Origin of the sequence: Virgisporangium aurantiacum, assembly GCF_016863635.1 — a bacterium.
In the GTDB taxonomy this organism is placed as follows: domain Bacteria; phylum Actinomycetota; class Actinomycetes; order Mycobacteriales; family Micromonosporaceae; genus Virgisporangium; species Virgisporangium aurantiacum.
The window spans coordinates 1-57,267 of the sequence record NZ_BOPG01000023.1 but is presented as its reverse complement, the minus strand read 5'-3'; the positions used below and the strand labels follow the sequence as shown (position 1 = coordinate 57,267).

Sequence of the window (57,267 nt, the reverse complement as noted above, 5' to 3'; positions counted from 1 at the left end):
CCTGCCCGGACGAGCCGGCCCAGTCGCCGAGCTGGGTCTGCGCGTCGTCGGCGTTCGGCCCGATCACGGCGATCGTCTTTTCGCCGGTGGCCGCGAGCGGCAGCGTGCCGTCGTTCGTCAACAGCACCAACGACTTCCGCGCGACCTCCAGCGCGAGGTCCAGGTGCGCCGCGGACCCGATGACCGCGGTGTCACGGGGCGCGCGCGGGTCCTCGAACAGGCCCAGCTCGAACTTCAGCGTGAGGATCCGGGCCACCGCCGCGTCGACGTCGGCCTCGTCGAGGAGACCCTTGGCGACGGCGTCCTGCGCGCCGGCGAAGAACTGCGGCGTCGTCATCACCATGTCGTTGCCGGCCTTCACCGCCGCGGCGGCCGCCTCGGTGTGGTCGGCGTAGACCCGTTGCTGCCACACCATCCGGCCGACGTTGTCCCAGTCGGTTACCAGCGTGCCGGTGTAGCCCCACTCGCCGCGGAGCACCTCGTCGAGGAGCCACGAGTTCACCGTGATCGGCACGCCGTCCATCGACTGGTAGCCGAGCATGAACGTGCGACAGCCCTCGCGCGTCACCCGCTCGAACGGCGGCAGGAACCACGACCGCAGCTTGCGGCGGGAGATGTCGGCCTCGCTGGCGTCGCGCCCGCCCTGTGTCTCGGAGTAGCCGGCGAAGTGCTTGGCACAGGCCAGGATCGCGGTCGGGTCCGACAACCCGTCACCCTGGTAGCCGCGCACCATCGCCGCCGCGAACTCGCCGATGAGGAACGGGTCCTCGCCGAACGTCTCGCTCACCCGTCCCCACCGGAGGTCGCGGGCGATGCACAGCACGGGCGAGAACGTCCAGTGGATGCCGGTGGCGGACGCCTCGACGGCTGTCACCCGGGCGACGCGTTCAGCGAGACCGGGGTCCCACGTGGCCGCCATGCCCAGCTGCGTCGGGAAAATCGTCGCCCCGCGCCAGAACGAGTGCCCGTGGATGCAGTCCTCGGCCACCAGCAACGGAATCCGCAGCCGCGTTTGCGCGGCCAGCGCCGCCGCTTCGGCCAGCGCGGCCGGCGGCGTGTGCAGGATCGAACCGACGTGCATCTCCTCGACCAGTTCCCGCAGGCCCTGATGCGCGGGCAGTTGCAGCATCTGCCCGACCTTCTCGGGCAGCGTCATGCGGGAAAGCAGATCGGCCACCCGGTCGGCCACAGCCGCGTCGGGGTCGAGGTAGAGCGGATCGGTCACGGCGCGACTCCTTCAGGTTTGACGGACGCGGGACGCAGCGTACGCGCGCCGATCCCCATCAGGATCGTGAGGACGACGACGAACACGAACGACACGGTCAGCGACGACAGGTGCGCGATCCCGCCGATGATGCCCGGCGCGACCAGGCCGCTGCCGTAGGCGATCCCGGCGACGGCGGCGAGACTGCGGCCGGGGTTGTCGCCGACCCGGCCGGCGGCGGCGAACGCCAACGGCACCACCACCGCGATGCCGATGCCGACGAGCGCGAACCCGCCGACCACCACCGCGATGTGTTTCGAGAGCACGACGGCGAGTGCTCCGATCGTCGCCAACAATGCCGCGATGCGGACGGCCGTGACCGGCCCGAGGCGCCGGACCACCGCATCGCCCGCGAATCTGGCGGCGGCCATGCTCACCGAGAACACCGCGACCGTCGCGGCCGCGGTGCTGGCCGGGTGGTCGAGCACGTCGCGCACGAACACCGCCGACCACTCCAGGCCGGCGCCCTCGGCGAACACCGCGCACAGCCCGACCAGACCGATCGGCAGCAGCGCCTTCGTCGGCAGCGCGAAGGCGGGCGGGGCGTCGGTGGTCTCCTCCTGCCGGTGCGGGAAGAGCCAATTGGACGCGAGCAGCGCGATCACGATCAGCGTCAGCGACACGGTCGTGAAGTGGATGCGGGCGTCCACGTCGGCCCGCGCCACGAGGGCGGCGATGCCGGAACCGACCAGCCCGCCGACGCTCCACCAGCCGTGGAACCCCGACATCACCGACCGCCCGTACCCGTCCTCGACGACCACCGCGTGGGCGTTCATCGCCACGTCGGCGAGCCCCGCGCAGGCACCGTAGACCAGCAGCGTCGCGCACAGCAGCGGCAGGGTGGTCGGCCATCCGGGCATCAGCAGGGCCGCGGACCACAGCACGATCAGCACGCGGGTGAGCGAGCGCAGGTCGTAGCGGTGGGTCAGCCGGGCCGACAGCGGCATCGCCAGCATCGCGCCGAACCCGGGCATCAGCAGGGCGACGCCCAGCCCACCGGCGCCCACGCCGACGTGGTCGGCCACCCACGGCAGGCGGGCCGCGAACGAGCCCATGACCACGCCGTGCACCGCGAACAACGTCGAGGTCGCGATGCGGGCCCGGCGCAGGGTGAAGGGGGCTCGCGTATCCAGCACCCGGACACCGTACCCTCAATACCGACCGCCTGGTAAGTATTGGCTGGCAGCAGCTGACCTGTCGCCGAGAGAGGCGACCGGGAAGGTGAGTGATGGACGTCAAGAGCCCACGGGGCGCCTACGCCAAAGGCCGCGCGAAGCGGCGCGAGATCCTCGACCACGCCATCGCCCTGTTCGGCGACGTCGGCTACCGGGCCGCGTCGCTGCGCGAGATCGCGACCCGCAGCGGCATCTCCCACCCCGGGCTGCTGCACCACTTCCCGACCAAGGAGGCCCTCCTCCTGGCGGTCCTCGCCCACCGCGACGAGGTCGACGGCGAACTCTTCACCGGCTCCACCGGCACCGACGCCCTGCGCCGCCTGGTAGACCTGGTCAGGCTGAACGCCGGCCGCCGGGCCATCGTCGAGCTGTTCACGGTCCTGTCGGCGGAGGCCACCGCGCCCGACCACCCGGCCCACCGGTTCTTCGTCGACCGCTACCGCCGCACGGTGGCCGGCGTCGAACGCGCCTACGCCCTGGCCGGGGAGGCCGGCGCCCTACGCCCCGAGGTGGACCCGCCGGCCGCCGCCCGCCACCTGGTGGCCCTGATGGACGGCCTCCAGATCCAGTGGCTCCTGGAAAACTGCCGCACCGACATGGTCCCCGTCGTACGCGCCCACATCAAGGCCCAACTGAAAGCCCCCCTGTAACGTCGGCGGCTATCCGGGCTCGGTTCCCTGGGTGAGGCGCTTGGCCTGCCACGTGTGCACGTCGCCGACCCATTCCCAGCCGGGTTTGGCCGACGGGCCGATCCGCGGGTCGTCGGGTTCCGTGCCGGCGCGCAGGGCGAGCACGTAGGCCCGGTCCCGCTCGATCCGTTCGCGCACCTGATCGGCGTCGCCGACCGACCCGTGGCCGGGGACGACGACATCGACGTCGCCCGCCACGTCCGCCAGCAGCCGCAGCGCTTCCAGGTAGTCCTCGACCGGGTCGGCGGCGCCGTCGAGGGTGAGCATCGGAACCAGGACGTCGGAGAGCATGTCGCCGGCCACGAGGACCCCGTGTTCCTCGATGACCAGCGCCGCGTGGCCCGGGGCATGCGCCTGATGCTCGATGATCCGGACCCGGGGGCCGTCCCAGGGAACCCGCGCCGAGCCGGCCGGCAGGGCGGTGACGAGGCCGTACAGGTCCAGCGGAACCTGGCCGGCGATCTCGGTCTCGGCCAGGTGCTCGGTGATGTTCGCCTTCGCGTCCGGGTCGGCCAGCTCGTCCCGGACCGCGGCCGCGCAGGCAGCCGTGCAGTAGCGAGGGGGTGCGCCGAGGTCGGCGTGCCAGAGCACGTGATCCCAGTGCGGATGCGTCGAGAAGCCGGCCACCACGGTCTGTGGCAGATCCTTCGCGAGGCAGGCCAGTTCGGCGCCGGTGACCCCGGGGTCGATGAGCAGCACGCCGGCGGGGCCGGGCACGACAACGGCGTTGCTCAGAAGGAACTCGCTCTGGTGGATCAGCACACCCTCGGCGACCTGCGTCAGCACGGTGGCCCCTTCCGCTTGTGGTTCGCAACCGCTCGTCGGGACGGTAGTACCTACCGGTGGCAGATTGCAAGCACTTTGGGGGACGTGGATGCGGCAGGATGGGTGAGTGGCGTCCTTCGATCTGTTGCTGGTCACCTGCGTCTACGAGAAGGCCGACGGTCCGCGTGTCGCCCGTGATTTCTACGTCTCGCCGTACTTCCGGCAGCTGCGGGAGTACGCCGAGCAGAGCGGCAAGCCGTGGTTCATCGTGTCGGCCGAGCACGGGCTGGTGCAGCCGGACGAGTGGCACCTCCCGGACACCCCGGGCTGGTACCAGCGGGCCTGGGGTGCCTGGGTGGTGGCGCGGCTGCGGATGCTCGCCGGCGAGCTCGACGGCCGGACGATCGAGATCCACGCGGCCCAGGACTACGTCGTCCGCATCCACCCCCACCTGCACGCCGCCGGCGCCACGATCACGCTCGGCCCTCCGGCGCCGGAGTAGAGCCGGCGCAGGGATGAGCCGGCGCCGGAACAGAACCGGCGCCGGCCGCAGTCCGATCAGACCGCGTAGACCTCCAACTCGTTGACCCGGACGTAGTTCAGCTGGTGGTTCGGGCCGCTACGGCCCAGGATCCGCACCAGTCTCGACGTGCGCGCGGGGAACGTGACCGGCACCGAGAGCTGCGTGTTGCCGGTGACCGACGCGACCGTCACGAACGTGACGCCGTTCCACACCTGCACGTCGAAGTCCCGGATCGGGTAGCCCTGGCTGGTGTACACGACCACCCGGCGGAACGTCTTGTCGACGCCCATGTCGGCCTGCACCCACTGCGGGTTGTTCGGCGGGTAGGTGTTGGCGCTGTTGGCCCAGCTGTACGGGCCGCCGAGGGCGGTGCTGTTGTTGCAGTCGGTGGTGCGGGCGGCCGAGTACCCGGAGAACGTGCTCGACGCCGACGCGACCGCGCCGCAGGCGAGGTTGTCGGTGCCGGTCCCGCCGTCGCCGCCGGTGCTGCACATGTTGAACCGGACCCGACCGGTGTCGTACTCCAGGTACGTCGACTCGGAGAACAGCACCGCGTGGCTGCCGCCGTCGTCGTCGCGTTCCTGGGTCTGCACCGAGGTGCTGATCGACCCGCCGCCCTGCACGGGCACGGTGACCGTCGACGTGACGGTCTTGCCGCCGTCGAGTTCGTACCACTGGTAACCCATGTACTCGCCCCACACGGCGCGGTCCCAGGTGGTGATGTACAGGTCGGAGTTCTGCCAGTTGTCGATGTGCTTGCGCTTGACCTTGCCGAAGAAGTACGTCTTGACGACGGCGCCGTTGCCCGCGATCGCGACGAGCTTCATCTCGCGCTTGCCCTCGAACAGGCCGCCGAAGTCGCTCTTGTTCGGCACCCGCCAGCGTTGCAGGTACTCCTGGCCCCGGTTGTTGCGCAGCCCGGTCGGGTTGCACGCGGCGAGCGTCCCGGCCTTCGTCGACTCCGGACCGAACACGCGCGGCGCCGGCACGGCGACGACCTCACCGGTGAGCACCGGCGGGCCGCCGGTGGTGATCCGCTCGTTGACCGACAGCACCCACACCTCGTGCGTCTCGACGTAGGTCTCGTCGACCAGGTGCCCGGACGGTACGGCGTTGCCGTTGCCGTCGAGCACGTAGCTCTCCGCCGAGGCGGCCGACTCGTCCAGCGGCGACACCACGATCTCGACGGTGGCGGCGGGGACGATGCCCTCGTCGAGGTTGGGGATGTAGACCTGCGGGTCGAACGAGTACCCGTTGATGTTGCCGAACTGGGCGATCGAGTTCTTCAGGGCGACCCAGTCTGGGGCGTTCGGGTCGACCACGTGGCTCTCCTCGGCCTCCTGCACCACGGTCGACAGCAGCGCGTTGGTGTCGCCGTCGAACTGGCGGGCGGCGACGGTGCGGGTCAGCGTCCGGACCTGGGTGTCGCCGGCCACCGACCGCAACGCGGGGGTGAGAAGTTGCGACAGCCGGGAGTAGATCTGCGTTTCGGTGGTCGGTGGCGGGATGATCGCCGCCTGGCCGGCCGGTTCGGCGGCGGCGGATGTCGCCGGTGACACGGCCGCGAGGACGCCGGCCAGAAGGGCCGCGCAGCGGCGGCGGATGGAGAGGTTCACAACGGGTCTCCCCTCATCGGTGCGGATGAGCCGGATGATTGCCCGGCCGGGTCCGGGCCGCCGGGAATCCTGAACACCGCTGAACACCGTTGAGCGCCGACCGGCCGGATCGGTGGAACAGACGCGCCGGTCCGGGCGGGTCACCTCATCCATACGGCCATTTACATGTGTCGAATCGTTGTGATGGAGTTCTCGGCATGGTGAATGGCTCGTCACCGGTCGTGAGCCTGGACCACATCGGTGCCGTGTCGAGCACCACGGATCTCGCCCACCTACTGCGTCAGTTGCGCCGCCGGCAGGCCCGCCAACAGGGTGGGCCGGAGGTCACCTACCGCGCGCTCGCGGCGCGCACCGGCTGGTCAATCGGGATCCTCGCCGGCTACTTCGGCGGGCAGGTGCTGCCACCGACCGACCGGTTCGACGTCCTCGTTGCCCTTCTCGACGCGACCCCGACCGAGCGCGGCGCGCTCGCGACCGCTCGCGACCGCGCCCAGGAGGGCCGCCGGGCGGTCGACAAAGATCAGGAAAAAACAGGCAAGCGGACGCCGCGGCAGCTGCCGACCGCCGCGTGCACGTTCGCGGGACGCGCGCGGCAGCTCGCCGATCTCGACGGCTCCCGCCGGAACTGGACCGTCGCCGTCGTCTCCGGCACCGCCGGCGTCGGAAAGACCGCGCTCGCCGTGCACTGGGCGCACCGCGTCGCCGATCAGTTTCCCGACGGGCAGGTGTTCGTCAACCTCCGCGGCTTCGACCCGGACCGCCCGCCGGCCGACCCGGCCGAGGTGGTGCGCGACGTCCTCGACGCGTTCGGGGTGCCCGTGCACGCCGTGCCGGCGAGCGTCGCGGCGCGCATCGGCCTCTACCGGAGCATCCTCGCCGGCCGCCGTGTGCTGCTGGTACTCGACAACGCGCGCGACGCCGCCCAGGTGCGTCCCCTGTTACCCGGAACCCCCGACTGCCGCACGGTGGTGACCAGCCGCAACCAGATGACCAGCCTGGCCGCCACGGAGAGCGCGTACCAGCTCGGCCTGGACCTGCTGCCGGTCGACGAGGCCCGGGACCTGCTCGCCCGCCGGCTCGGCGACCGGGTGGCCGCCGAGCCCGACGCCGTCGACGAGCTGATCGGGTTGTGCGCCCGGCTGCCGCTGGCGCTGGCCGTGGTCGCGGCCCGGGCGAGCGCCCGACCGGCGTTCCCGCTCGCGGTGATCACCGACGAGCTGCGCCGCGCCCGCGGCAGCCTCGACCCGTTCGACGCCGGTGAGGCGGCCGTCGACGTCCGCGTCGTCCTGTCCTGCTCGTACGAGTGCCTGCGGCCGGCGGCCAAGACGCTGCTGCGCCGGCTCGGCGGGCACCCCGGCCCGGACGTGTCGGCACCCGCCGCCGCGAGCCTGGCCGGGACGGCACCCGACGAGATCCGGCCGGTGCTCGCCGAGCTGACCGACGCGCACCTGCTCACCGAGCACGCCCCCGGCCGGTACTCGCTGCACGACCTGCTCCGCGCGTTCGCCGCCGAGCGGGCCTGCCGCACCGACCCGGTCGCCGACCGCCGCGCCGCCGCCCGCCGCTGCCTCGACCACTACCTGCACACCGCCCACCGGGCCGCCGTGCTGCTGCACCCGGACCGCGATGCCATCGTCCTCGATCCGCCCGCCGCCGGGGTGACGCCCGAGCCGCTGCCCGGCCGCGACGCCGCCCGGGCCTGGTTCGAGCGGGAGCATCCCGTGCTCGTCGGGCTGGTGGCGCAGGCCGCCGCCGACGGGTTCGCCACCCACGCGTGGCGGCTGGCGTGGGCGGTGGCCGACTTCCTCGACTGGCGCGGCCATTGGCGCGACTTCGCGGGCGTCCAGCAGCGTGCCCTCGCCGCCGCGGCATCGGCCGGCGACCGCACCGGGCAGATCCACGCCCGCCGGATGATGGCCCGCGCCTGCAACCGGTTGGGCCGCCACGACGAGGCCCGCACGCACCTGGACCGCGCGATCGCGCTGTGCCGGGAGACCGGCGACGCCGGCACCGAGGCGTACTGTCACCTCAACCTGGCGCTGGCCCTGGAGTGCGGCGGCGCGTTCCGGCGGGCGTTGGCCCACGCCCGCACCGCGCTGGACCTGTTCGAGGGCGCCGGCCAGCCGACCGGGTACGCCGCGTCGCTCGGGGTGGTCGGCTGGTACCACGCGCTGGTGGGGGAGTACCCGCAGGCGCTGGAGAACTGCCGCACCGCGGTGGCGCTGCAGGAGGACGGCGGGCAGGTCGCACCGTCCACATTGGACAGCCTGGGGTACGCGTACCACCACCTCGGGCGGCACCGCGAGGCCGCCGCGGCCTACCGGCGGGCGATCGACCTGTACCGCGACGCCGGCGACCGGTTCCACGAGGCCGACACGCTCGTGCACCTCGGCGACTCGTTGCGGGCGGCGGGCGCCGCGGCACAGGCGACGCTGTCGCTGCGGCAGGCGCTGACCATCCTGGAGGATCTGGAGCATCCGGCGGCGGCGGACCTCCGGGCCCGGCTACCCGCCTGACGCGAGGCGGTGGTAGACCGCGGCGAGAACATCGGTGACCTCGAACCGGCCGGCGCTCAACCCCAGTGGTTCCAACTGTTCCAGCACCGCGTCGGGGCGGCGGACGCTGCCGGCCACCTGATCCAGGGGCGGTTCCAGGCGCGGCCCGGCGGTCCAGAAACCGGCGGTGGGCGGCAGCAGCAGCGGCTGCGGCTTTGTGGCGATCGCCGGTAGCGGTGCGACCCGTAGCTCCCGGAGATTGTCGAGGAGTTCGGTGCGGCCGCGGCCGCGCCAGGCGAGGATGCCGAACGGGTCGGCGTCGAACTGCTCGGCGAGCGCGTAGCAGGTGGCGGCGAGGTGCCCGCACGGCCGCTTCCAGTCCGGGCAGGAGCATTCCAGCGCGATCTCGGTGAGGTCGGTCGGCAGCAGCGACAGGCCGTACCCGGCGAGCAGCCGGTCGAGGTCCTCGGGCAGGTCGCCGGCCAGGAGCCGGGCCAGGTACAGCGCCTCACCGGCCAGCGCGCGCTCGATGCGCCGCCAGTCGGCCGCCGAGTACGCCCGCACGCCGACCCGCGCCCGGTGCGTGTCGCCGTCGTCGTCGACGATCAGCCCGGTCACCACGCTGGTGGAGATCGTCAGCGACCGCACCTGCCCGGCCCGGACGTACCGGCGCCCCTGCTGGAACACCGCCGCCATCCGCAGCGACTCGAGCATCCCGACGAACTGTTCCGACCACCTACTCACCGAGCGCCTCCGGTGTCAGCGCCACCAGGCCGGCGATGTCCTCTGTGGACAGTCCGGCCAGCCAGCCGTGTTCACTGCCGACGGCCAGCCCGGCCATCGCCCGCTTCTGCGACATCACCGTGTCGATGCGCTCCTCCACCGTCCCCACGCACACGAACGTGTGCACCTGCACGTCGCGGTCCTGCCCGATCCGGTACGCCCGGTCGGTGGCCTGCGACTCGACGGCCGGGTTCCACCACCGGTCCAGATGCACCACGTGGTTGGCGGCGGTGAGGTTGAGCCCGGTGCCGCCGGCCTTCACCGACAACAGCATCACGCCCGGCTCGCGTAACGCCTGGAAGGCCGCGACCATCGCGTCGCGCGCGCCGCGCGGCGTGCCGCCGTGCAGGAACGGGACGGGCAACCCCAGCCGACCCGACAGGTACGGCGCCAGCATCGCACCGAACGCCGCGTACTGCGTGAACACCAGCACGCGGTCGCCGTCGGCGACGGCGTTGCCGAGGATCTCCTCCAGCCGGTCGAGCTTGCCCGACCGTCCGGCCAACGGCGTGCCGTCGCCGAGCAGGTGCGCCGGATGGTTGCACACCTGCTTCAGCTTGGTGATCGCCGAGAGCACCAGTCCCTTGTGCCGCGCGCCGGCGTTGCGTTCGCGCATCTTCTGCAGCAACTCGTCGACCACCGCCTGGTACAGCGACGCCTGCTCGGCCGTGAGATTGCACCACTGCCGCCGGTCCAGCTTGCGGGGCAGGTCGGCGATCACCGCCTTGTCGGTCTTCACCCGTCGCAGCAGGAACGGTCGCGTCGCGCGGCGCAGCCTGGCCGCGGCGTCGGCGTCGGCGAACCGCTCGACCGGCACCGAGTACCGGGCCCGGAAAATGCTTGCGGGGCCGAGGATTCCGGGGTTGAGGAACTCGGCGATCGACCACAGCTCGGTGAGCCGGTTCTCCACCGGCGTCCCGGTCAGCGCCACCCGGTGCCGGGCCGGGATGCGCCGCAACGCCCGCGCCGTCAGGCCGCTCGCGTTCTTCACGTGCTGCGCCTCGTCGAGTACGATGCGGTCCCACTCGGCGCCGGCGAGCGCGTCCGCGTCCCGGCTGGCCACCTGGTAGGTGGTGAGAACGAGGTCCGCGTCATGGCTCGGCGTCCGCGCGGAGCCGTGATAGACAAAGGCTTTGAGGGACGGAGTGAAGCGCTCGATCTCCTTCCGCCAATTGCCCAGCACCGACAGCGGGCACACGATCAGCGTGGGCGGGCGCTCCCCGGTCGCGCGTAGGTACGCCTCCAACGCCAGCACCTGAACGGTCTTGCCCAGCCCCATGTCGTCGGCCAGCAACGCACCGATGCCCAGCGCGTCGAGGAAAGCCAGCCACGACAGGCCGGCCCGTTGGTACGGGCGGAGCTCGCCGCGGAACGACGGTGGCGGGTCGATCAGCTCCAGGGTGGTGCTCGCCCGTCCGGTCAACAGGTCGGCGACCCAACCGGAACCGTCCACATGAGACACCGGAAGCGGCAGGTCGCCGTCCGGGAACAGGCGGGTGAGCCGCATCGCCTCGCCGGCGGTCATCTCGCCGGCGCCACCCCGGGCGAGGAACGCCAACCCCTTGCGCAGCCGCTCGGGATCGAGGTGCACCCACCGGCCGCGTAGCCGTATCAGGGGCACCTTCGCCCGGGCGAGCTCGGCCAGGTCGGCCTCGCTCAGGAACTCCTCGCCCAGTGCCAGCCCCCACCGGAACCGCACCACGGCGTCCCGGCTCGTGGTGGTGTCCCGGAGCACCGGCCGCGCCGGTTGTCCACTATGGACGGTGAGGGTGAGGCCGAACTCCTGCCGCCGCTGCCACTGCGCCGGCAGCAGCACGCCGAAACCGGCCTCGGAGAGCACGGTCGCGTGGGTGAGGAACCGGTAGGCACCGGCGGTGTCCAGCCGTTGCTCGGTGGGGCGGGGCGAGGCCCGGAGCGCGTCGACGAGGTCCGGATACAGGCGGCTGGCCCGGCCCAGATCGGCCAGTAGCACCTCCTGCGGGTAGTCGACCCACCGCATCAGCGGCGACGCGGCGTCGCGCCACACGTCGTGCGCGGGCACGAGAAGGCCGGGCTCGTCGTGCGGCTGCATCAGGAACTCGAGCAGCCAGCCACTCTGTTCGGTGTCGGGGAACTCGTCGACGAAGCCGAGCCGGAAACACGTGCGCAGCGGCGCCGGCCGTACGCCGTCAGCCCACTGGTCGAGGCGCTCGCGGAGCTCCGCGACGTCACCGTGGATTTTCGCCCCGGTGCCGGTGAGCGCGGCCAACCAGGCGTGCACCACGCCGTCACCCTGTATTTGCAACAGCGGGCCCGGCACCTTCGCGCGGACCTGGCTGTCGGCGGCCCGATCGATCGCGGTGCGGGTCGCCTCCGCGGCCGCCACGCCGGGCGTCGCGGCGCGGGCCACGCCCGGCATCGCCCGGTGGAGCGCCTCGAACCGGTGCGCGTCGTGACCGGTGAGCACCGTGCGCCAGCGCGCCTCGCCCTCGACGATCGCCGGCAGCACCCGGCCCCGCGCCACCAGGTCGGCGGCGAACCACACGACGTCGGCGAGCCAGCCCACCGACGCGCCCTTGCCGTGATCGCCGTCGGCGAGCATCGCCTCCAGATCGGCATCCGCCGCCAACCGGACGACGGGCACCTGCCACGGCAGTGCCCGCTCCTCGCCCCGGCTGGGCCGTCGCATCCCCTCCAGTTCCGGTGACGCGAGCGGAACCGACCCCACCGACGGCAGGGTGAGCACCTCCGTGCCCGGTTCGCCACCGACCGGAGGCGCCACCGCGAACGGGTGCGGCTCGGCCCGGCGCACGCTCCGTCGCCGCCCGGACGGCCCGGTGGGCGCCGCCTCCGCCCAGCAGGCCAGCCGGCCCCCGGCCGCAACCAGCCCATGCACGACGAACATCCGCCCGACCCTAGCGCGCCCGTTTCCGGATCTTGGACTCCCCGCGGTGCCATAACCCCGCGAGGAGTCCAAGATCCGCAAACCGGGCGTCGACCTGGGTCATCGGCTCGGTCGGCTGCGACGTTACGGGCGGATCAGGCGGGGGATCGCCGGGTCGGTGTTGTCGATCAGGATCGTGGCCCTTGCCCGGGGAGCGCACGCGGCGAAGTAGATCCGCTGGGCTTCGACGTAGCGGTGCAGGTCGGGGCCGACGATGCCGTCGCGGTGGGCCAGGCGCTGCGCGGTCACCTCGAACGGCACGTCGAGGAACACGGTCAGGTCGAAGGCGGCGCGTAGCTCGTCCCGATGCAGGAAGAGCCCGTCGACGATCACCACGGCGCCCGGCGGCGCGATGATCGGTTCGGGGTGGAGGACCGCGTCCGTCGCCAGGTCGTGAGCCCGCGGCCGGTAGCGGCGGGATCCGCCGGGGGCCAGCGGATCGAGGACGTCGGTGCGCAACCGACCGTAGTCGAACGCGTGCAGCCAGAAGCCTTCGGGGGACGCGCGGCCGAGCCGGTACCGCACCGCCCGCACGTGGTGGAAGTCGTCGACCGACACCCGTACCACCGGCCGGCCCCGCTCCCGCAGGGTCGCGGCGAGGCCGTCCGCGAAAAAAGTCTTCCCGGACGCGTCGGGGCCGTCGATTCCGACCCGCACGCAATCGTCATTGGTAGGAACGGGCATCCGCCGCGCGACATGATCGAGGACGGCCACGGGGCGACCCTAACGGGTGGCTCCGGGCAGCGAAATGTCACAGGTCTGCGCGACGATGCCCGAAGGCCCACGACGAGGAGGTCTCAGGCATGACCGGCGTTCGAGTACTGGTGGGTACGCGCAAGGGCGCGTTCATTCTCACCGCCGACGGAAAACGGGAAAACTGGCAGGTCAGCGGCCCGCACTTCGGCGGGTGGGAGATCTACCACGTCAACGGCTCGGCGGCCGATCCCGACCGGCTGTACGCGTCACAGTCCTCGGGGTGGTTCGGTCAGATCATCCAGCGGTCCGACGACGGCGGCGGGTCGTGGAACCCGGTCGGCAACGACTTCACCTACCAGGGTGAGGCCGGCGAGCACCTCTGGTACGACGGCACGCCCCGCCCGTTCGAGTTCAAGCGGATCTGGCACCTCGAACCGTCCCGCGACGACCCCGACACGGTCTACGCCGGCGGCGAAGACGCCGCGCTGTACAAGAGCGTCGACGGCGGCGGCAAGTGGGAGGAGCTGCCCGCGCTGCGCACCCACCCGTCGGCGCCGAGTTGGCAGCCGGGTGCCGGTGGCATGTGCCTCCACACGATCATCCTCGACCCGGTGAACCCGCAGCGGATCTACGTCGCGATCTCCGCGGCCGGCGCGTTCCGCACCGACGACGGCGGCACCACCTGGCTGCCGATCAACAAGGGCCTGCGCTCGGGCGGCATTCCCGACGAAGACGCCGAGGTCGGCCACTGCGTGCACCGCCTGGCCATGCACCCGTCCCGGCCCGACGTGCTGTTCATGCAGAAGCACTGGGACGTCATGCGCACCGACGACGCCGGTGGCCAGTGGCGTGAGGTCAGCGGCAACCTGCCCACCGACTTCGGGTTCCCGATCGCCGTGCACGCCCACGAGCCGGAGACGGTCTACGTCGTCCCCATCACCAGCGACTCCGAGCACTACGTGCCCGAGGGCAAGCTGCGCGTCTACCGCAGCCGCGGCGGCGGCGACGAGTGGGAGCCGCTCACCGAGGGCCTGCCCCAGGCCAACTGCTACGTCAACGTCCTGCGCGACGCGATGGCCGTCGACACGCTCGACTCGTGCGGAATCTACTTCGGTACCAGCGGCGGCCAGGTGTACGTCTCCGCCGACAGCGGCGACAGCTGGCGGGCGATCGTCCGCGACCTGCCGGCGGTGCTGTCCGTCGAGGTGCAGGTGCTGCCGTGATCCGCGTGGTCCTGCCCGCGCACCTGAAGAACCTGGCCCGGGTCACCGGCGAGGTCGAGCTCGACGTCGCCGCCCCGGTCACGCAGCGCCGGGTCCTCGACGCGCTGGAGGCGGCCTACCCGGCCCTGCGCGGCACCCTCCGAGACCGGCAGACCGGGCAGCGGCGGGCGTTCATCCGGTTCTTCGCGTGCGAGGAGGACCTGTCCAACGAGGCGCCCGACGCCGAACTCCCCGAGGAGGTGGCGGCGGGCAAGGAGCCGTTCCTGGTCGTCGGCGCCATGGCCGGCGGCTGAGCACCCCGCACCCCGCGTCATTCGCGCAGGCGGAGGTATTTGTCGAGGTTGCCCGCGCCCGTCAGCATGGCGCGGGCCCTCGTGGTGAGGCGTTGCCGCCAGTCGGCCAGGGAGGCGGCCAGCGCCTCGGCGCCGCCGGCCCGGCGGGTGTGGTCGAGCACGGTGGCGATGTGCGCGAGCGGGTAGCCGCCGCGGCGCAGGAGGTGGGCCAGGTCGGCGTCGCGGAGGTCGGCGGCCCGGTAGACGCGGTGACGGGTGCCGCGGTCGCGGTGCGGCACCAGGATGCCTGCCCGCTCCCACTTGCGCAGCGTCGCCGGCGTGACACCGAGCCGATGCGCGACGGCACCGATCGGCACCACCCCATCGGCCCGATCCCGCGCCGGCCCGGACGAAAGCGCGCCGCCGGAACCGGCGCTGGCGGGCGCGCCCCCGCCGAAACCGGCGCCGGCGGGCGGGCCGCCGCCGAAACCGGCGCTCAACTCCCGCACCGCCACCTCCACCGAGTCCAGCGTCGCGCGATCGGCCAGCAACCGGGCATGCGAAGCCTCGATCACCCGGAACGCGGCGTCCAGGTCCCCCCGATGCACGGCCCGCATGACCTCGCCCGCCGCGGCGAAGCCGAACCCCGGCACCATGGCCAGGAACGCCTCCAGCGCGGCCACGTGAAGCGACGAGTACACCCGGTAGCCGCTGTCCGTCCGGGACGCCGGCGGGATGAACCCGCTCTCCTCGTAGTTCCGCACCGTCTGCGCCGAGATGCCGTGCACCGCGGCCAGGTCGGTCGGCCGGTATCTCGCGGTTTTAGCCTTCAGCACAAGCCTCCGGGTAGATACGGGGAAAAGCTTCAAAAGCTGGTTCAAAGATACGGTTGAGGTCATGTCAACCGCAGCAGACCTGGACCGGTTCCTCGACCAACGGCCCGTCGACCTGCTCGCGTTCGGCGAGCCGACCCACGGGGAGCCGGCCTTCGTCCGGGCCCGCGACGAGCTCTTCAAGCGGCTCGTCGCGCGGGGATTCCGGTCGATCGCCGTCGAGTTCGATCGGGTCGCCGGCCTTGCCGTCGACGACTACGTCCACGGGCGGGGTGGCGAGGCGCCCACCGGTCGGGAGAAGAATCTTGCCGAGTGGATGCGCGGGTACAACGAGTCCCGGCCGGAGGGCGAGCGGCTCAGCTTCCACGGCTTCGACGCGCCCCTGGAGATGATGAGCGCCGCCAGCCCCGGCCCGTACCTGCGCGTCCTGCGCGATCACCTGCCCGAGCACCGCCGGCCGGCCGGAACGGAGGACCTCGACCGCCTCGTCGGCGACGACACCCGCTGGTCCGACCCGCGGGCCCAGCTCGACGCCGCCCGGTCGGTCGGCCGCACCGCCGACGCCGTCGCCCTGCGAACCCTGGCCGACGACCTCCTCACCGCCCTCTACGTCCACGCCCCGGACGCCCACGCGGCCGACTGGCACCGCGCCCGCGTCAACGGCATCGCCGCCCTGGGCCTGCTGAGATACCACGCGGCCGCCGCCGATCCCGCGCCGAGATACCACGCGGCCGCCGCCGATCCCGCGCCGGGAGCCGCTGCCGATCCCGCGCCGGGAGCCGTCGGTTCGGCGCCGGGAGCCGCAAGAACCTCACGCATGCTCGCCGTCCGCGACGCCCTCATGGCCCGGAACATCCTGGACCTCCGCAGCCAGGAAACCGGCAGGATCCTCGTCGCCGCCCACAACCGCCACCTGCAACGCAATCCCAGCCGCTGGCACCTCGCCGGCATGGACCTCGAATGGCCCAGCGCCGGCGCCATCGTGTCGGCCGTCCTCAAGGACCGTTACGCGGTGATCGTCGGCAGTCTCGGCTCCAGCGCCGCGCTCGGCCTCGGGCCGCCTGCCGACGGGAGCTTCGAGGGTGCGCTGTGTTCGCGCGCCGGCCACGGTCCGCTCTTCACCCAGGCACCGCAAGGGACCACGCGCACCGACGTCACGCCCGAACAGCAGTACTTCCCGTTGGACGCGGAGATCCAAGCCGACGCGATCTGGCACGTCGACCTGTTCCCGCCCGCGGCGGCCGCCCTCGCCGACCGGATCCAAGAGTTGCCCGGTGTCGAGAGCCAGCAGTCCGGCCCGGAGCTGGGTGTGCCCGACATCGCCTGGGACGACTGGTTCTTCTTCAACGGCAAACCCGGCAAACACCCGTTCGCCACCATCGTCAGCCACGATATCCCCGGCTTCGACGACCGGTCGGAGCTCGACCGGTCCGGCGTCTACCGCCTCAACCTCGACCTCGGCCGCGACGAGTTCCGCCGCCTGTTCGGCTACGGTCCCGAGGAGTTCAAGGCCCGCCGCGACGCCATCGACTTCGCCCGGTTCGACGAGTTCGTCCCGCACCCGGTCTACGGGACCCAGAGCTGGGCCAGCATCGTCAACCCCGGCCCGCGATCAGCCGAACATGTCGACCGCCTCCTGAAACACGCCCACACGAGGAATCACGGCCACTCCCGCAAGGGCGCGTAGTTCCGGACGAAGATCTTCCGGCCCGCCCGCGCCAGCACCGCGTTGCGAATACCAGCCGGGAGCACCCGCAACCGGTCCCGGCGCCGGGTCTGTGCCAGCACCCACCCGGTGCGGGGCCGGCGCCGCTCCTCGAACGACGTCAGCGCCACCGCCAGCGTCCGCGACTCCGTCAACGCGTCGGCGAGCACGATCGCGTCCTCCAGCGCCATCGCCGCGCCCTCGGCCATGTTCGGCGACGTGGCGTGCGCGGCGTCGCCCACGAGCAGCACCATCCCGCGCGACCACCGCGGCAGGTCGACCTCCTCCACCGGCGCGGTGTGCGGCGCGACAGCCAGGTCCAGCAACGCCGGAACCGGCGCCGCGTACCCGGCGACCGGCCCGTCGCTGTAGCAGTACACCCGCCCGTCGCCGATCGGGATCGTCAGGAACACCGACCCCCGCCCCATCATCAACGACCACACCGGGTCGGAAGAAGGAGAGGAAGCGACGAACCGCCGCGCCACCTGCCCCACCGGCCGCGCGGCCGCAGACGGCCCGAACACCGTCTCCCGCACCGCCGAGTGCACCCCGTCGGCGCCGATCACCAGGTCGTACCCGCCGGAAGTACCGTCGTCGAAGACGACCCGCACCCCATCGGCAGTGTCCACAATGGACACCGGCGACCGCCCCCACCGGATGGAGACCGCCTTCGCGCCGGCGAGGAGCACCTCGTGCAGCTCCGACCGGTGCACGGCCAGGCACGGCCCCACACCGTCCCAGATCTCCTCGACGTCGAGCGAGAACAACTCCCGCCCGGTGTGGTCGCTGACCCGCTGCCGCATGATCCGCACGCCGCGCGCGGCGACCTGCCCCGCCAACCCGAGCGTGTCCAACGCGCGGACGGCGTTGGCCGGCAGGTAGATCCCGGCGCCGATCACCGACGGCCCGCCCGCCCGCTCCACGACGTCGACGTTCGCGCCCCACTCGTGCAGCCGGGCGGCCACCGCCAGCCCCGCGATTCCCGCACCCACCACCAGAACGTCCACCCCGGCACCACGCATGGCACCGACGCTAGGCAGCCACCCTTCCGGAATTCTTATCCGGCCTCTTCCAGCGCCAGCTCAAGGGCCGCTTCGGGGCGGCGGGACAGCCCGGCCGCCCACGCCGCGTCGAACGCCGCCGGGTCCAGAATGGCCCGGGAACGTGCGAGCAGCTCGTCGATCCACGCGCCCACGAACGGCAGCACCACCACGCCGATCGCGTCCCGCAACGCCGCCGACGTCGCCAGCAACGACACCGCCCGGTCGTGCCCGCCCCGGCCGGCCGCCAGTTCGGCCGCGAGGTACAGGCCGAGCGACAACCCCCACACGTGCCCGAGTTGCCCGTACCCGCGCAACGACGCCCGCAGGTAGGCGGCAGCGCTGGAATCGCCGGCCCGCCAGGCGAGCGTCCCCCGCAGCATGTCCAGCGCCGCCAGCGCCTCCGGGTCACCCATCGCCCGCATCACCGGCGCGCACTCGTCCGCCAGCGCCAGAGCCAATTCGTCGTCGTTCCGGGCCGCCGCCACCGACGCGAGATACAGCAACGCGAACGCCTCCGGCCACACCGCACCCGACTCCCGCGCGTACCCGAGCGCCCGTTGCAGCACCGACGCCGCCCGCGGATAGTCGCCGCCGTAGATCGCCGCCAGCCCGAGCGTCGTCAACGCCCGCGCCACCCCGGCGCCGTCGCCCGCCTGCCGGCTCAGCTCGGCCGCCTCGTCGGCGGCGCGGCCGGCGGCGGCCAGATCCCCTTGCAGCACGGCGAGTCCGGCTGCGCTGTCCAACGCCCGCGCCCGCACGATCGGCGGAACGGGCTTGTCCAACGCCAGCGCCGCGGACAGCCACCGGCGGCCCTCGCGGTAGCGGCCGTGCCGGTCCCACAACGGATACAGCGATCCGGCCAACCGCAACGCCGTCGCCGCGTCGCCGGTCGCCAGGCACCAGTGCAGCGCCGCCCGCAGGTTGCCGTTCTCCTCCTCCAGCCGGCGCAGCCACACCGTCTGCCCGTCGCTCTGCCACGCCGCCCGGGCCGCCTTCACCAACGCCAGCACCGTGGCCGCGTGCCGGTCGCGGGTCTCGTCGCGCAGCCCCGACTCGTCGAGCCGCTCGGATCCGTACGCCCGCAACGTCTCCAGCATCCGGTACCGCGACCCGTCGAAGGTCACCATGGACTTGTCGACGAGGCCCACGACCCCCTCGCCCGCAACGGCCTCCGCAGAAGACAGCGTGAACCCACCCACGAACACCGACAGCCGCTCGAACAACCGCCGGTCCGCCGGCGAGAGCCGTTCGTAGCTCCAGTCGACGATCGCCCGCAACGTCCGGTGCCGGGGGAGCGCGGTGCGGCTGCCGCGGGTCAGCAGCCGGAACCGGTCCGACAACCCGCGCGCCACCTCCTCGACGCCGAGCACCTGGATGCTCGCCGCCGCGAGCTCCAACGCCAGCGGCAACCCGTCGAGGCGCCGGCAGATCCCGTCCAGCGCCGCCGTCGGCCGGAACCGCGGCCGTCCCGCCGTCACCCGATCGGTGAGCAGCCGCCGCGCGTCGGCGGGTTCCAGCCCGGCCACCGGCCACAGCTGCTCACCGGTCACCCCGAGCCGTTCCCGGCTGGTGGCGATGATCCGCAGCGGCGGGCACGCCTTCAGCAGCGCGTCGGTGGCGCCCGCGACCTCGGCCACCAGGTGGTCGCAGTTGTCCAGCACCAGCAGGGCCGGTGCCCGGTCGAGCCGCGCGGCGAGCACGTCGAGCGTCGGCCGCCGCGGATGCTCGCGCACGCCGAGCGTCGCGGCGATCGTCAGCACCACCAGGCCGGGCTGCGTCAGCGCGGCCAGATCCACCAGCCACGCCCCACCCGCAACCGCCGCGGCCTCCACCGCGAGCCGGCTCTTACCGACCCCACCGACGCCGGTCAACGTCACCAGCCGCCCGGCGCGCAGCCGCTCGGCGACCCCGGCCAGGTCGCGGCCGCGCCCGACAAACCCCGTCAGCCCGGCCGGCAGGTTTCCGTCACCCTGATCGGTGGTTTTTTCGGATACGCCATGAGCACCTGCTCCGAGTGCGGGGTCCTGCCGCAGCACCGCGGCTTCGAGTTCGCGAAGTTCCGCCCCGGGTTCGATGCCCAGCTCCACCCGCAGCAACCGCGCCACCTCCCGGTAGGCCGCGAGCGCCTCACTCTGCCGCCCGGCCCGGTACAACGCGAGCATCAGCTGCGCCCGGAACCGTTCCCGCAACGGGTATTCAGCGGTGAGCGTCGCCAGTTCCGGCAGCACCAGATCGTGCCGCCCGCTGTCGAGATCGGCCGCCACCCGGTGCTCCAACGCCTGCAGCCGCACCGCGTCGAGCCGCGTGGCCGTCGGCCGGGCGAACGCCTCGTCGGCGAACTCCGCCAACGCCGGCCCCCGGTACACGGCCAACGCCTCCCCGAGCAGACCCCGCGCCCGCTCCACCTCCCCGGCCGCCAACGCCCGACCACCCGCCGCCGCAAGCCGCTCGAACACCCGCGCGTCAAGCTCGTCCGCGTTCACCCGCAGCCGGTACCCACCCTCGCGATGCGCGAGCCCCGCATCCCGCTCGTCGTTGTCGACCCGCAACGCCGCCCGCAACTCACTGACCCGCACATGCAGCACGTCCCGCGCCCGCCGCGGCGCACCGGCCGGCCACAGCGCGTCGATCAGCACGTCGCCCGGAACCACCGCGTCCGCGTGCACCAGGAGGACGGCGAGCAACCGCCGATGCCGGGGCCCACCTAGGGAGATCGGGGAGCCGTCACGCCACACCTGCACCGGCCCCAGAATCCGGAACTCCACGCAGGCAGGCTACGCCCAAACCCCCTGACCCCACTCATAAGGTTGAATACCCGACCCCCCCTTTGCGGACCTAGGTCTCTTGCTGTCGCCCGAGTTTCGGCTTTCTGTCGCTCGGACCCAGGTTCTTAGTTGATCTCTGGACCGGGCGCTCAGGCACGTCTCCCCGCATTGATGAGGTGCCTCAGTGCCCGGTCAGAAGATCAACTCAAACTGTTGGGGTTGGTCCCATGAAGTGGTCGGGGCCTCCAGTCAGGGGGCCTCCGTCGTTGTCTCGACGCGGGCGATGAGTTGCTTGAGCCGTGCGATCTCCGCGGCCAGCGCGGCATTCCCCGCTGCCGTGAGGGTGATCCACGTGCGGCCGCGCTTGCCGGCGTAGCCCTTCTCGACGTCGACCAGCCCGGCCGTCTCCAGCACGCCGAGGTGCTGGGAGAGGTTGCCGGCCGTGAGCTCCAACTGGGTACGCAGGAAGCCGAACTCCACCCGGCGGGCCTCGTGCGCGATGGTGAGGATGCCGAGCCGCACCCGTTGGTGCACCACGTCGTCGAGGCCGGTGACGGGATGGGCGTCGACCGGGCCGGTCATCGACGCCGCCGGTGGGCCAGCGCGAAGCCGGCGCTGCCCAGCAGCAGCACGCCGCCGCCGATCACCAGCATCGGCACGAACTGCCACTGGCTGCGTGCCGCCCAGCCGAAGTCGACCGGCACGAGCACCACCGCCAGGTACCCGACGGTGAACAGCAGCAGCGCGACGTGCCGTTCCAGCCAGGCCAGCACCAGCAGGGCGAGCCCCATCCCGGTGGCCGGTGCGAGCAGCCGGAACAGGAACAGGTCGAGGCCGGTCGGGTGGAGGGCCTCCGGTTCGGGGAGGATCCAGTCCGCGGCACCGGCCGCGGCGAGGGCGAACACCACCGGCGCCACCGCGACACCGGTGATCACGAACGGCAGCACCCGGGCGTCCACTCCTCTGGCCCGCGCCACCCGCAGGTACCCGGCGGCGATCACCACGTACGCCACCAACCCGATCCCCAGCCAGTAGATCTCTCCGGCCGGGAAGGTCGCCTTGCACAACTGGCCGTCGTCGACCGGCCGGCAGTCGCTGGTGTGCACCGTGCCGAGCAGGGAGACGGGGATCGCCCCGAGCGTCACGAGGCCCAGTACCAGTAGCGGCAACCACGTCACCCGCTGGGCCAGCCGGACCCGGCGCGCGAGAAGCCGTGCATCGGCCAGCAGCCGGCGCGGGTCGTCGCCGGCCGGAACCGCGTTAGAAGTCATGCAAATAGGTTTGCATCTCAAACCTGTTGGCGCAAGTGCGCAGAATCACGCCGACCGCGAAAACCCCTGTCGCCGCCATCCGGGCCGTCATAGGGTCCGTGCTTTGTGAGCAGACTCAGCGAGACCGTGTTCCCGACCCGCCTCGGGAAACCGTTCCGCTGGCTGCTCGCGTCCTCCTGGACCACCAACCTCGGCGACGGCATCGCGATGGCGGCCGGCCCGCTGCTCGTCGCCTCGCTCACCGGCGATCCGTTCCTCGTCTCGATGGCGGCGCTGCTGGGCTGGGCCCCGCCGCTGGTCTTCGGCCTGTACGCGGGCGCCCTCACCGACCGCCTCGACCGGCGCATGCTGGTCATGATCGCCGACGGCAGCCGGGCGGTGATCCTGGCCGGCCTCGTCGCCACGATGGCCACCGGCACCATCTCGGTCGGCATCGCCCTGGCCGCGATCGGCCTGCTGGCCACGGCCGAGGTCTTCGCCGACAACTCCGCCCAGACGCTCACCCCGACGCTGGTCCACCGCGACGACCTCTCCGTCGCCAACGCGCGCATCCAGACCGGCCTCATCACCATGAACCAGCTTGCCGGCCCGCCGATCGGCGCCGCGCTGTTCGCGGCCGGCCGGGCGTGGCCGTTCGTCGCCCAGGCCGTCCTGGTCGCCGCGGGGGTCGTGCTGGTCGCGCGGGTCACGCTCCCGGTCCGGGAAAAACCCCTTTCGGACGAGCGCGGCAGCGTCATCCGCGACGTGATCGAGGGGGTCAAGTGGACCGCGCGGCATCCCGCCGTCCGCACCCTTGCCCTCACGATTCTGATCTTCAACTTCACGTTCGGCGCCGCCTGGTCGGTGCTGGTGCTGTACGCCTCGCAGCGGCTGGGCCTGGGCTCCGTGGGCTACGGCGTGATGTCCACCGTGTCGGCCGCCGGCGGGCTGCTCGGCACCGCCCTCTACGGCTGGATCACCCGGCGGGTCAGCCTCGGCAACGTGATGCGCATCGGCCTGATCCTGGAGACGCTCACCCACCTGGGGCTGGCGCTCACCAGGTCGCCGATCGTGGCCGGGGTGATCTTCTTCCTGTTCGGCGCGCACGCGTTCATCTGGGGCACGACGTCGCTCACGATCCGGCAGCGGGCGGTGCCGTCGCACCTGCAGGGCCGGGTCGGCAGCGTCAACGGGATCTGCGTCTACGGCGGCCTGGTGGTCGGCTCGGTGATCGGCGGCGTGCTCGCGGCGCAGTGGGGCGTCACCGCGCCGTTCTGGTTCGGCTTCGGCGGGTCGGCGGTGTTCGTGCTGCTGCTGTGGCGCGAGATGCGCCACATCGCCCACGCCGACGAGGAATCCGAGCCGGTGGCCGCGACCGCTACGGGCGGCTCTTGAGCCAGAGGTCTAGGCCGTCGAGGATGCGCTCCAGGCCGAACGCGAAGCCCTCGTCGAACATGCGCTCGGGGACCAGTTGCGACGCCGTCTCGCGCCACCACTTGCCGTAGTCGGGGTGCTCCTCGGCGAGCTGGTCGACGTGCGGGCGGATCTCCTCGAACATCTCGCTCAAGGTGTGGCCGGAGTCGCGGACGATGTTGGTGGCCGCCGCGACCGACGTGGCGGCGCCGATCGCGTGTGACATCAGCAGCGAGCTGGCGTGGCTGACCTCGACGCCGGTGAAGCCGGCCGCCACCAGCAGGGCGACGGTGCGGTCGCCCATGCGCATCGCGTTCGGACCCATGTTCGGCCGGTTGCCGAGCTGCCCGAGCACCCACCGGTGCCGCACCAGCATGTCGCGCATGCCGTTGGCGAGCACCGACGCGCCGATCCGCCAGCTGGTGTCGCCCACCTCGGGGACGTAGACCTCGCCGAACACCTCGTCGACGGCGAGCTCCATGAGCTCGTCCTTGTGCGCCACGTACCAGTACAGCGAGGTGGCGCCGGCGCCCAGGCGGGTGCCGAGCTTGCGCATGCTCAGCCCGCTCTCGCCCTCGGTGTCGAGGATCTCGATCGCGGTGCGCACGATCTGGTCGCGGGTCAGCGTGGGTTGCTGACCGCTCTTCGCGCGGGGTGGCCGGAGCCAGACCGAGTTGGTGAACGGATTTGCGGGCACGGTCACATCCTAGCGGGACTCGCACACTGTTCGAGACCGATGGTACGGTGTTCGAGTTCCCTCGCACAGTGTTCGAGAAAGATGGAGCTGACGATGCCTACACCCCACCCACGGCGATGGCTGATCCTCGCGGTGCTCTGCCTGAGCCTGCTCGTGGTGGTCATCGACAACATGGTGCTGAACATCGCGATCCCGGCCCTGATCCGCGACCTGGGCGCCAGCCAGGCCGACATCCAGTGGATCATCGACTCCTACATCCTGGTGTTCGCCGGCCTGCTGCTCACCGCGGGCAGCCTCTCCGACCGGCACGGCCGGCGCCGCGGCCTGGTCACCGGTCTGGTCATGTTCGGCGGCGCGTCGATCCTGGCGACCGTCTGCCAGACGCCCGGGCAGCTGATCGCCGTCCGCGGCCTGATGGGCGTCGGCGCGGCGTTCCTGATGCCGGGGACGCTGTCGATCCTCACCACCGTCTTCGACGACTCCGAGCGCAAGAAGGCCATCGCCATCTGGAGTTCGGTGCTGATGCTCGGCGCGCTCGGCGGCCCGACCCTGGGTGGCCTGCTGCTGGAGCACTTCTGGTGGGGCTCGGTGTTCCTGCTCAACATCCCGATCGCGGTGCTGGGCATCGTCGCCGCGCTGGCGATCATCCCGGAGTCGCGGGGGCCGGCCAGCCGTCCCGACCTCGTCGGCGCGTTGCTGTCGACGGTCGGCATGGCCGCGCTGGTGTGGGGCGTCATCTCGGTCGCGAAGGACGGCTGGTCGTCGACGAACACCGTCGGCGGGTTCGTGGTGGCCGTCGTGTTCCTGGCCGGGTTCGCGCTGTGGGAACGGCGGGTGGCCGAACCGATGCTGCCGATGTCGCTGTTCAAGGACCGCAACTTCGGCGGCGCCAGCCTGTCGATCGTGCTGCTGTCGTTCTCGGCCGGCGGGGTGATGCTGGCGCTCACCCAGTACCTGCAGTTCGTCCTCGGCTACGGGCCGATGAAGGCGGGCCTGGCGTTCATCCCGATGCTGATCACCGTGGTCGCGTTCAACGGCATCGGCGTGGTGGTCGACCGGAAGCTCGGCACCCGCGTCGCGGTCGCCGCCGGCCTGCTGCTGATGGGCGCGGGGTTCGCGGTGCTCGCGTCACTGAGCCCGGCGGACGGGTACTGGAAGCTGGCGGTCGCGCTGGTCGTGATGGGCGCCGGCAGCGGCACCGCCGGGCCCGCGGCCTACGGGACGCTGCTCGCGGCGCTGCCGCCGGAACGGGCCGGCGTGGGCTCCGCGGTCAACGACACGGTGCAGCAGGTGGGCGCCGCGCTCAGCGTGGCCGTGCTCGGCAGCGTGCTCACCGCGGTCTACCGGTCGGCGATGCCGGCCGACGCCGGGGAGTCGGCGCGGAACTCGATCGGTGACGCGCTGGGGATCGCCGCCCTCGACGGTGACGCGACCCTCGCGCAGCAGGCGAAGGACGCCTTCGTCGACGCGATCGCCGCCACGTCGATCGTCGGTGTGGTCGGTGGCGTGGCGGCCGCGGTCGTCGCGGTCACGGTGCTGCGTCCCAAGAAACAAGCGCCAATCGAGGTGACCACTGTGGAGGGTGTACGGGGGGACACCCTCCACAGTGGAGTCTCCTAGGCGGTGCCCGTCACCGAGCTACCGGACTTCGTGACGGTGTAGGTGACCTGGGTGCCGCTCCAGAAGTGGAACGTGAGCGTCACCGGCCGGGCGTCGTTCACCTCGGCGAAGAACTCCGGCTTCAGCGTGATGGTGTTGGCGGTGTAGTTCGGCGTGAACGTGTAGTCGAACTCCTTGAACGACGTCCAGTTCTGCGGACCGGCGAACGAGCCGTCGGAGTACTTCGCCTCCATCGTGGCCAGTTGGTCGCCGCGGAACTGGGTGGGGATCGTGTACGCCGACGTGGTCCCGCTCGAACTCGTCAGGACCGGCGGGTCGAACGAGATGACGTCGATGCGCCACGGCACCCCGGCCGAGAACCGCGCCTGCAGCGTCGCGTTGATCCCGTACGCTCTCGACCCGACCAGTCTGGTGACGGCCGACTGGGTCAGGGTGAGGGTGGTGCCCGAAACGGTGTAGTCGGTGCCCTGTGCCAGGGCCGTGGAGCCCTGGTACAGGCCGGTGAACGACAGGCCGTTGAGGTTCAGCGTCAGCGTCTTCGCGGTGATCGCGTTGGTGCGCGACACGTACACCTGATCACTCGAAGCGTTGGCGGAGCGGGTCGTCCAGCTCGACTTGATCTGGTTGATCAGCTCGTTGTCGCTCCACGTGAACGCGGTGCGGTTCAGGTGCTGGCCGTTGTCCCAGAGCATCGTGGTGATGCCGCGGGTGCGCGCGTGGTAGCCGAAGAACTCGAAGTACTTCAGCTTCTCGCCCTGCTCGATCGTGCCGGTGCTCCGGTCGAACCCGAGCAGGCCGTACTCGCCGAGGATCACCGGGATCCCGCGGGCGATGAACGCGTTGTACAGCCGGTCGAACGCGCCGGTGAGGTCGGACTGCACGGTCGCGTCGAAGCGGTAGCCGCCCGCGATGTTCACGCTGAACGGCCAGTAGCCGTAGTAGTGGAACGTCGCCACGAGGTTCGGGTCGTTGTACGAGCTCATCGCGCTTGCCAGCCCGTCCACCTTGGCCTGTGCGTTGTCGGTGTTCAGCGTCGGCAGCACCAGGATCCGGGTGGCGTTGTTGCCGCCGGACGCCCGCACGATGTTGCGGAACGACGCGTTGAGCTGGTTGTTCAGGTCGATGTACTGCGCGTCGCCGGAGCCGTTGGCGAACTGCGGCTCGTTGTTGCTCTCGAAGAGCAGCTTCTGCGACGAGTCGCGGAACGTGCTGGCCAGCTGGGTCCAGGTGGCGTTGAACCGCTGCAGCACACCGGTCGGGTTCGTGGGCATCTGGTTGATCCACTGCCACGAGTCGTGGTGCACGTTGATCATCACGTAGAGGTCGCGGGCCAGCGCCTGGTCGACGACCTGCTTGTAGCGGGCGAGGTGGGTGGCGTCGATGGTGTAGTTGGGTGCGGCGCCCTGGTACTGCATCCACGTCCCCGGGATTCTTATGCTCTTGAATCCGTTGGCCTTCACCGCGTCCAGGAGTTGGGTCGTGACCGCGGGGTTGCCCCACGAGGTCTCGCCCTGGCCGGTGGCGTCGAACGTGTTGCCGAGATTCCAGCCTGGCTGCATCGCGGCGACCACCGCGCGCGGGTTCTGCGACGGCGGCTGCGACGAGGAGGTCGACGGTCCGGGGCTGGACGGTCCGGGGCTCGACGGCCGCGGGCTACTGGGGTTGATCGTGCCCGTGCAGGTGGTGCCGTTCAGCGTGAACGACGTGGGGATGGTGTTGCTGCCGCTCCACGTCCCCTGGAAGCCGAACTCGGCCTTGCCGTTGGTGGCGATGGCCGCGTTGTAGGACATGTTGGTGGCGGTGACCGTGCCACTGGACGGCGAGATGGTGGCGTTCCACGCGTTGGTGACCTGCTGTCCGGACGGGAAGGTCCAGCGGAGGTTCCAGCCGTTGATGGGGTCGCCGAGATTGGTGACGGAGACGTTGGCGACGAAGCCGCCGCCCCATTGCGAGGCGTTGGTGTAGACCACCTGGCAGCCGGCGGCGGCGTTCGCGTTCACCGCCATCAGGAAGGTGGCCGCGGCCAGGAAGGCGGCGACGGCACCCGCAACCAGGCCGACACGCCTGCGCAGCGGTGCAAGGGTGGAGTGGAGACGGGTCATGCCTCAGAACATTAAGTTGGTCCTCTAAACTATGTCAATTGGCCTGCATCTATCACTCACTTTGTGGCGATTCTGCTGGGGATAAGTTCGATCGCGTCGAGCACGAGATCGAGCCCGTATTCGAACTCCGCCGCGTATGAATAGCCCGGTTTCATCGCGTGTTCGACGAGCATTTCGACAAAATGCGGGTACTCCTCGGCCGGCACCGTGCCGAGCATCGCCGTGCCGACCTCCGCCACCTGCTCCGGCGTCTGGATCGGGATGTTCGTCGACTGCAGCACGAACCCGTACAGATAACTGTCGAGCACCGAGTAGGCGTGCGCGGCGTCGGCGATCGAGAAGCCGCCCGCGCGCAGGCACCCGATCACCGCGTCGTGGTGGCGCAGCGTCGCCGGGCCCGGGTTCGGCCGCGACTCCATCAGCGTGATCGCCCACGGGTGCCGGGCCAGCGCCGCGCGGGCGGAGACCGCGCTGCCGCGCAGCGCCGCGCGCCACGGAACATCGGACGCGGGGAGCTCGATCTCGCCGAACACGACGTCGACGATCCCGTCGAAGATCGCGTCCTTGTCGGCGACGTGGTGGTACAGCGACATCGCCTCCACCCCGAGCCGCTCGGCGAGCTTGCGCATCGTGAGCGAGGCGACGCCACCCTCGTCGGCGAGCGCGACCGCCGCCCGCAGGACGAGGTCGCGGCTCAGCGGGGTGCGTTGTCTCCTCGGCCGGATCACCGGCGTGCTCTACCTGGCGCTCGCGCTGCTCGGCATGTGCTCGCCGATGTTCCTGGAGTCCACGGTGGTGCCGGGCGACGCCGCTCTCGCCGTCACCTTCTATGTGCTGCTGCGGGGAACCGACCGCGCCGTCGCGCTCGCCGCGCAACTGCCCCGGCTCTTCGAGGCGTACCGCCTGCTCACGGGCGCGGAATCCGGGGTGGACGACCGGGCGTTCGCCGACCTCGAAGCCTTCCGGACGGGGTTCTCGCTGGCGCTCGTGTTCTTCGGCGTCCACCTCGCGCTGCTCGGGTACCTGCTGCACCGGTCCGGGCTGGTCCCGCGCGTGCTCGGCGCCCTGGTCGGCGTCTCCGGGGTCGCCTACCTGATCGACAGTTTCGGCTCGTTGCTCACCACCGGCTACGGGGGAGCGCTGGCCGGTGGCCTCATCCTGCTCATGCTCGTCGGCGAACTCGGACTCGTCGGCTGGCTGCTGGTCAGGGGCGTCGCCGCTCGTGAGGAGGCGCTGAGCGGTCGATGAAATCGGCGTTAGGCGTTTGATCGTCCGAACGGTCATCCTGCCCGGCCGATCTTTAGATCGACCTTTGCCGTCCTGTTTTCCCTGGTAGGGAGCGTGGAACCGCTCCCACACCGGCGGCGTATCACCCGGCGCAGACAGAAACTCCGCCGAAAGGAAGCGCCATGGTCAGAGTTCGAGCGCCGAGATTGTTGATCGCCGGCGGCGCCGCGGCGGCGTTGCTCGCAGCGGGCATCGGCATCGCGGCGGCCTCCGACAAGCCGGCCGCCAACAAACCGGCCGCCGCCAACGTTCAGGCCGCCGGGACGATCAGCTGCCCCACGGTTGCCGACAAGCTGCCGGCCATTCCCGCCGCCGCGGCGGCCGAGGTGCAACAGAACCTCGACCTGCTCGACAAACAGATCGCCGAGGCCAACAACCGGCTCGCGACCTCCGTCGGCCAGGGCGGGCCGGCGTTCGTGCAGAACGCGATTCTCGGCCCGCTGGCCGACAAGCGCCGCGCGACCATCGACCGGATCGCGATCGCCATCGGCCGGCACGCCGCCCGGCCCACCGGCCTCGACTCGCTCGCGACCTGCACCCTGGGTGCCGGCGGTGGCGTCCAGCAGCCGCCCGCCAACGGCGGAGCCCAGCCGCCCGCCAACGGCGGGAACCAGCCGCCGGCCACCCAGCCGGCCACGCAGCCGCCGGCCGCTGCCGGGACGATCTCCTGCCCGACGGTCGCCGACAAGCTGCCCGCGATCCCGGCCGCCGCGAAGGCCGAGGTCGACCGCAACCTCGAACTGCTGAACAAGCAGATCGCCGAGGCCAACACCCGGCTCGCCAACTCGGTCGGCCAGGGCGGACCGGCGTTCGTCCAGAACGCGATCCTCGGCCCGCTGGCCGACAAGCGCCGCTCGACCATCGACCGCATCGCGATCGCCATCGGCCGCCACACCGCCAAACCGACGGGCCTCGACTCCCTCGCCACCTGCACCGTCGCCTGACCCGGTCGATCTTGCAGTTGTGCTCGCCCTTCCGTCCGGGTTCGTCCCGTTTCGGAGCGAGCACAACTGCAAGATCAACGCGGTGCTGCGGTTGCGCGGACCGCGGCCAGGAGGTCGGCGACCCGGGGGTCGTCGAGAGTCGACGGGCGGTGGGCGGCGTAGTAGGTGACGTCCGGGAGGTCGGTGATCGGGATGGTTGTCAGGCCGGGGGACGGGGTCACGCAGCCGCTGACCACCGTGACGCCGACGCCCAGCGCGACGAAGTGGATCGTCAGGGGCCAGCCCTCCGCCTCCACGGCGACCGTCCACGGCACCCGCGCCGCCCGCATCGACCGCTCCAGGTTCACCCGGAACGGGCGCGATGGCGGCGGCACCACCATCTCCTCGCCGCCCAGGTCGGCCAGCGTCACCGCGTGCCGGCCGGCCAGCCGGTGCCCCGCCGGCGCCAGCAGCACCTGCGGATACGTCGCCACCGGCGACACCACCAGGTCGTCGGGCAGCACGTCGAGCGCCGACACGCCCAGGTGCGCCCGTCCGGTGCGCACCGCGGCCAACATCTGGTGCCGGTGGGTGTGCAGCAGGCGCAGGGAACCCGGGCGCTCCGCCAGCGTGGTGCGGATGACGTCGGCCAGCACGTGCATGTAGGCCGCGTGACCGGCGGCGAGCACGATCGGCCGGCTGGTGGGCGTCACCTTCAGTTCTTCCAGAAATCGACCGAGCCGGTCGTCGTGATCGCGCGCGAACCGCGCCACCGCCTCGCCGTCGGCGGTGAGGACCAGCCGCCGCCCGACCCGGCTGTACAGCGGACGCCCGACCTGGCGCGCCAGCGTCGCCAGCTTCGCGTGCAGCGCCGGCTGCGAAATGCGCAGCACCGCCGCCGCCCGGGTGAGGTTGAGATGGTCGGCGAACACCGCGAACGCCGACAACGCGTCGGACGAGATCCCATCCATAACAAAATCCTATAGTTGCCTCAGTAGATCATAGTGTGAATCGAGCCTGTCATTGGTCACTCTTGATCTATGACACGATCTTCAGAACCCATCAGCTCCGCTCAACTGGCCGCCATGCCGTTGCACGCCATTACCGAGGTCTACGGGCAGGCCGGCCTGGCCCAGCGACTCACCCACGAACTCCGCCGGCTCCCACCGGGCGCCCGCGACACCGTCGCCGACGCCGCCGAGTGGGCCCAGCGCCTGCACGCCGACCAGCGCCGCACCCGCGAGCCGTACGCCAACCACGTCCTGCGGGTCGCGCTCCGCATCCTCTGCCACTACCGCGTCACCGATCCCGACGTCCTGATCGCGGCTCTCCTCCACGACGTGGTCGAGGACCAGCCGTGGGCTGCGGCGGGGGTCACCAACCACGGTCCGCCGCCGCGCGCGGCAGCCCTCGCCGTCATCACCGCGAAGTACGGGGCCCGCGTCGCCCGGCTCGTCGCCGCCGTCACCAACCCCGACCGGCCCGCGGCCGGCACGGCCGGCGGCACCGACTGGCAGGCGCTCAACCTGCAGTACGTCGAGCACCTGGCGACCGCGCTCGACGCCGAGCCATGGGCCCGTGTCCTGAAACTCTCCGACTTCACTGACAACGGTGTCGGAATCATCCACACGGTCGGGCCGAAGGTCCGCCGGTCCGCCCGCAAGTACAACGGGTTCCTCCCGGTGCTCCGCGATCTGCTCGACCGGACGGACACTCCGCTGAAGGCCGAGGTCAAGGCGCATATCAACGGCCAACTCGACCTCGCCGAGCGGCGCTTCGCCGCGATCCTCGACGCCTGAGCTACCGAACGTGGGCTCCGCGAACGCGGGGTCCACGTTCACTCTGTGTCACATACGAGCGTGTACGTTCATGGACGTATTGGGTATGCTCCCGCCAGGCGCGCCGGACAGTTTCCAGTGACCCCCTGTCCGGCGCGTCCACGTGTTGTTTCCCCACGCCGGGAGCCCGAACATGCCCGAACAAGCGCCGCCCGAACACACGCCGCGGCGGCCGGACTGGATCTGCCGTGACTGCCAGGAACCGTGGCCCTGCCCCACCCGGCAGGCCATGCTGCTCGACGAACGCCGCGACCAGCCGGTGGCGGTGGTGCTGTATCTCGCCGGCTGCTACCAGGAGGCGTCGACCCAGCTCACCGACCTCGGACCGGACGCGGTCTACGACCGCATGTTCGGCTGGCTCGGCGCGCGGTCGAAGTAGGCGTCGGCGATCTGCTCGACGATGGCCGGATCCTCCGTCCACACCGGGTCGTCGGACCGCGGGTGGTGGAAGACCACCTCGGTGAAACCGAGGTCGCCGTACCGGCCGACGAAGTCGGTGAACGCGTCGAGGCTGGCGAGCGGGCGTTCGGAGGTGTTGCCGATCAGCATGATGCGTTCGATGCCGGCGGGATCGCGTCCGATCGCATCGCAGTGCTCGGCGAGCAGTTTCACCTTTTCGAGGACGGCCTTCTCGCCGTCCTCGTCACCGTCGCTGATCCAGGCGTCGCCGTAGCGGGCGACGAGCTTGAGGCTGCGGGCACCGCCCGCGGCGATCGCGAGCGGAATCCGGGGCTGCTGCACGCATCCGGGCAGCATCATGGCGCCGTCGACCGTGTAGTGGGCGCCGCGGTGCGACGTCTCGGGCCGGCGCAGCAGCGTGTCGAGGACGTCGACGAACTCGGTGAGCCGGTCGACCCGCTGGCGCGGCGTGAGCACCTCGCCGCCCAGAACGGTTGCGTCGAAACCGATCCCGCCGGCGCCGAGGCCGAGGGTGAGCCGGCCGGCGCTGACGTGGTCGAGCGTCATCGCCTCCTTGGCGAACGTCACCGGGTGGCGGAAGTTGGGGGAGGCGACCATCGTGCCGAGCCGGATGCGCGACGTGGCCGCGGCCATGCCGGTCAGCCACGGTACGGCGGCGAACCACGGCTTGTCGCGGTAGCGCCGCCAGGAGAGGTGGTCGTAGGTCCAGAGGCTGTCGTAGCCCAGCGATTCCAGTCTCCGCACCTGGTCCCGGGCGGCCGGGAACGGGTCGGTCGGCAGAACGAGTACCCCGATGCGCACCCGACAGAGCCTAGGCGGGCTCCAACTGGCGGACCATCGGGGCCAGCAGGGTGTTGAGTTCGCGGACGAGCACGGTGACGGCCCGGGTGGCGGCCGTGGCGAGGTCGTCCTTCTCCGACTCGGGTGCCGCGGGCAGGCCGTCGAGCGGCAGGGGCGCCTCGACGAGGAGGGTCGCGCGGGCGTGCGGGGCGCGGGCGAGGTCGCGCGCCGGCGGCTGGACGTACTGGCCGAGGACGACGGGCCAGTCGCGCCAGCCCTGGTCGTGGTTCCAGGCGCGGTTGGCGGTGAGTTCGGCGGGCCAGGGCGTTATCAACGTGACGCGGGCGCCGAGCCCGCCGTCGTACTCGTTGCGGACGCAGGTGGCGTCGAGCACGCGCCGGTGTGCCCGCACGTATCCCGGTGCCAGGTCCGTCGCCAGCCGCCACGCGACGCACGCGAATCCCACCGGGGAGATGTCGCCGATCGTGTCGGTGAAGGCGCCCGCGCTGGCCCGTACGTGGGTGGCGTAGCGGCCCGCGTCGGCGGTGCCCCGCTCGCGGTCGTATCCCTGGTCGATCCAGAAGACGCGCATCACGTCGGAGCGTATCCCTAGGCGCGTTGGAAGAGCATGTGGTTGAGGAACCAGCCGCCGCCGTTGGGTGGGGAGGACAGGCGCACGGTGTGGGTGCCCGCGGGCAGGGTGACCGTCTTGGTGGCGGCGATCGTCAGCCAGGCCCCGTCGGTGTCGACCGGGGTGACGACCGTCTGGCCGGCGACGGTCAGCGAGATGCTGGCCGGGTGGCCGCGGAACGTGCTGGTCCGGAACGACAGCCGGTAGGTGCCGGCCGCCGCCACTCGCACCCGGTAGTCGATCGCGGTGCCGTCGAGCACGCCGTAGCCGGAGTCGTCGCGGAGCACGTACCCGTCGCCGCGGACGCTGTCGACGCCGCACGCGTCGACGGAGAAGACGTCGTTGCAGGATCCGGTCGCGGCGACCGACATCACCTCGACGGTCGGGCCGACCCGCGCGGTGCGGGTGGCGATGGTGGTGGTCCGTTCGGCCTGCACCGTCGTGGAGTGGCCGGGTGTGGTCGCCAGGTCGACGGGTGCCGGGTCGAACAGGTCGCCGACGCCGATCGAGTACAGGTAGTGGTCGATCCGGGCGTCGTTGCCGCCGCCGCGCAGCGAGGAGCCGGTCATCCACAGCCGGCCGGTGGCGTCGAAGCCGCCGATCCAGCCGACGGGAACGTCGTCCTCCCGCTGGGTCATCAGCTTGCGGCCGAGGTCGAGGGCGTTGCTGACCTCGAAGGTCAGGTTCGGCCCGGTGCCGGTCGGCAGGTACGCCTGTACGTGCCCGCCCCAGTGCAGGCTGATGACGGCACCGGTGGCCGGGTCCTCGGCGAAGCCGTGCGGGGTGAGCGTGCTCGTCGCCGGGCGGAGGTTGAAGTCCGGCGCGCACGCGCGTCCGAAAGCGACCATGCCCTTCTCGGCCGAGACGTTCGGACCGGCGGTGGCGGCGCAGCGCCGCCGGCCGTCCTTCGTGTAGACGGCCAGTTTGCCGCCGGCGACACCGATCGGGGCGTCGGCGCGGCCGGCCCACAGGTTGCCGTTCCGGTCGTAGAGCGTCGCCGCGAAGCCGAGGAACGGTTCGCCGAAGCCGCTGCTGTGGTCGCCCGGGATGAACGGTGCCGAGACCGGCCGGACGGCGCCGGTGGCCGAGTCGTAGCTGAACTCCTGGAGGAACCGCGGGATGTACAGGCCGGTCGGCGCGACGTTGAACGTGACGACGAACCGTTCGTCGCCGGCCACCGACGTGGGGTCGGCGGACACGTTCTCCGGGATGACCCGCAGCGGGGCGCCGTCGAGGATGCCCGGTATGCGCGCCTCGGGGTAGGTGTACTGGGCCGCCACGGTCGGGGTCGGGCCGTCGAGGCGGATGGCCGCGAAGCCGCCGTTGCCGCCGGGTGTGCTGCCGCGCCACGCGGTGGGGCCGACCGGCACCTGCGGCGGCTGCGGTCCGACGTCGGGGCCGGTGCCGTACTGCTGGGTGGCGATCACGTGGCCGGAGCGGGGAAGCACCGCCAGGTCGGCGAACTGGCGGCAGTCGCTCTCGGCGGTGTCGGCCGCGCGGGCCGGACAGGCCGCCGCGCCGGCAACCCCGCCGGCCTCGCGTAACTGACGCCCGGTCCACTGGCCGGTGACCCGCCACCGACCGTCCACAGTGGTCATGACGCCGAGCACCGGCCACGCGCCGGAGGCGGCGAGGTCCTGCTGGAAGATGCCGCTGCTGGCGGTGAAGACCACCGACCGCCCGTGCTTCTGCAGTCCGGTGATCGACGGCGCGGCCGGCCGGCCGTGCGGGTCACGGACCTCGGTGCGGCCGGTGCTGGTGCGGACCCGTTCGACCACGTGCCGGTTGGTCGCCGGCTGGTAGGTGCCGAGGACGAGCTCGCCCGACGTGGGCAGGTCGATGTTGTTGTTGAGGCTGCGGCTGCCCCAGACGACCGTGCCGTCGTCGGCGACGACCGTCTCGCTCGCCATGACGCCCGGCGGCGCGGCCCAACCCGGCACCAGCCGGTAGCCCATCGACTGGCCGGAGGGCAGGTCGCGCTGACCGACCCCGAACGTGCCGCCCTGTCCGTAGACGGCCACGGTGCCGTCGGGGGTCGCGGGCCGGCCGGGGAAGCCACCGACGGGCATCCGCACGTACACCACGGCGGCAACCGCGACGGCGGCAACGGCCGCACCCGCGGTGAGGGTTCGCATACCGACGCCCATCGATCACATCGTAGGTGCCGTGTCACTCCCGTCACTCCCGTTAAGCTTCCGTTCATGGCAGTCGTCAATAACGCCCATCCGCGTGGCTGAGTGCCGCGACGGCGTTCTCGCGTTCCGGTACCCCGATCCCGAGAGGCGGCTGGCCGGCGTCCGGCTCCAGCAGGCGGTCGGCATCCCCGGTCATCTGCTCGACTTCGCTGTCGACGACGGGCATTGGACGCTCACCGTGCCCCGCCCGCCGGTGGCCCGGCTGGAGTACCAGTTCGAACTGCGCCACCCCGACGGCGCCACCGAGTGGGTGTGCGACCCGGCCAACCCGCGCCGCTCGCCCGGCGCGTTCGGCGACAAGTCGGAGCTGGTCTGCGCGGGGTACGTCACGCCGCCGTGGCTCACGTGGGACGGTCCGGAGGAGTCGACGCAGGACTTCACGGTCGTCGCGCCCGAGCTCAACGCCGCGATCGGCGTTCACGTCTGGTCGCCGGCGACCCGCACCGACCGGGTGGTCGTCGCCCACGACGGCCCCGAGTTCGACCGGTTCGCCTCGCTCACCCAGTACTGCGCGGCGATGGTCCGGGCCGGGCGGGTCGCGCCGTTCCACCTGGTGCTGCTGTCGCCCGGCGACCGCAACGAGTGGTACTCCGCCAACCCCCGCTACGCCCGGGCGCTGGTCACGAACGTGCTGCCGCGGGTGCGGGCCGAGCTCGGCACCGACGCTCCGGTCGTTGGCATGGGCGCGTCGCTGGGCGCGCTGGCGATGCTGCACGCGCAGCGGCGTCACCCCGCTTTTTTCGCGGGTTTGTTCCTGCAGTCGGGCAGTTTCTTCCGGCCGAACTACGACGGCCACGAGTCCGGTTTCCAGCGGTATCTTCGCCTGGTGAGGTTCGTCGGGCGGGTGGTCCGGGCCACGGCGGGCGTCGCGGTTCCGGTCGCAATTACCTGTGGACGCGCTGAGGAGAACCGCCACAACAACCGCGAGATGGCGCACGCGTTGCGGTCGCAGGGGTATCCGGTGACGATCGCCGAGGTGCCCGACGCGCACAACTTCACCGCCTGGCGGGACGCCCTGGATCCGCACCTGACCGATCTGCTACGCCGTGTGTGGGGGTGATCCTTATCGTGCGCCAGCATGTTGTTGAACTGCCGTCGCCGTCGACGGGTGGGGCCGGGACCGTGGTGCGGTACGGGCATTGGGGACGGCCGGTGCTGGTGTTCCCGTCCGAGCAGGGACGGGCGTGGGACTTCGCCAACAACGGGATGGTCAACGCGGTCGCCTCGTTGATCGACGCGGGCCGGGTCAAGCTGTACTGCGTCGACTCGCACGACGGGGCGAGCTGGTCGGCCGCCGACCGGCCGATGGAGGACCGGGCGGCGGAGCACACGAAGTACGAGGAGTGGATCACCGAGGCGGTGGTGCCGTTCATCCGGGCCGACACCGGCTCCGGCGAGATCCTCACCACCGGCGCCTCGATGGGCGCGTTCCACGCGTTGAACTTCGCGTTCAAGCGGGCCGACCTGTTCCCGGTGGCGATCTGCCTCTCCGGCAACTACGACCCGGGTGCGTGGCGGGGCTGGGGCGACCGCGGCGACGGCACCTACTTCAACAGCCCGCTCGACTACGTGGCCCATCTCCACGGCGACCATCTCGACTGGCTGCGGTCACGGTTGTCGATCCTGCTGGTGTGCGGGCAGGGTCAGTGGGAGGACACCACCGGGTCGCTGGAGTCGACGAAGAAGATGGCGGAACTTCTCCGCGACAAGGAGATCCGGTACGAGCTCGACCTGTGGGGGTACGACGTTCCGCACGACTGGCCATCGTGGCGGGCACAGCTCGCGCACCACCTACCCCGGTTTTGCTAATGAGGAGGCAGCCATGGGCGAGAAGGAACACATCATCGGGCTGCTGCTGGGCACCGAGGAGGACTGGCCGCGCGCGTTCGAGACGCTCGTCCGCCGGCTCGGCGTGATCGCCGACGACTCCGGCGACACCCACCGGCTGACCACGCGGCGCGTCACCATCGAGCCGTTCGACCTGCGCTACAAGCCGCGGCACTCGCTGGTCATCGACCGCCTGGCCTACTGGTACTACCACCCGCGCGAGTGGCTGAAGAAGGCCGCGCTCATGGACGACGTGTACCTGCTGAACAGCCCGTTCACGTTCCAGTCGATGGAGAAGCACGCCGCCTACTGCGCGATGATGCGGCTGGGGCTGAAGGTGCCCGACACCGTGCTCGTCCCGTTCAAGAACCCGCCGGACAACGCCCGGTACGCCTACACCGCCACCCGCTACAACCAGCCGTTCGACCTCGACGAGGTCGCCGATTCGCTCGGCTACCCCCTGTTCATGAAGCCGTACGACGGCGGCGCGTGGGTCGGCGTCTCCAAGATCCGCGACTCGGCCGAGCTGCACGCCGCCTACGACACGTCGGGCGAGCGGCTCATGCACCTGCAGCAGGCCGTGGAGGGCTACGACGTCTTCGCCCGGTCGCTGACCATCGGTCCGGAGACGATGGTGATGCGGTTCCGGCCCGAACTGCCGATGCACGACCGGTACGCGGTCGACCACGACTTTCTGACCCCCGACGCCGGCGACGAGGTCGTCACCATCTCCCGCCTGGTGAACGCGTTCTTCCGGTGGGAGTTCAACTCGTGCGAGTCGCTGGTCAGCGGCACCGAGGTGCACCCCATCGACTACGCCAACGCCTGCCCCGACGTCTCGCTCACGTCGCTGCACTACTACTTCCCGTGGGCGATGACGGCCCTGCTGCGGTGGAGCGCCTTCTGCGTGGTCACCAACCGCCAACCACGGCTGGACACCGACACCCGCCGCTACTTCGACATCGGCGACGATCCCGACCTGTCCTACGACGACAAGCTGGCCGGCTACCGCAAGCTGGCCGACGAGTACTTCGAGACCGAGCGGTACACCGAGTTCTGCGCCACCCGCCTCGCCCACGTCGACGAGATGGTGCACGAATGGGTGAGCTCGCCCGCGTTCGACGAGCTGCTGCTGGAGACCGTGCGGGCCTCGTTCCCGCCGCACGAGCACGACCGGTTCGTCGCGCACTTCCGCGGTCTGCTCGCGTCCTGGGTCCACGACAACGCCGGATCATGATCGCCCCAGTGGCACGAACCGGGGATGAGCTGTCGGGTTGCCGCCCATAGTGTGGTTCCTGCAGGCGCAACCAGGACAGAATGCGTTCCACTTTCACTGGAGGACATGACATGAGCGAGTACGAGGACCCGAACGCCGGCGGCGAAGAATACGGCCACGACGCCCCCACCTACGAGGAGCCGCACGACGACCACACGATCGTCGCGCAGTTCACCGACGGGTCGCAGCTGGGTGTCTCCGACACCGACCACGACGGCTACGCCGACATCGCGGCCACCGACGCCGACGGCGACGGCCGCGCCGAGGTCGTCTACACCGACGAGCACGGCGGCCCGGCCCTCGACACCGCCTACGTCGACGCCAACGAAGACGGCCACCCCGACCGCGTCTACGCCGACACCAACGAGGACGGCCGCGTCGACGCTGTCGCCGCCGACACCGACCACGACGGCGAGCTCGACCTGGCCGCGTTCGACCGCAACTTCGACGGCCGCGTCGACCAGGTTCAGGTGGACCCGGACGAGGACGGCAACATCGACCGCACGGTGACCGACACCGACTACGACGGCGTGGCCGACACCGTCCACTACGGCGACAACGACACCAACCCCTACGCCCGCAACTGATCCTCCAGCCGATGTGACCGGCTCCCCTCCCCGGGGGCCGGTCACATTCGCGTTTACGGGCGGTTGGCGAGCTGGATGAGCCTCGGCCCGGCGCGGCGGGTCACCAGCCAGGCGCGACCCGGCGGTAGCGGGCTGCCCTTCACCGTGCCGAGGAGGGCGCCCTCGTCGCGGTTGCCGGACATCATCAGGCCCGGCGTGTTCAGCTCCTTCAGCCGCTGCATCAGCTGCTCGAACATGGCGCGACTCGCGCCGCCGCTGCGGCGGGCCACCACCAGGTGCAGGCCCACGTCGCGGGCGAGCGGGAGGAACTCGGCCAGCGGCGCCAGCGGGTTCGGGGTGGCCGCGGTGACCAGGTCGTAGTCGTCGACGAGCACGAACACCTCGGGGCCGGTCCACCAACTGCGGTCTTTCAGCTGCTCGGGCGTCACGTCGGGGCCGGGGACCCGGGCCCGCATCGCCTTGGCCACCTCGCGCGCGATCGCGGCCGTGCTGTCGGCCGACGAGCCGTATCCGGCCCGGTGGGTCTCCGGGACGACGCCGAGCAGGCTGCGCCGATGGTCGACGACGACGATCCTCGCCTCGGCGGGGGAGTAGCGGTCGATCAGGCGGTGGGCGAGGTCGCGCAGGAACGTCGACTTGCCGCACTCGGCGTCGCCGAAGACGAGGAAGTGGGCGTCGGCGGTGAAGTCGACGTGCACCGGCCGCAGGTCGACCTCGGCGATCCCGATCGGCACGCCGGCACCGTTGGCGGACGGCAGCATGTCGTGCGGCACCTGCCGGGGCAGCAGCCGGACCCGCGGCGCGAGCGGGCCGTCCCACGCCGTGCGGATGTCGGCCACCGTTTTCACGAGCGACTCCGTGCCGTCAGCGGCGGAACTGCTCTCGAATCTCGGCAACGCGGCCAGGAAGTGCGCGGCGTCGGCGGTCAGCCCGCGCCCGGGCGCGTTCTCCGGGACGTTGACCGCGACCCGTCGGTTGATCATCGAGTCGGTCGGATCGCCCAGCCGCAGCTCCAGCTTGGTGCCGAACACGTCGCGGACGGTGTGCCGCACGTCCATCCACCGCCCGGCCGTCGCCACCACGTGGATGCCGAACGTCAGCCCGCGGTTGGCCAGGTCGACGATCGCCGCCTCCTGGTCTTCGAACTCGGCGCGGATCGTGCTCCACCCGTCGACGACCAGGAACACGTCGCCGTGCGGGTCGTCGGCGAACCGGCCCTCCGCCCGCTGCCGCCGGTAGGTGGCCACCGAGTCGACGCCGGCGGCCGCGAACGCCTCCTCGCGCCGGCGCAGCAGGGCGGCGAGCTCGGCGACGGTGCGTCGCACGTGGCCCGGGTCGCGGCGGGTCGCCACCCCACCGACGTGCGGCAGGTCGCGCAGCAACGTCAGCGCGCCGACGCCGAAGTCGAGACAGTAGAACTGTGCCTCGCGGGCGGTGTGCGTCACCGCGAACGACAGGACCAGCGTGCGCAGCAGCGTGCTCTTGCCGCTCTGCGGCCCACCGACGATCAGCACGTGCCCCGCCGCGCCGGACAGGTCGAGCAGCAGCAGGTCGCGGCGCTGCTCCACCGGCTTGTCGACGATGCCGACCGGAGCGGTGAGCCGGCCGCGCACCTCGGCGTTGCCGACGGTGATGCCGCGCTCCGGCTCGCGGACCAGCTGCGGCAGCAGGTCGTCGAGACCGGGCGACTCGCGCAGCGGCGGCAACCATACCCGGTGCGCCGGCGCCCCGCGGCCGCGCAGCCGGCCGACGAGGACGTCGAGCAGGGTCTCGTCGCCCGGGTCGGGCTCGATGACGTCCGGCACCGGCGCGGTCGGTGGGGCGACCTCCGGCTGGAACGCCGTCGTGTAGTCGAACAGCTGCGGCGTCGCCGGACCCACCAACCGGGGCGGCGCGCCCGGCGGCCGGTGCACCCCCGACACGTACGCGGCCTTGAACCGCACCATCGGCTCCGTGCCGAACTTCAGGTAGCCGTGCCCGGGGGACCGGGGCAGGTGATAGGCGTCGGGCACGCCGAGCACCGCCCGGCTCTCCACGCCGGAGAACGTGCGCAGCCCGATCCGGTACGACAGCTGCGAATCGAGACCGCGCAGCCGGCCCTCCTCCAGCCGCTGGCTGGCCAGCAGCAGGTGCACACCCATCGACCGGCCGAGCCGACCGATCTGCACGAACATCTCGATGAAGTCGGGCTTGGCGGTGAGCAGCTCGGAGAACTCGTCGCAGACGATCATCAGGCTGGGTAGCGGCGCCAGCGGCGCACCCGCGACCCGGGCCCGCTCGTACGCGTGCAGCGACGCGAAGTTGCCGGAACCGCGCAGCATCTCCTGCCGGCGGATCAGTTCACCGGTGATCGCGTCCTTCATCCGGTCGACCAGGGGCAGCTCGTCGGCGAGGTTGGTGATCACCGCGCTGGTGTGCGGCAGCCGGTCGAGGGTGGCGAACGTGGCGCCGCCCTTGAAGTCGACGAGCACGAAGTTCAGCGTGGCCGGGTCGTGGGTGGCCGCGAGCGCCAGCACCAGCGTGCGCAGCAGCTCCGACTTACCCGATCCGGTGGCGCCGATGACCAGCCCGTGCGGGCCCATGCCGTCTTGCGCGGACTCCTTGAGGTCGAGCTCGACCGGTGACCCGTCGGGGTCGACGCCGATCGGCACGCGCAGCCGCGCCCGCGCCGGCCGGCCGACCCACGCGGCCATCGGGTCGAACGTGCGCGGGTCGCCCATTCCGAGCAGGTCGGCGAGCTCCAGGTTGCCGCCCAGCGGCTGGCTCTCGGTTTCCGCCGCGACCGACAGGCGCAGCGGCGCCAGCTGGGTCGCGACGGCCTCCGCCTCGGCCGCGTGCAGGGCGTCGGCGGTGCCGATCACGGTGGTGCCGTCGTAGGTGGTGCTGGTGAGGGTGCCGTCGGCGCCGACGTCGAGGACGAGGCGGGCCGGGTCGAGGACCCGCGGCGGCGGGCCGTCGAGGTCGATCACGGTGACGCCGTGGATGCCGCCGTCGGCGAGCAGGTGCTCGGAACCGGCGCGCTCACCGCCGTCCAATACCACCACCACGTGCGGGCCCGGCGGCCGCGCCTGGGCCTGGGTGACCGCGAACCGGGGCCGGTTGGCCACCACGTCGTCGAGGAGCGCCTCGAGCTCGACGACCGACGGCGCGTGCAGCCGCACCGGGCCGATCGCGTCGGTTCTGATGGGGTGCAGGCCGTGCGGCAGCCACTTGACGAAGTCCCAGTCTTCGCGCCGGCCGGGGCCGGCGCACACGGCCACCAGCAGGTCGTCGGGCGCGTGGAAGAGCACGAGGTGGGCGAGGACGGCCCGGCACAGCCCCCGCGCCGCACCGCGGAGATACACGGTGGCGAAACCGTCGACGGCCATCACCAGCGGCAGGCCGGGCAGCACGGCGTAGGTGGTGATGAACCGGCGCAGCGCCAACGCGCACATCGGTTCGAGGTCTTCGAGCGGCTTGCTGGCCGGCGGCAGGATCGGGGTGGCCAGTTCCTGCGCGCCGAGGCCGATGCGCACCTGCAGGAAATCGGCGTCGGCCGGCCGCCTTTCCCACAACCGGGAACTGGCCGCGATACTCCACAGCGAGGCGGGGTCGGGGTTGCGGTAGAAAGCGGCGGTGCGCTGCCGCGTGATGATTTTCCGGACGCGGGTGCGCTGCTGCCCGAGGTGACGCAGATAGGCGCGGCGCATGCGCATCATCTCGCGTTTGTTCGGCCCGCCCGACTGCTGCCCGAGACTGACCGCGAGCATGCCGATCGCCGACATGCCGAACAGACCGCCGGTGACCCAGCCGAGCGCGCCGCCACCGCCGAATCGGCTGTACATCAACGCCATCGCGGCCGCACCGGTGAGCATCGGCAACGCCATCAGCATGCCGGCCCAGCCGCGGCCGCTGGGCTGTGGAAGCTCGGGTGGCGAGTCGAGAACGATGTCGCCGGACGGGTATTCCGGTTCCGGCCGACGGGTCGGCCGGCGAACAACGACTGTGCTCATCGGGCCTCCCTTTTGCATAAGCTTTACGTTCGCTCCGGACCGGGCGTGTGACGATTCTTGCGTCGCCTCACGGAAGTTCGCCAGCGAGTTAGTGGTGATTTAACAATGCTTACGCGCCTCGTTGTGCATGCGCCGGGGCGCCGCCTCGATGTCGCGTTCCCCGCGCACGTGCCCGTGGTGAGCGTGCTGCCGGTCCTGCTGCGGCGGGCCGGCGACGACCTCGCCGACGGCGGCCTGAACCACGACGGCTGGGTGCTGCGCCGCGGTGACGGTGCGGTGCTCGACCCGTCGGCCACGTTCGCCGGGCAACAGGTGCGCGACGGCGAGGCGTTGTTCCTCGTCCCGCGGCGGCTCGACTGGCCGGAGGCCGATTACGACGACATCGTCGACGCGATCGCCGAGGGCGCGCAGCGGCGCGGGCGCCGCTGGTCGGGTACCGACACCCGCGTCGCCGGCCTGGCCGCCGCGGGGATCGCGTTGGCGTCGGCGCTGGCCGAGTTGTTACGCGACGGGCCGCCCTGGGGAACCGTCGCCGTGGTGGCCGGCGTCGTGGCGGTGGTGCTCCTCGGCGCCGGTGCCGTGCTCGCCCGCGCGGTGGCCGACGCGGCAACCGGCGCGGTGGTGGCGGCGTTCGGGCTGCCGTTCGCGTTCGTCGCCGGCCTGGTGGTGCTGGCCGAGGAGGCGCTCGGCCGGCTCGGCGCGCCGCACGTGCTGCTCGGGTCGGCGCTGGCGGCCGGCGCGGCGGTGCTCGGGTACGCGGCCACCGCGGCGTACGGCCGGGTGTTCGTCGCCGGCGCTTCCGCCGGTGCGAGCGGGGTCGCCGGCGGGCTGGTCGCGCTGTTCCCGCTCGGCGCGGTCGAGGTGGCCGCGCTCCTGGCCGGCGTGCTGCTGCTGGCGAGCCCGATGCTGCCGGCCCTCGCGGTGCGGCTGGGCCGGATCCCGCTGCCCGAACTGCCCCGCACGCCGGACGACCTGGTCGCCGACCGTCCCCTGCCCGACCGGCGCACGGTCACCGCCGCCACCGTGCGGGCCGACGAGGCGCTCACCGGGCTGCTGCTGGGCACCACCGGCGTCACCGCGGCCTGCCTGGTGATCCTGGCCGTCACCCGGGACCTGTCGGCGGTGCTGCTCGCCGGCGCCGTCTCGGTGTCGCTGCTGCTGCGTGGTCGCTTCTACGTGGGGCTGCGGCACCGGGTGCCGTTGCTGGTCGCCGGAACCGTCGGGCTGGTGGCGGTCGGCGAGTTCGCGCTCGAGCGGCCCGCGCTGCCGGCCTACCTGGCGATCGCCGCGGTCGGCGTGGCGGCCGGCCTCGCCTACAGCCGGCGGCCGGTGTCACCCCGGCTCGGCCGCCTCGCCGACGTGTTCGACGTGCTGCTCACCCTCGCCGTGGTGCCGCTCGCGTGTGCGGTGCTCGGGCTGTTCGGTGTGATGCGCGGGTTCTTCGGCTGACTTCGGAGGAGTCGATGCAGTCCAGGCGTGACCAGATCCACTCGTACCAGTTCTTCCTGCACCGGGTCATCTCCGGGTTGATCGCGCGCCAGGGCGACCCGGCCGAGTTGCCGTTCCGCCGGCTCGGCGGCGCGGCCCTCGGCAGCTTCATGGTGGCCGCGCTGATGCTGGCGGCGGTGGGCGTCTACGGGATCATCGCCGGCGGCGGTGCCACGTCGTGGAAGAAGGGTTCCTTCGTGATCCTGGTGAAGGACACCGGCGCCCGGTACGTCTACCGCGACGGGGTGCTGCACCCGGTCCTCAACTTCACCTCCGCCCGGCTGGTGCTCGGCCAGGCGGCCAAGACCAAGTCGGTCTCGGCGAAGTCGCTCAAGGGCGTGCCGCGCGGTCCGCAACTCGGCATCCCGGGCGCCCCCGACACGCTGCCCGCCCGAAAGGAACTGCTGTCGGGCGCCTGGACGCTGTGCACCGCAAGCGCGCCCGACGGCCGCGGCGGTCGGGCCGCCCGCACCACGCTCGTCGCCGGCACGGCACCCCGCACCGCCGGGCAGCCCGTCGACGGGGGTCTGCTCGTCACCGCCGACAACGTCGTCTTCCTGATCTGGAACAACCACCGCTTCCCGATCACCCAGGCCGCCACCGTGCGGGTGCTCGGCGCCGGGGTCGGCGACGCGCTGCCGGTCGCCGCGGCGTGGCTCGAGGTCCTGCCCGAGGGTCCGGCCCTCGACGAGGTGCGCGTCGAGCAGCCCGGCGCGGCCACCACCGCACTCCCCGCCCCGGTGCCGGCCTCGGTGCGCTCCGGCCAGGTGGTCGAGGCGCCACCCGGCACGTTCTACCTGGTCCGGCCCGACCGGCTGGTCCCGATCACGCCGCTGCAGAAGGAGATCGTGCTGGCGAGCGACGCCGCTCGAACCGCGTACCAGGGCGCGCCGCAAATGCCCGTCCGGCTGACCCCGGCCCAGGTGACCGGCGCGGGCGGCGCCCCCGCGTCGTCCGACGCCGGTGTGGCCGCCCCACCCCGCGAGCAACCCGACCTGGTCGACCTCCCGCCCGCCGACCGCGCCGACGGCGCCGTCTGCTCCACGTTCGCCCCGGGCGAGCACATCCCGGTCGTCCGGGTGGGCGCCCGTCCCCAGCCCGGCGGCATCGACACGGCCGGTCGCACCACCGCCGGCCGCAAGCTCGCCGACCGGGTCCTGGTCGCACCGGGCCGGGCCGCGCTGGTACGGGCCGAGCCGGCCCCCGGTGCCGAGGGCGGTTCGCTGCACCTGGTCACCGACCAGGGCTTCAGTTACCCGCTCGCCGCCCCGGGCGTCGCCCGCATGCTCGGCTATCCGGAGGCCGCCGCCGTGCGGTTGCCGTCGGCCCTGATCGCCCGCCTCCCGATGGGCCCGGCCCTCGACCCGGCGGCCGCCGCCCACCCGGTGTGACGTGACCTAACCTGCCCGGGGCACCTCGTAGAAGCGCTGCTCGATGTCGTCCGATGCGGGCGGCTCGGCGGGTGCCGGGCGTCGCCGGGCGCGCCACCCGCCGCGTCGGCCACGTCGGGCCACCGGCTCCGCCGCGATCAGCAGCACGGCCAGCACGGCCACGACCGCCACCGCGACGCCGGCCCGCGCGGCGTCCGCGCGCCAGCGGCGTTCGCGGGCGAGCGCGGCGCGATCGGTCGGTTTTTCGGTGACGGGCGCAGCGCCGGCCGGTGTGCCTTCGGCCGCCCGCTCGACCAGCGCCCGGTACGGGTTGACGACGCCGTATCCGTACTCGTGGACCGGGCCGGGTGCCGGATCCGCCGTGGCGATCAGCCGCCGCCGCACCTCGTCGACGGTCATTCCCCGCGCCAGCAACAGTGCCGCCGTCGCGCTGACGAACGGCGCGGCGAAACTGGTGCCGGACACCTGCCGGTGCCCGCCACCCACGGCCGCCGTGGTGACGGTCCCACCCGGTGCCACCAGGTCGACGAACGGCCCGACGTACGACTCGGGCAGGCGGCTGCCGTCCGCGTTGATCGCGCCGACGCCCACCACGTCGCGGTACGCCGCCGGGTAGGGCGTCGCGTCCGGTCGCCCGTCATCCTTGTGGTGGTTGCTGACGGCGGCCACCACCAGCACGTCGCGGCTCTGCGCGTACTCGACCGCGGCCCGGATGTCCGCGTGGTCGACCTCGAAGTAGATCGACACGTTGATCACCCGGGCCCCGTTGTCGGTCGCCCACCGCAGGGCCTCCGCCATGTCCGCGGCCGAGACCTCGCCCTCCCGCTCGGTCACCCCCGAGTCGGCGACGCGCACCGGCATGATCGTGGCATCCGGCGCCAGCCCTGCGAACCCGACGCCCTCCACCTTGGCCGCGGCGATGACGCTGGCCACCGCGGTCCCGTGCCCGTCACAGTCCCCGTCGCCTCCCGGCACGTTGGTCAACGCGTCGTACCCGGGCAGCACCCGCCCGGCCAACTGCCGATGCCGCCCGTCGACGCCCGTATCGATCACCGCGACGGGCACCCCACCCCGGCTCAACGGCCACACCCGCTCGGCCAGCAACAACTGCCGCTCCCACGGCAGCGCCGCGATGACCTCCGCGGCCTGCGGCGCCCGCGAACACACCGGCGCCGCACTGGCCGGCGAGCCCGTCCACCCGACCGGCACACACACCACGCCCAAGGCGACGACCACTATCCGGGCGAGTCGGCGCGCTCCCGCGCCGGGCACGTCAGGGGCCGATCGTGGGTGGGATCGCGGCCGGCGGCCGTTCGGGCGGAGCATCCAACGGATTCGGCGGCGGCAGCGCGACCGTCCACAGTGAACCGTCGTCCTCGACCCGCGCTCGCGGCGCACCGGTGACACCGGGCAACGCCGGCCGGGGCGCCGTGGGCGGGTCCGCGTACGACGGCGTCCGGGCGGAGGTCGCTCCCGCGCCCGGCAAGGTCAGCGCCGGGCGCCGCCCAGCCCCGCCGGTGGTCCCACCGGTGGCCCTGTTGGTGGTGGCCCTGCCGTTGGTGGTTCCGCCGTTGGTGGTCCCGCCGTTGGCGGTCCCGGTGGTGGTGGTCCCGGTGGTGGCCCTGCCGGGTCGCATGGCGGACGGCGCCGCCGCGACCGGGCCCGACGTTGGCCGCGTTGCCGGCGCCGGGTGCTGACCGGGCCGAGCGCCGGGCAGCGCCGGGCGGGGCCCCGTGCCCCGACCGCCGACCGGGTGGGCATCCGGTGCCGCCTGGGCTCCCGGCAAGGTGGGCCGCGGCCCGCCCGCGCCAGTTGCAGGTGGCCGTGCACCCGGGCCCGCCGTTGATGGCCGCGCACCCGGGCCCGCCGTGGGCTGGCGCGTACCCAGGCCAGCCGCGGGTGGCCGCGCCCCGGGCGTGCCGGTCTCGGGCGTGCCGGTCGCGGGTGGCCGCGCCCCCGGAGCGGCTGTGGGCGGGCGCGCGCCGGGGCCAGCAGCGGTGGGCTGCGTACCTCGGCCCGCGCCTCGCGGGTCAGGCGTCGGACGGGCACCGGGTGGGCGAGCACCCGGCCCGGCAGCCGGTGGGCGTGAGCCGGGAGCCGCGCCCGGACCTGCGCCCGGTGGCCGCGCACCAAAGCCGGCCGTCGACGGACGCGAGCCGGAACCGGCTGCGGGCGGGCGTGCACCCGGTCCGGCCGCGGGTGGCCGCGTTCCCGGCCCGGCCGCTGGCGGTCGTGCTCCCGGGGCGGCGCCCGGCGGCCGTGCACCCGGACCCGCGCCCGGGCCTGCGCCTGGTGGCCGTGGTGCGGCACCCGGTGGACGTGCGCCCGGCCCAGCACCCGGTGGGCGTGGTGCCGCACCCGGTGGACGTGCTCCCGGCCCGGCACCCGGTGGGCGTGGTGCCGCACCCGGTGGACGTGCTCCCGGCCCGGCACCCGGCGGCCGTGGGGCACCAGCCGGTGGGCGGGTGGCCGGGCCGGCACCCGGTGGGCGTGGGGCGGAGCCGGGCGGACGGGTGGGCGCGGGTGGCCTGGACGTCGGTGGCGCGGGTGGGAGACCGGGCGGAGGAGGGGCGGGCAGCGCGGGACCTGGCTGGGCCGGTGGCGGGCCGGGCGGTGCCGGAGGTGCGGGTGCCGGCGCGGGCGGGGGTGCGATACCAGCGGCCTCGCCACCGCCGCCACTGCCGGGGGCGCCGGGCAGCCCCGGGAAGCCGGGGGAGGCGGGACCGGGGGCACCCGGGGCGCTGGGGCCGATTGCGGTGCCGGAGTCACCCGATGCCAAAGGGGCGGCGGGGCCGAGGACCGGGATGGCTGCGCCCGGGCCGGACGAGCCACCGGATCCACCGTCGCCCGGGGAGCCGCCGGTTTGGGCGGTCAGCGGGCCGGCGAACGGTTCGCCCACGCGATAGCTGCTCTGTGCCTCGCTGTACGCGTTGGCCACCGGGCGCGTGATCGACATCGCGCGGTAGTGATAGGAGCGTTGGCTGTCTTCGTCGGCGTTGGCGAGGGCCGTGTTCCGCTGGTCTGGCGGGAGGCTTTGCATGATCGGCTGGTTGTAGACGGTGTTGACGACCGTCCTTCGCTGATCTTGGTACGTCAGGTACTCCTGGTACAAGGGTTCCATCTGCTCCTTGGCCGTCGACACCGCATCGGCGACGAGGCGCAGGCCGGCGGCGTTGTCGGCAGCGACGTGCCGCCAGTCGTTCACGGAGCGGAGGGTGGTGCTCATCTCGTGGAGGTACGCCTGCCCGGCGGGCGACTGCCACACGCTCTGCAGCACCATTCCGTCCTCGAAGACCAACTGGGTGACGGTGGACAGTGCGTCGGACGCGTGGCCCCACAACTCGGCCAGGGTCCGGATCCGGGCCGGATCCATGTGGAGCAGCCACTGGCGCATGGACTCGATGTTGGTGCCGTTGGGTGAGTAGAACCAGTTCGTCGAGTCGCCGCCGAAATTGGTGCCGTACGGCGGAATCAACATCGGAGCCTCCGCGGGTGATGAGGGTCAGGCGGGCTGCGGGCCGGTGGAATCGGACGGAAGGCGGGTCTCGACGTCCTCGACGGTGACCGCCGCGAGACTGTCGGCCTCCCCGTACGCCGCGGAGATCTCCTTAGCCGCGTTGCCGAGGGTCTCGAGGCCATTGACGACGTCGTTGAGGAACTGGACGAGACCTTCGTGTGCCCCGTCGTGCACGACCTGGAAGGTGGCGCCTTCGGCCATGCCGCCACCGGCGAAGTTCGTCCGGTTGTCGTTCATGGGGAACAGCACTCCGGACGCCTTGATCCTCATTCCGCCGGCCTCCCTGAGCAACCGTTCGCCCACACCGGCCAGGCTCGTAATGTCGACAGTGATCGGCGGCATCGGGGACTCGCTCATCTCGCCTCCGCAGGGACTGCACAGGATCGGCTGCCCCACCATAGGTCCGCACCGATGCCCGCGTCCGCTGACTTTGCAGTGAATTAGGATCCGCGGCCCGGCATGTAAAGCCTCGCCTAAAAGGCGGCGCGAAACCTGGCGGCCATCGCCCCGCGCACCGATCGTGGGCAGGACCAGAGTCGACGACCGCGAGCGTGGAGACGGAGGTGCATCGGCGATGGCGCAAGGCTTCAGCGCTGAGTCCGGTGATCTGAATCGGATCTCAACTGACTGTTCAACGGCGGCAGATACGCTGACCGCCGAGTTCACGGCGTTGCGCAACGAGCTCGAGCCCCTACGCGAACTGTGGGTGGGGCAGGGCGGCACAGCGTTCGACACGGTGCGCACCAACCTCGACGAACAACTCGGCAGGCTCAACCTCGCGCTGCGCGTGATCTCCGAGGCGTTGGGTTCGGCCGGCACCGACTACACCATCACCGACGAGGAACTCCAGTCGGAGATGCGTAACGCCGGTGCGTCCGTGGAGGCACTCGAAACCGCGGCCGCCCTCAATCCCGCCGGAGGCAACTGATGATCAAAGTCAACTTCGCCGCGCTGCAGAACGCCTCCGAGCGGATCACCTCGGCGGGGAACTTCATGAACACGGAACTGGCCGGCCTGCGCAGCACGGTCGCCGCCATCGCTCAACCGGGCGGTGCGGTGGAGGCGTGGTCCGGCGGTGCGCAGGCGGAGTACCAGCTGCGCCAGGCGGAATGGGACTCGGCGGCGGAGCAGCTGAACCTGATCCTCGCCGACCTGGCCGTCCGGGTCGACTCGGCGGCGCACACGTACTACAACGCCGAAATCATCAACGAGCAGAGGTTCCGGCGGGGCTAGAAACAGGGAAAGCGACGACAGGCCCGGCCACCCCGCACGGAGGCCGGGCCGGTCGCATCGCCGGTGACAGGAAGCCGGGACAGGAAAGCCGGGCCAGGAAAGCCGGGCATGATCACCAGGGACTCCCCGGCGTGTCCAGGACCTGGAGGATCTGGCGCGCGTCGATGCCGTCGGCCTCGGCGTACAGCAACGCCGCACCGCACAGGTCGTCGCCGTGGCGCATGAGTTCGTCGCGGGTGGCCAGCAGCACCTGGCTGGAGAACGTCTGGCGGAGCGTCCGGTAGTCGAACAGGGTGCGGGCGAACCACGGCCCGAACGCCGCCGGTTCGGTCACCGCGCCGAGATCGAGGCCGCGCCAGGCCTGCTCGTAGTGACCGGCGGCGCTGGTCAGGTCGACGTTGCCGGCGTGGTACAGCGCGGCGATCTCCACGACCACGTGGCTGCCCGGCCGGCTCTCGAACTCGTCGAGGTCGTCGCCGACGCCGCTGTCGGCGGGCAGCAGGTACGGCAGGTTCGCGTCGAGCCGCGCCTGTGCGGTGTCGAGCACGGCGCGGATCAGGTCCTCCTCGGCGTCGACGTGCTCGTCGAGCCGGGTGACCGCCCCGTCCATCGACGCGAGGACGTCGTGGAGGGCGTCGCCGTCGACCCGACCCGGCGTCGCGGGGCCGCCCAAAGAGACCGGATCGAAGAGGAGAGCGGCCCCACTCAACGGGTCCGCGGCGGAACCGGGCACGGTGAACTCGAACCCGCCCACAGCGTCGCCGAGGGCGGCGACGGTGGCCTGGCCGATGGCGAGCAGGGTCCGCTGGGCGGCGGCCATCACCGCACCGTAGGCGGCCAGGATCCGGCCGAGATCGCGCAGGGCGATCAACTGGCCGGCGACCGCCAACTCGTAACTGCCGATGAACGACCGGCGGAACGCCGCCGCGGCCGACCCGTGCCACTGCTCGACCACGGCCGAGACCCGTCCCACATCCGATCGAGCAGTTTCGATGTGGTCGCGGGCCAGGGCAGCCACGGCGTCGACGAGACCCTGCACGAGGTCCGCGTCGCCGTCGCCGTACGGGGACCAGCGGGCGAAGAGTGCGCTCACGTCCGTCCGAAATTCTCTTTCGACCTCGAACGGCACGGAGCCGCCGCGGTCGGAGACAAGCCGGTCATGGGCCGCGGCCGTGATCTCGGCGACGGCCGCGGCGAGTTCGTCCCGGAACGCCAACTGCCCTCCACTTGCTGGTGGAAGCCTTACGGTAGGGCGGGCGGCGCGGGGTGCACCGGGGCGCGCGCCGAAGTATTGACATGAATTTAGGACGCCGTGGGGCCGCTCAGGGTCGCCCGGCATGACGCGTTGTACCACCATGGTTCCCATGCGGATACTCCTCGTCGAGGACGATCACCGGTTCGCCCGCGCCCTCGGCGCGGCGCTCCTCCGGGCCGGGTACGCGGTCGACCATGCGCCCACCGCGCAGGCCGCGCTCGCCGCGGCCGAGGCCGATCTCGTGCTGCTCGATCTCGGCCTGCCCGATGCCGACGGCACCGAGGTCTGCCGCCAGCTGCGGGAGCGCAGCGACGTCGGCATCATCGTGCTCACGGCCCGTGGCGAGGAGCACGAACGGGTCTCCGGGCTGCGGTGCGGCGCCGACGACTACGTGGTCAAGCCGTTCGGGTTCCCCGAGTTGCAGGCGCGCATCGAGGCGGTGCTCCGGCGGGCGCGGCCGCGTCCGGGCGGCGTGCACGTGGTCGGCCGGCTGCGGATCGACCTCGATCAGTACCGCGCGTACGTCGACGGCGAACTGGTGACGTTGGCGCGAAAGGAGTTCCAGGTGCTGGCGATGCTCGCCGCGCAGCCCGAGGTGGCGGTGCGGAGGGAACGGCTCATGCAGGAGGTCTGGCACACGTCCTGGCGGGGCGTGTCGCGGACCCTCGACGTGCACATGACCACCCTGCGGTCCAAGCTAGGCGACGGCGTGCACATCGAGACGGTCCGCGGCGTCGGGTACCGCCTGGTGCCGGTGCACGTGGGCGCCCGCACGGAGGCATAGATGCTGCGGCGGCTGCGGATCGTCTACGTCGGGCTCACGGCGTCGGTGCTGGTCGGCCTGTGCGTGCCGTTGGCCGCCTCGTTCGCCGCCGCACAGGCGCAGATCGTGTACATCGACCGCTTCAACGACACGGCGTACTTCGCGTCGCTCGCCGAACCGGCCCTGCGCACCGACCGGGCCGAGGCGCTGCACCAGATACTCGACCAGCACTATCAGTTGTACGGCATCGCGGTCGCGGTCATCGGCCGCGACGGGAAGACGTTGTACGAGACCCGCGACGGCCTCGACCTGTCCGCGCGGGAGACCCGCGACAAGATCGACACGGCGCTCGCCGGCCGGTACCGCCTGCCCCAGGAGACCGTGTGGCCGTGGAACACCGACGACATCGTGGTGGTGGCGCCGATCAGCAGCGGCGGCCAGGTCAGCGGTGCGATCGTCACCGTGTCACCGTCGCTCGGCCTGCGGAGCAGCAGCGGCGCGCAGATCGCGGTGCTCGCGATCGTCAGCATCGCGTGCCTGCTGGTCGCGATCGCCGCCGCCGGGCCGTTGACCCGGTGGATGCTGCGCCCGGTCGAGAACCTCGCCGGCGCGGTGCACGCCCTCGGCGACGGCCGGTTCGGTGACCGGGTGCGGGTCGATTCGGGGCCGCCGGAACTTCGCCGGCTCGCCGAGTCGTTCAACCGCATGGCCGACCGCATCGCCACGCTCGTCGAACGCCAGCGCAGCTTCGTCTCCTACGCCAGCCACCAGTTGCGCACGCCGCTGGCGACCGTGCGGTTGTGCGTCGACAACATCCGGCCGGCCCTGCGCCCGCACGGAATCGACGACTACGAGCTGATGGCCGAGGAGATCGAGCGCATGGGCCGTGTCTGCGACGCGTTGCTCGCCTACGCGAGGGCCGAGGTGATGGACGACGCCGTCGAAGACGTCGACGCCGCGGTGATCGCCGACGAACGGGTCGGCGTGTGGCGGTCGCTCGCCGCGCAGTTCGGTGTGCGGTTGCAACGCGTCGGACCGTCGAGCGCACCGGCCCGGGCCGCCGCCGAGGCGCTCGACCAGTCGCTCGACGCGTTGCTGAGCAACGCGATCAAATTCGCGGGAGACGGCGCGGAGGTCATCGTCGCGGTGGAGTCCGATGTGGACGGTCGGGTGGCGGTGCACGTCGTCGACAACGGGCCCGGCATGCCGCCCGAGGATCTGGCCCGCGCGCGGGAACCGTTCTGGCGCCGGACCACCCACCAGAACATCGACGGTAGCGGGCTGGGTGTCACGATCGCCGACTCGCTCATCACCGCGTCCGGTGGCCGGCTCGATCTGATGACGGCTCAGCCGCACGGCGTCCACGCGAAGATCACCCTGCCCGCGGCCGAACCGGCGAGAGGGGCGCTGCGCGGTCCGCCCGCCGTCGCCGCGCCCGGGCGGCCGGGTCCACCGGTCTGGCCGGACGTGCCGGGATGAGACGCCGGTCGGCGCTCGCCGCCCTGCTGGCCGTGCCCGCCGGTGTCGCGACCGCCGGGTGTGACGACGACGATCCGGCACCGGTCCGGCGGCTGGTGATCGCCGGCGGGCCGCCCGACACCGCGTACTCCCGGCTGGGTGGCGTGCTCGTCGACGCCGCCCGGAAACGCTGGAAGATCCCGGCCGAACTGCTGCCGACAGACGGATCGGTCGACAACGTCCGCAGCCTGATGGACGGCGCCGCCGACCTCGCGTTCACCACCGTCGACGTGGCGGCCGCCGCCCAGCAGGGCGACCGGCCGTTCGGCGTCGCCCGACCGATCGCGGCCCTGGCCAGCCTCTACGACGACTACCTGCACATCGTGGTGCGCAAGGGCGAGGGCATCAACAGGCTCGACGACCTGGCCGGCCGGAAGGTGTCGACGGGGCCGTCGAACTCCGCCGTCGACATCCTCGCCGACCGCCTGCTCAAAGCCACCAAGTTCACCACCGACCTGCGCCCGGTCACCGCGGATCACCACCACGAGGCGTCGGTTGCCGCCGACCTGCTCGAGAAGCGTTCGATCGACGCCTTCTTCACGATCGGCGCGTTGCCCGACGATCTGGTGACGGGGCTCGACGCGCGGGTGCTGATCCAGCTGCTGCCGGTCGAGGACGAGACGACCACGCTGGCCGAGCGGGCGGGGGAGTACTTCGTGACCCGGTCGGTTCCGGCCAACACGTACGGCACCGCGCCCGAGGTGGTGACGCTCGGGGTGCGCACGATCCTCGTGGTGCGTCGCGCCGTCGCCGACGAGGTGGCCTACGGGTTCGTGCGGCTGCTGTACGACGCGCGCGGGGCGCTGCGGCGCGTCCACTCCGAGGCGAAACGGCTCGACGAGCGCTCCGGCCTCACGACGTACCCGATCGACCTGCACCCGGGCGTCACCCGTTACTACCGGGAGGCCAAACTGCTTGCATGACCCAGGTGTACCTCGAAATCGGAGCGAAACGCACGTTCGCGATGGCGCTCGACTGGCCCGGCTGGGGCCGGTCCGGCCGCACCGCCGAGGAGGCGTTGGAGGCCCTCGCCGAGTACGCCACCCGCTACGCGCCGGTGGCGAAGAAGGCCGGGTTGACCGTCGACGCCACCTTCGACGTGGTGGAGTCGTTGCCCGGCAACGCCACCACCGACTTCGGCGCGCCGGCGGCCTTCGCCACCGCGGATTCCGAGCCGGTGCCGGCCGCCGCCGCGAAGCGCACCGCCGCGCTGGTGGAAGCGTGCTGGGACACGCTGACCAGGGTCGCCGCCCGGTCGCCGGAGGAACTGCGTAAGGGACCGCGCGGCGGCGGGCGGGATCGCGACAAGATGCTCACGCACGTCGTCGAGTCCGAAGCTGCGTACGGCCGCAAGATCGGCGTGAAGCACAAGCCGCCGGCGCTCGACGACAAGGCCGCGATCAAGGCGATGCGGGCCGACCTCATCGCAGTGCTCGGTGCGCCGTCGGACGGGACGCCGCCGGTGCCGAACGGATGGCCGGTCGCGTACACGGCGCGCCGCATCGCCTGGCACGCGCTCGACCACGCGTGGGAGATGCAGGACCGTCGTTCCTAGGCCGGTATCCCCGGGGCGGAAAGTGTCGTACCCCTTGGCTACATTGCGTGCATGACCCTGGATCTGCTCGGCCTTCTGCCCGCCGGCTGGCGGGAGCGAATGGAGCCGCACCTCGACCCGGCCACGGTCGCGTCGCTCACGGCGTTCGTCTCCGCGGAGTACGAGAACGAAACCGTGTTCCCGCCGTTGGAAGACCTGTTCACCGCGTTCCGGCTGTGCCCGCTGGAGTCGACCCGGGTTCTCATCCTCGGGCAGGATCCGTACCACAAGCAGGGCCAGGCACACGGGCTCAGTTTCAGCGTGCGGCCCGGCGTGTCGGTGCCGCCGTCGCTGCGCAACATCTACAAGGAACTGCACGACGACCTCGGGGTCACGCCGCCGAAGAACGGCGACCTCACGGGCTGGGCCAGCCAGGGCGTCCTGATGCTCAACGCGGTGCTCACCGTGCGCGCCGGCAAGCCCGGCTCCCACGCGAACCAGGGTTGGGAGCACTTCACCGACGCGGCCATCAAGGCGCTCGACGACCTGCCGTACCCGGTCGTCTTCGTGCTGTGGGGCAGCTACGCCCGCAAGAAGAAGGTGCTGGTCACCAACCCCAAGCACGTCGTGCTGGAGGCCGGGCACCCCAGCCCGATGAACCCGAAGGGCTTCCTCGGCAGCCGCCCGTTCAGCGGCATCGCCAAGGCCCTTGCCGACGCCGGTCGCGGGCAGGTGAACTGGTCGTAATGCGAATCGCCTTCGCCGCCGACGACGAGAACGACACCACCCGCGCCGTCCTGGACCTGCTGGCCCGCCGCGGCGACGAGGTGGTGCCGCTCCCGCCGGCGGCGGAGGCGAGCACGGCGGCTGCGGCGGGCGAGGCAACGGCGGCGGGCGAGGCAACGGCGGCGGGCGAGGCAACGGCGGCGGGCGAGGCAACGGCGGCGGGCGAGGCAACGG

The 57,267-nt window shown here is 72.0% G+C and carries 50 protein-coding genes and 1 pseudogene (1 of these 51 only partly in view); 28 read left to right on the top strand and 23 right to left on the bottom strand.

Annotated features, from left to right (window positions below; genetic code table 11):
- Together Vau01_RS17485 and Vau01_RS17480 are read right to left on the bottom strand one after the other, a co-directional pair.
- A protein-coding gene (locus Vau01_RS17485; RefSeq protein WP_239151664.1) for an exo-beta-d-1,3/1,6-glucosidase crosses the window boundary here: on the bottom strand, nt 1-1,225 show its 5' portion. Its footprint begins 1,010 nt before the window's first position; 1,225 of the gene's 2,235 nt are visible here — the first part of the coding sequence; it begins with the start codon at nt 1,223-1,225; its stop codon lies beyond the left edge, outside the window.
- Nucleotides 1,222-2,400, bottom strand: coding sequence for an MFS transporter (locus Vau01_RS17480; RefSeq protein ID WP_239151663.1), 1,179 nt, complete (start codon nt 2,398-2,400; stop codon nt 1,222-1,224). The genes Vau01_RS17485 and Vau01_RS17480 overlap by 4 nt, the downstream gene beginning before the upstream one ends.
- Nucleotides 2,401-2,492: 92 nt before the next feature.
- Here Vau01_RS17480 and Vau01_RS17475 point away from each other — a divergent pair, with 92 nt between their 5' ends.
- The gene (locus Vau01_RS17475; protein WP_203993602.1) at nt 2,493-3,089 is read left to right on the top strand and encodes a TetR/AcrR family transcriptional regulator; all 597 of its coding nucleotides are present in this window, start codon (nt 2,493-2,495) and stop codon (nt 3,087-3,089) included.
- Nucleotides 3,090-3,098: 9 nt separating this feature from the next.
- Here the strand turns inward: Vau01_RS17475 and Vau01_RS17470 are convergent, their stop codons facing one another.
- A complete protein-coding gene (locus tag Vau01_RS17470) occupies nt 3,099-3,914 on the bottom strand; it encodes an MBL fold metallo-hydrolase (protein ID WP_203993599.1) in 816 nt (271 codons plus the stop codon).
- Between the two features lie 106 nt (nt 3,915-4,020).
- On the opposite strand from Vau01_RS17470, the gene Vau01_RS17465 reads away from it, so the two are divergent.
- Nucleotides 4,021-4,395 carry a DUF6884 domain-containing protein gene (locus Vau01_RS17465; protein WP_203993596.1) on the top strand — a complete coding sequence of 125 codons (375 nt, stop codon included), beginning with the start codon at nt 4,021-4,023 and terminating at the stop codon, nt 4,393-4,395.
- Nucleotides 4,396-4,451: 56 nt separating this feature from the next.
- Here Vau01_RS17465 and Vau01_RS17460 read toward each other — a convergent pair whose 3' ends face one another.
- Nucleotides 4,452-6,032 (bottom strand): discoidin domain-containing protein, encoded by a 1,581-nt coding sequence (locus Vau01_RS17460; RefSeq protein ID WP_203993593.1) that lies wholly within the window; start codon nt 6,030-6,032, stop codon nt 4,452-4,454.
- A 197-nt stretch (nt 6,033-6,229) separates the two neighbouring features.
- On the opposite strand from Vau01_RS17460, the gene Vau01_RS17455 reads away from it, so the two are divergent.
- On the top strand, nt 6,230-8,548 hold the full coding sequence (locus tag Vau01_RS17455; protein WP_203993590.1) for a tetratricopeptide repeat protein: 2,319 nt from the start codon (nt 6,230-6,232) through the stop codon (nt 8,546-8,548).
- Here the strand turns inward: Vau01_RS17455 and Vau01_RS17450 are convergent.
- From Vau01_RS17450 to Vau01_RS17440, 3 genes are all read right to left on the bottom strand, one after another.
- Nucleotides 8,537-9,271: an SWIM zinc finger family protein gene (locus Vau01_RS17450; protein WP_203993587.1), complete on the bottom strand. Its 735-nt coding sequence runs from the start codon at nt 9,269-9,271 to the stop codon at nt 8,537-8,539. The two genes, Vau01_RS17455 and Vau01_RS17450, sit on opposite strands and share 12 nt — an antisense overlap.
- Entirely contained in the window at nt 9,264-12,194 is a 2,931-nt protein-coding gene (locus Vau01_RS17445; RefSeq protein ID WP_203993583.1) for a DEAD/DEAH box helicase, read from the bottom strand. Before Vau01_RS17445 ends, Vau01_RS17450 begins: the two co-directional genes overlap by 8 nt.
- Nucleotides 12,195-12,317: 123 nt before the next feature.
- Nucleotides 12,318-12,890 (bottom strand): nucleoside/nucleotide kinase family protein, encoded by a 573-nt coding sequence (locus Vau01_RS17440; protein ID WP_239151662.1) that lies wholly within the window; start codon nt 12,888-12,890, stop codon nt 12,318-12,320.
- A 146-nt stretch (nt 12,891-13,036) separates the two neighbouring features.
- Between Vau01_RS17440 and Vau01_RS17435 the strand changes: the two genes are divergently transcribed.
- Both Vau01_RS17435 and Vau01_RS17430 read left to right on the top strand, forming a co-directional pair.
- A complete protein-coding gene (locus tag Vau01_RS17435) occupies nt 13,037-14,152 on the top strand; it encodes a WD40/YVTN/BNR-like repeat-containing protein (RefSeq protein WP_203993581.1) in 1,116 nt (371 codons plus the stop codon).
- Entirely contained in the window at nt 14,149-14,445 is a 297-nt protein-coding gene (locus Vau01_RS17430) for a MoaD/ThiS family protein (RefSeq protein WP_203993580.1), read from the top strand. The genes Vau01_RS17435 and Vau01_RS17430 overlap by 4 nt, the downstream gene beginning before the upstream one ends.
- A 17-nt stretch (nt 14,446-14,462) precedes the next feature.
- Here the strand turns inward: Vau01_RS17430 and Vau01_RS17425 are convergent, their stop codons facing one another.
- Nucleotides 14,463-15,260 carry a TioE family transcriptional regulator gene (locus Vau01_RS17425; RefSeq protein ID WP_239151661.1) on the bottom strand — a complete coding sequence of 266 codons (798 nt, stop codon included), beginning with the start codon at nt 15,258-15,260 and terminating at the stop codon, nt 14,463-14,465.
- 61 nt (nt 15,261-15,321) lie between these two features.
- Between Vau01_RS17425 and Vau01_RS17420 the strand changes: the two genes are divergently transcribed.
- Nucleotides 15,322-16,944, top strand: coding sequence for a DUF6194 family protein (locus tag Vau01_RS17420; protein WP_203993577.1), 1,623 nt, complete (start codon nt 15,322-15,324; stop codon nt 16,942-16,944).
- Here Vau01_RS17420 and Vau01_RS17415 read toward each other — a convergent pair.
- The 4 genes from Vau01_RS17415 to Vau01_RS17400 all read right to left on the bottom strand — a co-directional run bounded on the left by Vau01_RS17415 (nt 16,917) and on the right by Vau01_RS17400 (nt 22,041).
- The gene (locus Vau01_RS17415; protein WP_203993575.1) at nt 16,917-17,984 is read right to left on the bottom strand and encodes an FAD-dependent monooxygenase; all 1,068 of its coding nucleotides are present in this window, start codon (nt 17,982-17,984) and stop codon (nt 16,917-16,919) included. The two genes, Vau01_RS17420 and Vau01_RS17415, sit on opposite strands and share 28 nt — an antisense overlap.
- A 35-nt stretch (nt 17,985-18,019) precedes the next feature.
- Complete coding sequence (locus Vau01_RS17410; protein ID WP_203993573.1) at nt 18,020-20,770, bottom strand: ATP-binding protein; 2,751 nt, start codon at nt 20,768-20,770, stop codon at nt 18,020-18,022.
- 249 nt (nt 20,771-21,019) lie between these two features.
- Nucleotides 21,020-21,352, bottom strand: coding sequence for a transcriptional regulator (locus Vau01_RS17405; RefSeq protein ID WP_203993571.1), 333 nt, complete (start codon nt 21,350-21,352; stop codon nt 21,020-21,022).
- The gene (locus Vau01_RS17400) at nt 21,349-22,041 is read right to left on the bottom strand and encodes a hypothetical protein (RefSeq protein WP_203993569.1); all 693 of its coding nucleotides are present in this window, start codon (nt 22,039-22,041) and stop codon (nt 21,349-21,351) included. The genes Vau01_RS17405 and Vau01_RS17400 overlap by 4 nt, the downstream gene beginning before the upstream one ends.
- 105 nt (nt 22,042-22,146) lie before the next feature.
- Between Vau01_RS17400 and Vau01_RS17395 the strand changes: the two genes are divergently transcribed.
- Complete coding sequence (locus Vau01_RS17395; RefSeq protein WP_203993567.1) at nt 22,147-23,415, top strand: MFS transporter; 1,269 nt, start codon at nt 22,147-22,149, stop codon at nt 23,413-23,415.
- On the opposite strand, the gene Vau01_RS17390 is transcribed toward Vau01_RS17395, so the two are convergent.
- Entirely contained in the window at nt 23,399-24,130 is a 732-nt protein-coding gene (locus tag Vau01_RS17390; protein WP_203993565.1) for a TetR/AcrR family transcriptional regulator C-terminal domain-containing protein, read from the bottom strand. The genes Vau01_RS17395 and Vau01_RS17390 overlap by 17 nt on opposite strands.
- 93 nt (nt 24,131-24,223) lie before the next feature.
- Here Vau01_RS17390 and Vau01_RS17385 point away from each other — a divergent pair, with 93 nt between their 5' ends.
- Nucleotides 24,224-25,750 (top strand): MFS transporter, encoded by a 1,527-nt coding sequence (locus tag Vau01_RS17385; RefSeq protein ID WP_203993563.1) that lies wholly within the window; start codon nt 24,224-24,226, stop codon nt 25,748-25,750.
- On the opposite strand, the gene Vau01_RS17380 is transcribed toward Vau01_RS17385, so the two are convergent.
- Together Vau01_RS17380 and Vau01_RS17375 are read right to left on the bottom strand one after the other, a co-directional pair.
- A complete protein-coding gene (locus Vau01_RS17380) occupies nt 25,747-27,852 on the bottom strand; it encodes a cellulase family glycosylhydrolase (RefSeq protein ID WP_203993561.1) in 2,106 nt (701 codons plus the stop codon). The two genes, Vau01_RS17385 and Vau01_RS17380, sit on opposite strands and share 4 nt — an antisense overlap.
- Nucleotides 27,853-27,908: 56 nt before the next feature.
- Entirely contained in the window at nt 27,909-28,580 is a 672-nt protein-coding gene (locus tag Vau01_RS17375; RefSeq protein ID WP_239151660.1) for a TetR/AcrR family transcriptional regulator, read from the bottom strand.
- On the opposite strand from Vau01_RS17375, the gene Vau01_RS17370 reads away from it, so the two are divergent.
- Nucleotides 28,555-29,100: a DUF4386 domain-containing protein gene (locus Vau01_RS17370; protein ID WP_203993559.1), complete on the top strand. Its 546-nt coding sequence runs from the start codon at nt 28,555-28,557 to the stop codon at nt 29,098-29,100. The genes Vau01_RS17375 and Vau01_RS17370 overlap by 26 nt on opposite strands.
- 161 nt (nt 29,101-29,261) lie before the next feature.
- Complete coding sequence (locus Vau01_RS17365; RefSeq protein WP_203993556.1) at nt 29,262-30,083, top strand: hypothetical protein; 822 nt, start codon at nt 29,262-29,264, stop codon at nt 30,081-30,083.
- A 74-nt stretch (nt 30,084-30,157) separates the two neighbouring features.
- Here Vau01_RS17365 and Vau01_RS17360 read toward each other — a convergent pair whose 3' ends face one another.
- On the bottom strand, nt 30,158-31,033 hold the full coding sequence (locus Vau01_RS17360; protein WP_203993553.1) for a LysR family transcriptional regulator: 876 nt from the start codon (nt 31,031-31,033) through the stop codon (nt 30,158-30,160).
- Nucleotides 31,034-31,102: 69 nt separating this feature from the next.
- Between Vau01_RS17360 and Vau01_RS17355 the strand changes: the two genes are divergently transcribed.
- Nucleotides 31,103-31,861, top strand: coding sequence for an HD domain-containing protein (locus Vau01_RS17355; RefSeq protein WP_239151659.1), 759 nt, complete (start codon nt 31,103-31,105; stop codon nt 31,859-31,861).
- Nucleotides 31,862-32,033: 172 nt separating this feature from the next.
- A complete protein-coding gene (locus Vau01_RS17350; protein WP_203993550.1) occupies nt 32,034-32,279 on the top strand; it encodes a hypothetical protein in 246 nt (81 codons plus the stop codon).
- On the opposite strand, the gene Vau01_RS17345 is transcribed toward Vau01_RS17350, so the two are convergent.
- The 3 genes from Vau01_RS17345 to Vau01_RS17335 are packed head-to-tail and all read right to left on the bottom strand — an operon-like array spanning nt 32,237 to nt 35,878.
- Nucleotides 32,237-33,121: an LLM class flavin-dependent oxidoreductase gene (locus tag Vau01_RS17345; protein ID WP_203993547.1), complete on the bottom strand. Its 885-nt coding sequence runs from the start codon at nt 33,119-33,121 to the stop codon at nt 32,237-32,239. The genes Vau01_RS17350 and Vau01_RS17345 overlap by 43 nt on opposite strands.
- Before the next feature lie 10 nt (nt 33,122-33,131).
- Nucleotides 33,132-33,692: a hypothetical protein gene (locus Vau01_RS17340; protein ID WP_203993544.1), complete on the bottom strand. Its 561-nt coding sequence runs from the start codon at nt 33,690-33,692 to the stop codon at nt 33,132-33,134.
- Nucleotides 33,693-33,709: 17 nt separating this feature from the next.
- Nucleotides 33,710-35,878: a carbohydrate-binding protein gene (locus tag Vau01_RS17335; RefSeq protein ID WP_203993541.1), complete on the bottom strand. Its 2,169-nt coding sequence runs from the start codon at nt 35,876-35,878 to the stop codon at nt 33,710-33,712.
- Nucleotides 35,879-35,960: 82 nt separating this feature from the next.
- Between Vau01_RS17335 and Vau01_RS17330 the strand changes: the two genes are divergently transcribed.
- From Vau01_RS17330 to Vau01_RS17315, 4 genes are all read left to right on the top strand, one after another.
- Complete coding sequence (locus Vau01_RS17330; protein ID WP_239151658.1) at nt 35,961-36,986, top strand: alpha/beta hydrolase; 1,026 nt, start codon at nt 35,961-35,963, stop codon at nt 36,984-36,986.
- A gap of 8 nt (nt 36,987-36,994) precedes the next feature.
- A complete protein-coding gene (locus tag Vau01_RS17325; protein WP_203993538.1) occupies nt 36,995-37,735 on the top strand; it encodes an esterase family protein in 741 nt (246 codons plus the stop codon).
- Between the two features lie 13 nt (nt 37,736-37,748).
- On the top strand, nt 37,749-38,990 hold the full coding sequence (locus Vau01_RS17320; protein WP_203993535.1) for an ATP-grasp domain-containing protein: 1,242 nt from the start codon (nt 37,749-37,751) through the stop codon (nt 38,988-38,990).
- Between the two features lie 110 nt (nt 38,991-39,100).
- The gene (locus tag Vau01_RS17315; protein ID WP_203993533.1) at nt 39,101-39,616 is read left to right on the top strand and encodes a hypothetical protein; all 516 of its coding nucleotides are present in this window, start codon (nt 39,101-39,103) and stop codon (nt 39,614-39,616) included.
- Nucleotides 39,617-39,669: 53 nt separating this feature from the next.
- Here the strand turns inward: Vau01_RS17315 and eccCa are convergent, their stop codons facing one another.
- Complete coding sequence (gene eccCa, locus Vau01_RS17310; protein WP_203993531.1) at nt 39,670-43,608, bottom strand: type VII secretion protein EccCa; 3,939 nt, start codon at nt 43,606-43,608, stop codon at nt 39,670-39,672.
- 123 nt (nt 43,609-43,731) lie between these two features.
- On the opposite strand from eccCa, the gene eccD reads away from it, so the two are divergent.
- A complete protein-coding gene (eccD, locus tag Vau01_RS17305) occupies nt 43,732-45,057 on the top strand; it encodes a type VII secretion integral membrane protein EccD (protein ID WP_203993529.1) in 1,326 nt (441 codons plus the stop codon).
- A 14-nt stretch (nt 45,058-45,071) separates the two neighbouring features.
- Nucleotides 45,072-46,487, top strand: coding sequence for a type VII secretion protein EccB (gene eccB, locus Vau01_RS17300; RefSeq protein ID WP_203993527.1), 1,416 nt, complete (start codon nt 45,072-45,074; stop codon nt 46,485-46,487).
- A 6-nt stretch (nt 46,488-46,493) separates the two neighbouring features.
- On the opposite strand, the gene mycP is transcribed toward eccB, so the two are convergent.
- Nucleotides 46,494-47,696: a type VII secretion-associated serine protease mycosin gene (mycP, locus tag Vau01_RS17295; protein ID WP_239151657.1), complete on the bottom strand. Its 1,203-nt coding sequence runs from the start codon at nt 47,694-47,696 to the stop codon at nt 46,494-46,496.
- Between the two features lie 77 nt (nt 47,697-47,773).
- Between mycP and Vau01_RS17290 the strand changes: the two genes are divergently transcribed.
- Nucleotides 47,774-48,184, top strand: coding sequence for a hypothetical protein (locus Vau01_RS17290; protein ID WP_203994164.1), 411 nt, complete (start codon nt 47,774-47,776; stop codon nt 48,182-48,184).
- 1,518 nt (nt 48,185-49,702) lie between these two features.
- A complete protein-coding gene (locus tag Vau01_RS17285) occupies nt 49,703-49,912 on the top strand; it encodes a hypothetical protein (protein ID WP_203993523.1) in 210 nt (69 codons plus the stop codon).
- Between the two features lie 77 nt (nt 49,913-49,989).
- Here Vau01_RS17285 and Vau01_RS17280 read toward each other — a convergent pair whose 3' ends face one another.
- Nucleotides 49,990-50,361 carry a hypothetical protein gene (locus tag Vau01_RS17280; protein ID WP_203993521.1) on the bottom strand — a complete coding sequence of 124 codons (372 nt, stop codon included), beginning with the start codon at nt 50,359-50,361 and terminating at the stop codon, nt 49,990-49,992.
- A 217-nt stretch (nt 50,362-50,578) separates the two neighbouring features.
- Here Vau01_RS17280 and Vau01_RS17275 point away from each other — a divergent pair, with 217 nt between their 5' ends.
- Nucleotides 50,579-50,932, top strand: a complete 354-nt coding sequence (locus tag Vau01_RS17275) for a WXG100 family type VII secretion target (protein WP_203993518.1) — start codon at nt 50,579-50,581, stop codon at nt 50,930-50,932.
- A complete protein-coding gene (locus tag Vau01_RS17270; protein ID WP_203993514.1) occupies nt 50,932-51,237 on the top strand; it encodes a WXG100 family type VII secretion target in 306 nt (101 codons plus the stop codon). Before Vau01_RS17275 ends, Vau01_RS17270 begins: the two co-directional genes overlap by 1 nt.
- 112 nt (nt 51,238-51,349) lie before the next feature.
- Here the strand turns inward: Vau01_RS17270 and Vau01_RS17265 are convergent, their stop codons facing one another.
- On the bottom strand, nt 51,350-52,453 hold the full coding sequence (locus Vau01_RS17265) for a hypothetical protein (RefSeq protein WP_203993511.1): 1,104 nt from the start codon (nt 52,451-52,453) through the stop codon (nt 51,350-51,352).
- Between the two features lie 148 nt (nt 52,454-52,601).
- Between Vau01_RS17265 and Vau01_RS17260 the strand changes: the two genes are divergently transcribed.
- The 6 genes and pseudogenes from Vau01_RS17260 to Vau01_RS17235 all read left to right on the top strand — a co-directional run.
- On the top strand, nt 52,602-53,276 hold the full coding sequence (locus Vau01_RS17260; protein WP_203993508.1) for a response regulator transcription factor: 675 nt from the start codon (nt 52,602-52,604) through the stop codon (nt 53,274-53,276).
- Entirely contained in the window at nt 53,277-54,734 is a 1,458-nt protein-coding gene (locus Vau01_RS17255) for a sensor histidine kinase (RefSeq protein WP_203993505.1), read from the top strand. It abuts the gene before it with no gap.
- Nucleotides 54,731-55,696, top strand: a complete 966-nt coding sequence (locus tag Vau01_RS17250) for a TAXI family TRAP transporter solute-binding subunit (protein WP_203993503.1) — start codon at nt 54,731-54,733, stop codon at nt 55,694-55,696. Before Vau01_RS17255 ends, Vau01_RS17250 begins: the two co-directional genes overlap by 4 nt.
- The gene (locus tag Vau01_RS17245) at nt 55,693-56,328 is read left to right on the top strand and encodes a hypothetical protein (RefSeq protein WP_203993500.1); all 636 of its coding nucleotides are present in this window, start codon (nt 55,693-55,695) and stop codon (nt 56,326-56,328) included. Before Vau01_RS17250 ends, Vau01_RS17245 begins: the two co-directional genes overlap by 4 nt.
- A 51-nt stretch (nt 56,329-56,379) precedes the next feature.
- Nucleotides 56,380-57,054, top strand: coding sequence for a uracil-DNA glycosylase (locus Vau01_RS17240; RefSeq protein WP_203993498.1), 675 nt, complete (start codon nt 56,380-56,382; stop codon nt 57,052-57,054).
- A pseudogene (locus Vau01_RS17235) lies at nt 57,054-57,267 on the top strand (hypothetical protein); the annotation flags it as partial. The gene Vau01_RS17240 and the pseudogene Vau01_RS17235, both read left to right, overlap by 1 nt.

Bases quoted from the DNA above. Each gene is read 5' to 3' on its own strand.
- Vau01_RS17365 (WP_203993556.1), top strand. From the start codon at position 29,262: ATGGTCAGAGTTCGAGCGCCGAGATTGTTGATCGCCGGCGGCGCCGCG.
- Vau01_RS17245 (WP_203993500.1), top strand. From the start codon at position 55,693: ATGACCCAGGTGTACCTCGAAATCGGAGCGAAACGCACGTTCGCGATG.
- Vau01_RS17240 (WP_203993498.1), top strand. From the start codon at position 56,380: ATGACCCTGGATCTGCTCGGCCTTCTGCCCGCCGGCTGGCGGGAGCGA.
- Vau01_RS17435 (WP_203993581.1), top strand. From the start codon at position 13,037: ATGACCGGCGTTCGAGTACTGGTGGGTACGCGCAAGGGCGCGTTCATT.
- Vau01_RS17360 (WP_203993553.1), bottom strand. From the start codon at position 31,033: ATGGATGGGATCTCGTCCGACGCGTTGTCGGCGTTCGCGGTGTTCGCC.
- Vau01_RS17445 (WP_203993583.1), bottom strand. From the start codon at position 12,194: ATGTTCGTCGTGCATGGGCTGGTTGCGGCCGGGGGCCGGCTGGCCTGC.
- Vau01_RS17475 (WP_203993602.1), top strand. From the start codon at position 2,493: ATGGACGTCAAGAGCCCACGGGGCGCCTACGCCAAAGGCCGCGCGAAG.
- Vau01_RS17355 (WP_239151659.1), top strand. From the start codon at position 31,103: ATGACACGATCTTCAGAACCCATCAGCTCCGCTCAACTGGCCGCCATG.
- Vau01_RS17315 (WP_203993533.1), top strand. From the start codon at position 39,101: ATGAGCGAGTACGAGGACCCGAACGCCGGCGGCGAAGAATACGGCCAC.
- Vau01_RS17270 (WP_203993514.1), top strand. From the start codon at position 50,932: ATGATCAAAGTCAACTTCGCCGCGCTGCAGAACGCCTCCGAGCGGATC.
- Vau01_RS17250 (WP_203993503.1), top strand. From the start codon at position 54,731: ATGAGACGCCGGTCGGCGCTCGCCGCCCTGCTGGCCGTGCCCGCCGGT.
- eccB (WP_203993527.1), top strand. From the start codon at position 45,072: ATGCAGTCCAGGCGTGACCAGATCCACTCGTACCAGTTCTTCCTGCAC.
- Vau01_RS17335 (WP_203993541.1), bottom strand. From the start codon at position 35,878: ATGGGCGTCGGTATGCGAACCCTCACCGCGGGTGCGGCCGTTGCCGCC.
- Vau01_RS17275 (WP_203993518.1), top strand. From the start codon at position 50,579: ATGGCGCAAGGCTTCAGCGCTGAGTCCGGTGATCTGAATCGGATCTCA.
- Vau01_RS17385 (WP_203993563.1), top strand. From the start codon at position 24,224: ATGCCTACACCCCACCCACGGCGATGGCTGATCCTCGCGGTGCTCTGC.
- Vau01_RS17415 (WP_203993575.1), bottom strand. From the start codon at position 17,984: ATGCGTGGTGCCGGGGTGGACGTTCTGGTGGTGGGTGCGGGAATCGCG.
- Vau01_RS17320 (WP_203993535.1), top strand. From the start codon at position 37,749: ATGGGCGAGAAGGAACACATCATCGGGCTGCTGCTGGGCACCGAGGAG.
- Vau01_RS17260 (WP_203993508.1), top strand. From the start codon at position 52,602: ATGCGGATACTCCTCGTCGAGGACGATCACCGGTTCGCCCGCGCCCTC.
- Vau01_RS17340 (WP_203993544.1), bottom strand. From the start codon at position 33,692: ATGCGCGTCTTCTGGATCGACCAGGGATACGACCGCGAGCGGGGCACC.
- Vau01_RS17255 (WP_203993505.1), top strand. From the start codon at position 53,277: ATGCTGCGGCGGCTGCGGATCGTCTACGTCGGGCTCACGGCGTCGGTG.
- Vau01_RS17400 (WP_203993569.1), bottom strand. From the start codon at position 22,041: ATGACTTCTAACGCGGTTCCGGCCGGCGACGACCCGCGCCGGCTGCTG.
- Vau01_RS17350 (WP_203993550.1), top strand. From the start codon at position 32,034: ATGCCCGAACAAGCGCCGCCCGAACACACGCCGCGGCGGCCGGACTGG.
- Vau01_RS17380 (WP_203993561.1), bottom strand. From the start codon at position 27,852: ATGACCCGTCTCCACTCCACCCTTGCACCGCTGCGCAGGCGTGTCGGC.
- Vau01_RS17280 (WP_203993521.1), bottom strand. From the start codon at position 50,361: ATGAGCGAGTCCCCGATGCCGCCGATCACTGTCGACATTACGAGCCTG.
- Vau01_RS17455 (WP_203993590.1), top strand. From the start codon at position 6,230: ATGGTGAATGGCTCGTCACCGGTCGTGAGCCTGGACCACATCGGTGCC.
- Vau01_RS17420 (WP_203993577.1), top strand. From the start codon at position 15,322: ATGTCAACCGCAGCAGACCTGGACCGGTTCCTCGACCAACGGCCCGTC.
- eccCa (WP_203993531.1), bottom strand. From the start codon at position 43,608: ATGAGCACAGTCGTTGTTCGCCGGCCGACCCGTCGGCCGGAACCGGAA.
- Vau01_RS17405 (WP_203993571.1), bottom strand. From the start codon at position 21,352: ATGACCGGCCCGGTCGACGCCCATCCCGTCACCGGCCTCGACGACGTG.